At 72.2% G+C, this 57,671-nt stretch carries 48 protein-coding genes and 1 pseudogene (2 of these 49 only partly in view); 24 read left to right on the top strand and 25 right to left on the bottom strand.

All coding sequences use genetic code 11. The features are described 5' to 3' along the window. Positions 1-1,541: the 3' portion of an aconitate hydratase AcnA gene (acnA, locus tag EJG53_RS09010; RefSeq protein WP_125044421.1), read on the top strand. Its footprint begins 1,177 nt before the window's first position; the window shows 1,541 of its 2,718 coding nt (coding positions 1,178-2,718); the start codon falls outside the window, past its left edge; its stop codon occupies positions 1,539-1,541. 221 nt (positions 1,542-1,762) lie between these two features. Here acnA and EJG53_RS09005 read toward each other — a convergent pair whose 3' ends face one another. Both EJG53_RS09005 and EJG53_RS09000 read right to left on the bottom strand, forming a co-directional pair. Beyond that, positions 1,763-2,722: an FG-GAP repeat domain-containing protein gene (locus tag EJG53_RS09005; protein WP_125044420.1), complete on the bottom strand. Its 960-nt coding sequence runs from the start codon at positions 2,720-2,722 to the stop codon at positions 1,763-1,765. Between the two features lie 121 nt (positions 2,723-2,843). Beyond that, positions 2,844-6,266 (bottom strand): GH92 family glycosyl hydrolase, encoded by a 3,423-nt coding sequence (locus EJG53_RS09000; RefSeq protein ID WP_125044419.1) that lies wholly within the window; start codon positions 6,264-6,266, stop codon positions 2,844-2,846. Positions 6,267-6,687: 421 nt separating this feature from the next. Here EJG53_RS09000 and ngcE point away from each other — a divergent pair, with 421 nt between their 5' ends. The 9 genes from ngcE to EJG53_RS08950 all read left to right on the top strand — a co-directional run bounded on the left by ngcE (position 6,688) and on the right by EJG53_RS08950 (position 19,958). Then, positions 6,688-8,130 (top strand): N-acetylglucosamine/diacetylchitobiose ABC transporter substrate-binding protein, encoded by a 1,443-nt coding sequence (ngcE, locus tag EJG53_RS08995; RefSeq protein ID WP_125044418.1) that lies wholly within the window; start codon positions 6,688-6,690, stop codon positions 8,128-8,130. A 70-nt stretch (positions 8,131-8,200) separates the two neighbouring features. Then, entirely contained in the window at positions 8,201-9,124 is a 924-nt protein-coding gene (locus tag EJG53_RS08990) for a carbohydrate ABC transporter permease (protein WP_125044417.1), read from the top strand. Next, positions 9,124-10,032 carry a carbohydrate ABC transporter permease gene (locus EJG53_RS08985; RefSeq protein WP_125044416.1) on the top strand — a complete coding sequence of 303 codons (909 nt, stop codon included), beginning with the start codon at positions 9,124-9,126 and terminating at the stop codon, positions 10,030-10,032. Before EJG53_RS08990 ends, EJG53_RS08985 begins: the two co-directional genes overlap by 1 nt. Positions 10,033-10,323: 291 nt before the next feature. Then, a complete protein-coding gene (locus tag EJG53_RS08980; protein WP_125044415.1) occupies positions 10,324-11,601 on the top strand; it encodes an ROK family transcriptional regulator in 1,278 nt (425 codons plus the stop codon). Positions 11,602-11,769: 168 nt separating this feature from the next. Next, positions 11,770-12,879, top strand: coding sequence for a substrate-binding domain-containing protein (locus EJG53_RS08975; protein WP_125044414.1), 1,110 nt, complete (start codon positions 11,770-11,772; stop codon positions 12,877-12,879). An 85-nt stretch (positions 12,880-12,964) separates the two neighbouring features. Next, positions 12,965-13,753, top strand: coding sequence for an ATP-binding cassette domain-containing protein (locus tag EJG53_RS08970; RefSeq protein WP_125044413.1), 789 nt, complete (start codon positions 12,965-12,967; stop codon positions 13,751-13,753). After that, complete coding sequence (locus EJG53_RS08965; RefSeq protein ID WP_125044412.1) at positions 13,750-15,036, top strand: sugar ABC transporter permease; 1,287 nt, start codon at positions 13,750-13,752, stop codon at positions 15,034-15,036. The genes EJG53_RS08970 and EJG53_RS08965 overlap by 4 nt, the downstream gene beginning before the upstream one ends. 1,014 nt (positions 15,037-16,050) lie before the next feature. Next, complete coding sequence (gene dxs, locus EJG53_RS08955) at positions 16,051-18,021, top strand: 1-deoxy-D-xylulose-5-phosphate synthase (protein WP_125044411.1); 1,971 nt, start codon at positions 16,051-16,053, stop codon at positions 18,019-18,021. A gap of 371 nt (positions 18,022-18,392) precedes the next feature. After that, entirely contained in the window at positions 18,393-19,958 is a 1,566-nt protein-coding gene (locus tag EJG53_RS08950; RefSeq protein ID WP_244955059.1) for an amino acid permease, read from the top strand. A 24-nt stretch (positions 19,959-19,982) separates the two neighbouring features. Here the strand turns inward: EJG53_RS08950 and EJG53_RS08945 are convergent, their stop codons facing one another. Then, positions 19,983-20,381, bottom strand: coding sequence for an NYN domain-containing protein (locus tag EJG53_RS08945; protein WP_125044410.1), 399 nt, complete (start codon positions 20,379-20,381; stop codon positions 19,983-19,985). 80 nt (positions 20,382-20,461) lie between these two features. On the opposite strand from EJG53_RS08945, the gene EJG53_RS08940 reads away from it, so the two are divergent. Then, the gene (locus tag EJG53_RS08940; protein ID WP_125044409.1) at positions 20,462-20,986 is read left to right on the top strand and encodes an NUDIX hydrolase; all 525 of its coding nucleotides are present in this window, start codon (positions 20,462-20,464) and stop codon (positions 20,984-20,986) included. 42 nt (positions 20,987-21,028) lie between these two features. On the opposite strand, the gene EJG53_RS08935 is transcribed toward EJG53_RS08940, so the two are convergent. Continuing rightward, on the bottom strand, positions 21,029-23,155 hold the full coding sequence (locus tag EJG53_RS08935; RefSeq protein WP_125044408.1) for a 3-hydroxyacyl-CoA dehydrogenase NAD-binding domain-containing protein: 2,127 nt from the start codon (positions 23,153-23,155) through the stop codon (positions 21,029-21,031). After that, on the bottom strand, positions 23,152-24,372 hold the full coding sequence (locus EJG53_RS08930) for a thiolase family protein (protein WP_125044407.1): 1,221 nt from the start codon (positions 24,370-24,372) through the stop codon (positions 23,152-23,154). The genes EJG53_RS08935 and EJG53_RS08930 overlap by 4 nt, the downstream gene beginning before the upstream one ends. 294 nt (positions 24,373-24,666) lie before the next feature. Between EJG53_RS08930 and EJG53_RS08925 the strand changes: the two genes are divergently transcribed. Further along, positions 24,667-25,350 carry a PepSY domain-containing protein gene (locus tag EJG53_RS08925; RefSeq protein WP_167515079.1) on the top strand — a complete coding sequence of 228 codons (684 nt, stop codon included), beginning with the start codon at positions 24,667-24,669 and terminating at the stop codon, positions 25,348-25,350. 153 nt (positions 25,351-25,503) lie between these two features. Here the strand turns inward: EJG53_RS08925 and EJG53_RS08920 are convergent, their stop codons facing one another. The 3 genes from EJG53_RS08920 to EJG53_RS08910 all read right to left on the bottom strand — a co-directional run bounded on the left by EJG53_RS08920 (position 25,504) and on the right by EJG53_RS08910 (position 28,510). After that, positions 25,504-26,778, bottom strand: a complete 1,275-nt coding sequence (locus EJG53_RS08920; RefSeq protein ID WP_125044406.1) for an HRDC domain-containing protein — start codon at positions 26,776-26,778, stop codon at positions 25,504-25,506. Positions 26,779-26,861: 83 nt separating this feature from the next. Then, positions 26,862-27,524, bottom strand: a complete 663-nt coding sequence (locus EJG53_RS08915; RefSeq protein ID WP_003985651.1) for a response regulator transcription factor — start codon at positions 27,522-27,524, stop codon at positions 26,862-26,864. A 329-nt stretch (positions 27,525-27,853) separates the two neighbouring features. After that, complete coding sequence (locus EJG53_RS08910) at positions 27,854-28,510, bottom strand: DUF3000 domain-containing protein (protein WP_125044405.1); 657 nt, start codon at positions 28,508-28,510, stop codon at positions 27,854-27,856. Positions 28,511-28,612: 102 nt separating this feature from the next. Here EJG53_RS08910 and hemE point away from each other — a divergent pair, with 102 nt between their 5' ends. Continuing rightward, entirely contained in the window at positions 28,613-29,680 is a 1,068-nt protein-coding gene (hemE, locus tag EJG53_RS08905; RefSeq protein WP_125044404.1) for a uroporphyrinogen decarboxylase, read from the top strand. 55 nt (positions 29,681-29,735) lie between these two features. On the opposite strand, the gene EJG53_RS08900 is transcribed toward hemE, so the two are convergent. From EJG53_RS08900 to EJG53_RS08885, 4 genes are all read right to left on the bottom strand, one after another. After that, complete coding sequence (locus tag EJG53_RS08900) at positions 29,736-31,118, bottom strand: FAD-dependent oxidoreductase (protein WP_125049267.1); 1,383 nt, start codon at positions 31,116-31,118, stop codon at positions 29,736-29,738. Positions 31,119-31,213: 95 nt separating this feature from the next. Continuing rightward, on the bottom strand, positions 31,214-32,644 hold the full coding sequence (locus tag EJG53_RS08895; RefSeq protein WP_125044403.1) for an aldehyde dehydrogenase family protein: 1,431 nt from the start codon (positions 32,642-32,644) through the stop codon (positions 31,214-31,216). A gap of 290 nt (positions 32,645-32,934) precedes the next feature. Next, positions 32,935-34,161 carry a thiolase family protein gene (locus EJG53_RS08890; protein ID WP_125044402.1) on the bottom strand — a complete coding sequence of 409 codons (1,227 nt, stop codon included), beginning with the start codon at positions 34,159-34,161 and terminating at the stop codon, positions 32,935-32,937. Positions 34,162-34,246: 85 nt separating this feature from the next. Continuing rightward, positions 34,247-35,293 carry a DUF4349 domain-containing protein gene (locus EJG53_RS08885; RefSeq protein ID WP_125044401.1) on the bottom strand — a complete coding sequence of 349 codons (1,047 nt, stop codon included), beginning with the start codon at positions 35,291-35,293 and terminating at the stop codon, positions 34,247-34,249. 128 nt (positions 35,294-35,421) lie between these two features. On the opposite strand from EJG53_RS08885, the pseudogene hemG reads away from it, so the two are divergent. Together hemG and hemQ are read left to right on the top strand one after the other, a co-directional pair. Next, positions 35,422-36,887 (top strand): annotated as a pseudogene (hemG, locus tag EJG53_RS08880) (protoporphyrinogen oxidase). Positions 36,888-36,898: 11 nt separating this feature from the next. After that, entirely contained in the window at positions 36,899-37,651 is a 753-nt protein-coding gene (hemQ, locus tag EJG53_RS08875; protein WP_125044400.1) for a hydrogen peroxide-dependent heme synthase, read from the top strand. Between the two features lie 129 nt (positions 37,652-37,780). On the opposite strand, the gene EJG53_RS08870 is transcribed toward hemQ, so the two are convergent. The 6 genes from EJG53_RS08870 to EJG53_RS08845 form a co-directional block, all read right to left on the bottom strand. After that, positions 37,781-39,406, bottom strand: a complete 1,626-nt coding sequence (locus EJG53_RS08870; RefSeq protein WP_244955058.1) for an alpha/beta hydrolase — start codon at positions 39,404-39,406, stop codon at positions 37,781-37,783. 181 nt (positions 39,407-39,587) lie between these two features. Next, the gene (locus tag EJG53_RS08865; RefSeq protein WP_307721672.1) at positions 39,588-40,628 is read right to left on the bottom strand and encodes a DUF1996 domain-containing protein; all 1,041 of its coding nucleotides are present in this window, start codon (positions 40,626-40,628) and stop codon (positions 39,588-39,590) included. 302 nt (positions 40,629-40,930) lie between these two features. After that, on the bottom strand, positions 40,931-41,725 hold the full coding sequence (locus EJG53_RS08860; RefSeq protein ID WP_125044398.1) for a DUF4142 domain-containing protein: 795 nt from the start codon (positions 41,723-41,725) through the stop codon (positions 40,931-40,933). Positions 41,726-41,920: 195 nt separating this feature from the next. Next, complete coding sequence (locus tag EJG53_RS08855; RefSeq protein ID WP_154806366.1) at positions 41,921-42,976, bottom strand: TIGR04222 domain-containing membrane protein; 1,056 nt, start codon at positions 42,974-42,976, stop codon at positions 41,921-41,923. Between the two features lie 5 nt (positions 42,977-42,981). Continuing rightward, positions 42,982-44,448: an MbnB/TglH/ChrH family RiPP precursor modification enzyme gene (locus EJG53_RS08850; protein ID WP_125049263.1), complete on the bottom strand. Its 1,467-nt coding sequence runs from the start codon at positions 44,446-44,448 to the stop codon at positions 42,982-42,984. A gap of 129 nt (positions 44,449-44,577) precedes the next feature. Further along, a complete protein-coding gene (locus EJG53_RS08845) occupies positions 44,578-45,294 on the bottom strand; it encodes a LysE family translocator (protein ID WP_167515078.1) in 717 nt (238 codons plus the stop codon). Between the two features lie 128 nt (positions 45,295-45,422). Between EJG53_RS08845 and EJG53_RS08840 the strand changes: the two genes are divergently transcribed. Then, a complete protein-coding gene (locus EJG53_RS08840) occupies positions 45,423-46,130 on the top strand; it encodes a nuclease-related domain-containing protein (protein WP_167515077.1) in 708 nt (235 codons plus the stop codon). Positions 46,131-46,247: 117 nt separating this feature from the next. Here EJG53_RS08840 and EJG53_RS08835 read toward each other — a convergent pair whose 3' ends face one another. Continuing rightward, positions 46,248-47,204: a LysR family transcriptional regulator gene (locus tag EJG53_RS08835; protein ID WP_125049262.1), complete on the bottom strand. Its 957-nt coding sequence runs from the start codon at positions 47,202-47,204 to the stop codon at positions 46,248-46,250. Positions 47,205-47,391: 187 nt separating this feature from the next. Between EJG53_RS08835 and EJG53_RS08830 the strand changes: the two genes are divergently transcribed. Further along, on the top strand, positions 47,392-47,757 hold the full coding sequence (locus EJG53_RS08830) for a darcynin family protein (protein WP_125044395.1): 366 nt from the start codon (positions 47,392-47,394) through the stop codon (positions 47,755-47,757). A gap of 38 nt (positions 47,758-47,795) precedes the next feature. On the opposite strand, the gene EJG53_RS08825 is transcribed toward EJG53_RS08830, so the two are convergent. Continuing rightward, positions 47,796-48,542 carry a peptidyl-tRNA hydrolase gene (locus tag EJG53_RS08825; protein ID WP_125044394.1) on the bottom strand — a complete coding sequence of 249 codons (747 nt, stop codon included), beginning with the start codon at positions 48,540-48,542 and terminating at the stop codon, positions 47,796-47,798. Between the two features lie 86 nt (positions 48,543-48,628). Between EJG53_RS08825 and EJG53_RS08820 the strand changes: the two genes are divergently transcribed. From EJG53_RS08820 to EJG53_RS08805, 4 genes are all read left to right on the top strand, one after another. Further along, positions 48,629-49,306: an AIM24 family protein gene (locus EJG53_RS08820; RefSeq protein ID WP_030999902.1), complete on the top strand. Its 678-nt coding sequence runs from the start codon at positions 48,629-48,631 to the stop codon at positions 49,304-49,306. Positions 49,307-49,349: 43 nt separating this feature from the next. Next, positions 49,350-50,324, top strand: a complete 975-nt coding sequence (locus EJG53_RS08815) for an ABC transporter ATP-binding protein (RefSeq protein ID WP_125044393.1) — start codon at positions 49,350-49,352, stop codon at positions 50,322-50,324. Continuing rightward, on the top strand, positions 50,321-50,989 hold the full coding sequence (locus EJG53_RS08810; protein ID WP_125044392.1) for an ABC transporter: 669 nt from the start codon (positions 50,321-50,323) through the stop codon (positions 50,987-50,989). The genes EJG53_RS08815 and EJG53_RS08810 overlap by 4 nt, the downstream gene beginning before the upstream one ends. 83 nt (positions 50,990-51,072) lie before the next feature. Continuing rightward, a complete protein-coding gene (locus EJG53_RS08805) occupies positions 51,073-51,252 on the top strand; it encodes a hypothetical protein (RefSeq protein WP_030999897.1) in 180 nt (59 codons plus the stop codon). Between the two features lie 23 nt (positions 51,253-51,275). Here EJG53_RS08805 and EJG53_RS08800 read toward each other — a convergent pair whose 3' ends face one another. Next, positions 51,276-51,491 carry an EthD domain-containing protein gene (locus tag EJG53_RS08800; RefSeq protein WP_244955057.1) on the bottom strand — a complete coding sequence of 72 codons (216 nt, stop codon included), beginning with the start codon at positions 51,489-51,491 and terminating at the stop codon, positions 51,276-51,278. Between the two features lie 39 nt (positions 51,492-51,530). Between EJG53_RS08800 and EJG53_RS08795 the strand changes: the two genes are divergently transcribed. Further along, positions 51,531-51,893, top strand: a complete 363-nt coding sequence (locus tag EJG53_RS08795) for a MerR family transcriptional regulator (protein WP_125044391.1) — start codon at positions 51,531-51,533, stop codon at positions 51,891-51,893. Between the two features lie 134 nt (positions 51,894-52,027). On the opposite strand, the gene EJG53_RS08785 is transcribed toward EJG53_RS08795, so the two are convergent. Next, a complete protein-coding gene (locus tag EJG53_RS08785; RefSeq protein WP_125044389.1) occupies positions 52,028-53,395 on the bottom strand; it encodes an alkaline phosphatase PhoX in 1,368 nt (455 codons plus the stop codon). Between the two features lie 138 nt (positions 53,396-53,533). Beyond that, positions 53,534-54,658, bottom strand: a complete 1,125-nt coding sequence (zapE, locus tag EJG53_RS08780; protein ID WP_371858668.1) for a cell division protein ZapE — start codon at positions 54,656-54,658, stop codon at positions 53,534-53,536. 389 nt (positions 54,659-55,047) lie between these two features. Between zapE and EJG53_RS08775 the strand changes: the two genes are divergently transcribed. Next, on the top strand, positions 55,048-55,758 hold the full coding sequence (locus EJG53_RS08775) for a pyrimidine reductase family protein (RefSeq protein WP_244955599.1): 711 nt from the start codon (positions 55,048-55,050) through the stop codon (positions 55,756-55,758). Between the two features lie 161 nt (positions 55,759-55,919). Next, on the top strand, positions 55,920-56,447 hold the full coding sequence (locus tag EJG53_RS08770) for an indole-3-glycerol phosphate synthase (RefSeq protein ID WP_125044387.1): 528 nt from the start codon (positions 55,920-55,922) through the stop codon (positions 56,445-56,447). Here EJG53_RS08770 and EJG53_RS08765 read toward each other — a convergent pair. Beyond that, entirely contained in the window at positions 56,401-57,192 is a 792-nt protein-coding gene (locus EJG53_RS08765) for an ABC transporter ATP-binding protein (RefSeq protein WP_125044386.1), read from the bottom strand. The genes EJG53_RS08770 and EJG53_RS08765 overlap by 47 nt on opposite strands. 313 nt (positions 57,193-57,505) lie before the next feature. Then, positions 57,506-57,671: the end of an ABC transporter permease gene (locus tag EJG53_RS08760; RefSeq protein WP_125044385.1), read on the bottom strand. 947 nt of this gene lie beyond the right edge of the window; the window shows 166 of its 1,113 coding nt (coding positions 948-1,113); its start codon lies off the right edge, out of view — the gene reads right to left on this strand; it ends in the stop codon at positions 57,506-57,508.

Genomic DNA, 57,671 nt, shown 5'->3' with positions numbered 1-57,671 from the left:
GCGAGGCGGACCTGGACGAGGCGGGCAAGGAGTCCTTCCCGGCCTCCGACGCCCCCGCGGTCTCCAACGGCACGCCCAGCAAGCCGACCCAGGTCGTCGCGGCCGACGGCTCGGTGTTCGAGATCGACCACGGCGCCGTCACCGTCGCCGCGATCACCTCCTGCACCAACACCTCGAACCCCTACGTCATGGTCGCCGCCGCCCTGGTGGCCAAGAAGGCGGTCGAGAAGGGCCTGTCCCGCAAGCCCTGGGTCAAGACCACCCTCGCCCCCGGCTCGAAGGTCGTCACCGACTACTTCGACAAGGCGAACCTGACGCCCTACCTGGACAAGCTGGGCTTCAACCTGGTCGGCTACGGCTGCACCACCTGCATCGGCAACTCCGGTCCGCTGGACGAGGAGATCTCGAAGGCGATCAACGAGGCCGACCTCGCGGTCACCTCGGTGCTCTCCGGCAACCGCAACTTCGAGGGCCGGATCAACCCCGACGTCAAGATGAACTACCTGGCGTCCCCGCCGCTGGTCGTCGCGTACGCCATCGCCGGCTCCATGAAGGTGGACATCACCACCGAGGCGCTCGGCACCGACCAGGACGGCAACCCGGTCTACCTCAAGGACATCTGGCCCTCCGAGGCCGAGGTCAACGACGTCGTGGCCAACGCCATCGGCGAGGACATGTTCTCCAAGTCGTACGAGGACGTCTTCGCGGGCGACGCCCAGTGGCAGGCGCTGCCGATCCCCACCGGCGACACCTTCGAGTGGGACCCGCAGTCCACCTACGTGCGCAAGCCCCCGTACTTCGAGGGCATGACGATGGAGACCAGCCCGGTCTCCGACGTCCAGGGCGCCCGCGTGCTGGCCAAGCTGGGCGACTCGGTCACCACCGACCACATCTCCCCGGCCGGTGCGATCAAGGCCGACACCCCGGCCGGCCAGTACCTCACGGAGCACGGCGTCGAGCGCCGCGACTTCAACAGCTACGGCTCGCGCCGCGGCAACCACGAGGTCATGATCCGCGGCACGTTCGCCAACATCCGCCTGCGCAACCAGATCGCGCCGGGCACCGAGGGCGGCTTCACGCGTGACTTCACGCAGGAGGACGGCCCGGTCTCCTTCATCTACGACGCGTCGCAGAACTACCAGGCGGCCGGCACCCCGCTGGTCATCCTGGCCGGCAAGGAGTACGGCTCCGGCTCGTCCCGCGACTGGGCCGCCAAGGGCACCGCGCTGCTCGGCGTCAAGGCCGTCATCGCCGAGTCCTACGAGCGCATCCACCGCTCGAACCTCATCGGCATGGGCGTCCTGCCGCTCCAGTTCCCGGAGGGCGCCTCGGCGCAGTCGCTGGGCCTGACCGGCGAGGAGACCTTCGACATCACCGGTGTCACCGCGCTGAACGACGGTGGCATCCCGGAGACCGTCAAGGTCAAGGCGGGCGACGTCGAGTTCGACGCCAAGGTGCGCATCGACACCCCCGGCGAGGCGGACTACTACCGCAACGGCGGCATCATGCAGTACGTGCTGCGCTCGCTGATCCGCAAGTAAGCCGCGCGCCCGCCGCTTACGCGGGCGGGTGAGCGACGCGACCAGGGCCGCACCCTTCACCGGGGTGCGGCCCTCGTCGTATCTGTGCGGCGTCGTCCGGCTGCCGCCGAGCGCTGGACACAGCAATGCGACGCGCCCCCGCAGGGACGCGTCGCACCATCACCTCACCGGCGGGCCAGTCGAGTCGACAGGAGCCGCCCGGCCGCCGGTGTCCTTACGGACTAGAACATCCAGCTATAGATGTTGTAGCCGAAGCCGAGCTGCTTGCGCGGCGCGAAGGGGGCCGACGCGTTGCCGGTGCCCTTGTACAGCCACAGCTTGCCGTCGTTGCCGCGGGCGACCAGGTCGGCGCGGCCGTCCAGGTCCACGTCACCGGTGCCGACCAGGGCGTTGTACCCGTTCCAGCCCGCACCGATCTTCACACGCGACGAGAAGGGCGCCTTGTAGTTGCCGGTGCCCTTGTAGAGCCACAGCACGCCGGAGCCGTCCCGGGCCACGATGTCGGCCTTGCCGTCGCCGGTCAGGTCGCCGGCACCGGCGATCTGGGTGTAGCCGCCCCAGCCGGCACCGATCTTGACGCGCGGGTCGACCTGGCCGTTGTTGTAGCCGAGGTAGAGCCACAGCACGCCCGACTTGTCGCGGGCGAGGATGTCGTACGCGCCGCCGCCGCCGAGATTGCCGGGCGACAGCACCTTGTCGTAGATGTTCCAGCCGCCGCCGACCGTACGGTGCTCGGTGGCGGAGTTGAAGTACAGGTTGCCGGCGTTGTCCCACGCCCACATGCCGTCACGGTCGCCGTTGTCGTCGTTGTCGACCGGTGCCGCGGCCCTGAACAGGTCCCAGTTGCCCGTGACGAACGTGCGCTCGTCGAACCCGCCGCGGCCGTCCAGCACGTACTGGTACAGGAAGCCGGAGGAGCGCTCGACACCGAACATGCCGAACACGGGCGTGGCGGACTGCGTCCGGGCACGGACCGTGGCGCGGGCCTTGGCGTGGGCCCCGGCCCCGGCCTTGGGCGCCGCCTGCGCCAGCTTGTTCATGTCGAGGTTCTTCATGGGAGCGGGGACCGGTGCGTCCGCCACCGCGGCGGAGGCACTGGTGCCGACCAGGGCGGCGGCGACCGCCGCGACAGCCAGACGCGACAGGGCGCGTCCGCGCTTACGGCCGGGAAGTTTGGCCACGTAATTCTCCATTTGCCATGTGATGAGACGCGACGCACCCCCCATGAGGTGCGTCGCGGGATCCTCAGGATCTTTACACAAGCCCTTCACATGTCAACTGATTTGCGGATGGTCTGACGAATTAGTCCCCTAAATCCGTTTTGGAGGGGCCAATGAGCTCAACTTCCGCAAGTGTGGCGCTGCTTGAGGGAGTCAGGCGGTAATCGGTGTAGGTGCCTGGTGTGCTGACCGTGAACACCCGGGTCTGCCGGTCCTCGCCGAAGGACTCGCCCGTCCGCCGGTCGACGGTCCGCCACTTCCCGTGCCGGTCCCGGCCCTCCAGTACCCAGGAACCGGGCGCGTCCCCCTTCGCCGCCGAGGTGAGGGTGTACGAGGTCACCCGCGCCGCCGACGCGAGGGACACCGGGAGGGACGTGAAGGACGCCGCGGTGGCCGATGTGTCGTCCAGGAGCGGGCTGCTGCCCGGCACGGTCAGGTCGCCGTCCGGCGCGGGCACCCGGTCGTCGCGGGTGATGGACGACGGTGCCGCGTTCTTGCCGGTGCCCCAGGAGGACGGGCGCGGGCCCATCGCGAATTCAAGGGTGCCGCCGCGGGCGAGCAGAGCGTGCGGCAGTGCGGTGGAATTCCACGGCTTTCCGTTGACCCGCAGGCCCTGTACGTACACATTGCGGTCGCTGTTGCGCGGTGCCTTGACCACTAGGTCGCGGCCGTTCTCCAGATGGACGGTGGCCTTGGTGAACAGCGGTGAGCCGACCGCGTATTCGGGCGATCCCATCACCAGCGGATAGAAGCCGAGCGCGCTGAAGACGTACCAGGCGGACATCTCGCCGTTGTCCTCGTCGCCCGGGTATCCTTGGCCGATCTCGCTGCCCAGGTAGAGCCGGGAGAGGACGTCGCGGACCTTCTCCTGCGTCTTCCACGGCTGCCCGGCGGCGTCGTAGGCGTACGCGATGTGGTGCGACGGCTGATTGCTGTGCCCGTACATGCCCATCCGGGTGTCCCGGGCCTCGGTCATCTCGTGGATGACGTTGTTGTACGAGCCGGCGAATTCCTTGGCCGCGGTTTCCGGGGTGGCGAAGTAGGTGTCCAGCTTCTTGGCCAGGCCCGCCCGGCCGCCGTACAGGTTGGCCAGGCCGCGGGTGTCCTGCGGTGCGGCGAAGGCGAAGGTCCAGGCGTTGGTCTCGGTGTAGTCGTGGCCCCAGACGCGCGGGTCGAACCGGTCGGGGGGAAGGCGCCAGTTCCCGGCCGCGTCCTTGCCCTGGAAGAAGCCGACCTTGCTGTCGAAGTGCTTGACGTAGTTGCGTGCGCGGTTGAGGAAATAGGCGGACTCTTCCTTGTACCGAGGCTTCTTCGTCTTCTCGTACAGCGCCTGTCCCATGCGGGCGATGCCGTAGTCGTTGAGATATCCCTCCAGCGCCCAGGACATGCCTTCCTTGGTGTCCGTGCTCGTGTAGCCGCGGAAGGGCGAGGTGGTCATGCCTTTACGGCCGACACCGGGGCTGGGCGGGGCGACGGTGGCGTTCTTCACCGCCGCGTCATAGGCGGCGACGGCGTCGAACTTCACGCCCTTCGCGTACGCGTCGGCGAAAGCCACGTCCGAACTGGTGCCGGTCATCAGATCCGCGTAACCGGGCGAGGACCAGCGGGAGATCCAGCCGCCGTCCTTGTACTGCTGGACGAATCCGTCGACCATTTTCCCCGCCTGCCCGGGGGTGAACAGGGAATAGGCGGGCCAGGTGGTGCGGTAGGTGTCCCAGAAACCGTTGTTGACGTAGACCTCACCGTCGACGATCTTCGCCCCGGTGTGCGTCGGGGTGTCCGGGCCGGTCCGGGGCGAAAAGGGGCTCGCGTACCGGGCGCGTGCGCCCACCTGCTCGTACCCGGAGTTGGGGTAGAGGTAGAGCCGGTAGAGGCTGGAGTAGAGGGTGACGAGGCGGTCCCGGCTCGCGCCCTCGACCTCGATACGGCCGAGGATGCCGTCCCACTGGGCACGGGCGCGGTCCCGGACCCGCTCGAAGGAGTCGCCCGCCGGGATCTCCCGTTCCAGGTTGGCGCGTGCCTGATCGACGCCGATCAGCGAGGTGGCGATGCGCAGCGTGACCGTACGGTCCGCGCCGGGGCGCAGCTTCAGATAGCCGGTGACGTCCGGGCCACCGCCGCCGGTCAGCTTGCCGCCCGCGGTGACCGGCGCGTCGAGCACGCCGTACACGAACAGCCGGGTGGCGCCGGTGGACAGGTTGCTCCGGACGTCCGAGAAGCCGGTGACGACGCCGCGCGCGGCGTCGAGGGTGAGTCCGCCGTTGTTGTTGACGTTGTCGAAGATCAGGTTCGCGTCGTCGCCGGGGAAGGTGAAGCGCATCAGCGCCGCGTGGTCCGTCGGGGCGATGTCCGCCTTGAGGCCGTTGTCGAAGGTGACGCCGTAGTGGTGCGGCCGCGCGGTCTCGTTGGCGTGGTGGAACGGCAGGGCGCGGGCGGCGCGTCCGGCGTCCGGGGTGCCGGCCGCGGTGGACGGCATGACCTGGAACGTCTGCCGGTCGCCCATCCAGGGGCTCGGCTCGTGGCTGGCGGCGAACGCCTGGAGGGTGGGGAGGTTGTCGGCGTTGTTCTTCCGCGCGTACTCGTACAGCCAGTCCGTGGAGCCCGCGTTGGTCACCGGCGTCCAGAAGTTGAAGCCGTGCGGCACGGCGGTGGCGGGGAAGTTGTTGCCGCGCGAGAAGCTGCCGCTGGAATTCGTGCCGCGGGTGGTGGACACATGGTCGGAGAGGTGGGCGGGCGGCTTCTGCCGCGCCTCGGGGCCGAGCGTGATGTCGTCCACCCAGCCGCGGAAGACCGGCGTCGTCTTCGGCGCGGCGGGCGCGTCGTACGCGATCAGGATGCGGTCGACGGTCTTGCCCGCCGCCACGTCGCCGATGCGCGACTGGCGGTGGTTCCACTGGTTGACGTAGAGCGTCTTGGCGTCGGCCTGGCCGCGCGGTGTCAGCGGGGCGCCGTTCTGGTCGGTGGCGCGCAGCTCGCTCAGGTACGTGCCGTCGGTGAAGGCCAGGTCGAGCGCGACATGGGTGGCGGGGTAGCCCAGGTCGGTGGCGGCCATCTCGGGGAAGACCTTGTACGAGAGGGAGGTCGCGCGGGTGACGGGCACCTCGACGTCGAAGACCTTGTTGTACGAGTGGCCCCGGCCGGCCGCGGTGTGTGTCCCCGCGTACCGCAGGGCCCGCAACCCGCTGAAGCCCGCGTTGGTCCTGGCCGTGGGGGAAGCGGTGGGGCCCGAGTCGGGGTGGCTGCTCATCCCGGCGCCCGGACCGCTCTCCGGGCCCACCCCGGAGGTCTTCCCGGTGCCGTCCGGGCCGGTCTCGACGGTGTCCCGCCAGTCCGGCTGCGGATCACCGTCCTCGAAGGAGGAGATGAACGTCCGCTTTTCCAGGGGCTTTTGGGGCGGGGACGCGACGGCGGGGGAGGAGGCCGTCAGGACGAGCAGGGCCGCGGCCGCGAGTGCGACGGAACGGGCCGTGCCGGGCAGGGGTCTGTGCCGGTGTCTGAGCCGCACGCGCGTACCTCTCGGTGAAGGCGACATTCCCAGGAAGTGACATCGTTGTCAGCTCCATAACGCAGAGATAAGTAAGGTGCGTGGGGCCTTTGTTGTCAAGGGTGACCCAGTGTGCGGCGGCCGGAAGTCCGTGGCCGAAGCGATGCATACCGGCGAGGTCTCAACTCGGGAAAGATGGCGGCCCGAACTTGCTTACGATCTTGCCGAGTTGACGTGAAGTGGACTATACCTGTCGGCGTCCGAGCGTCTGTGCGAACGGCGTCCCGGACCCGGGAGGACCTGCGGGGCAGCACAAGAAATCGGCCCCGCACATCCCTGGCGCGCCCGGTGCACATCCCGTACAACTCAGCTTCATCTGACCCGCGGTGCCGGGGTGGCTCCGGTACACCGCCTGAGTCCTGAAGAAGGCGAGGACTTGCGCATGGGATCCACCTCAGATTTCAGCCGTCGCGACCTGATCAAGCGGGCCGCGGCGCTCGGAATCGTCACCGTACCGGCCATGAGCGCGCTGTCGGCGTGTGCGAGCAGTGGCGATGGAGGCGGCGAGAAGGTCGAAAAGGGGGAGAAGTCCGCCAAGAATCCGCTGGCGGTCAATGACAGTGCCGCCCTCGACGTCGTCATCTTCGACGGCGGATTCGGCGACAAGTACGCCAAGGACGCGCAGGCCGAATATGTCGCCGCTTTCCCCAAGACCAAGGGAAAGGTCAAGCTCACCTCCACCCAGAAGATCCAGTCCACCCTGCAGCCGCGCTTCAACGGCGGCAACCCGCCGGACCTCGTGGACAACTCCGGGGCCGAGCAGATGGACTTCGGCACCCTGGTCTCCAAGAACCAGCTCGCCGACCTCACCCCGCTGCTCGACGCGCCGTCGATGGACGATCCGAGCAAGAAGGTGCGCGACACCCTGCGCCCCGGCGTCGTCGAGATGGGCCAGTTCGGCGGCAAGGAAACCTGGATCATGTACTACGCGTACACGGTCTACGGCGTCTGGTACTCCAAGACCAACCTGAAGAAGGTGGCCGACGCCGAGTATCCCGAGACCTGGGACGAGATGCTCGCCGTGTGCGAGAAGGCGAAGAAGAAGGGCGTCGCCGGCTGGACCTATCCCGGCAAGTACCCGTACTACCTCCCCTTCAGCCTCTACCCCTTCATCGCCAAGATCGGCGGTGCGGAGGTGCTCCGCAAGATAGACAACCTGGAGCCGAACGCCTGGAAGGACCCGGCCGTCAAGGCCGCCTTCGACGCGTACTACGAGCTGTACAAGAAGGGCTACGTCCTCAAGGGCTCGCCGGGCCTGGACCACCTCCAGTCGCAGAAGGCGTGGGCCGAGGGCAAGGCGCTGTTCATACCCAACGGGTCGTGGGTGGAGAACGAGTCGGCCCAGCAGATCGGGAAGAACCCCGACTTCCAGCTCTCGGTCGGCGCGCCGTCCAGCCTGTCCGGCTCGGACAAGATGCCGTTCGGCACCATCTGGGCCTCCGGCGGCGAGCCGTACATCGTGCCCAGGCAGGCCAAGAACGTCCCCGGCGGCATGGAGATGCTGCGCATCATGCTCAGCAAGAAGTCCTCGCAGAACTTCATCAAGCAGGTCTCCTCGCTCACCTCGCTGAACGGCGGCACGGAGGGCCTGAAGCTGCCCCCGGGCCTGGACTCGGCGCAGCAGGCGCTGCAGAAGGCCGGTCAGAACATCGTCAACCCGCGGATCCAGGACTGGTACGTGGCGCTGCAGAAGGAGAAGATCGGCGTCGGCGCGCTGGGCGAGATGATGGCGGGCCGGATGACTCCCGACGAGGCGATCAACAAGATCCAGAAGTACGCGGACGAGACGCGCGAGGACAGCAGCGTCAAGAAGTACAAGCGCTGACCGGTGCAGCTCACGCGTCACCAGCGGTGGCCGTCACGGCAGTCGCGGGGAAAGAACGGGATCGGTAGTCATGCAGCACGGTAAATACCGCTTCATCGCAGGGTTCTTGGTCCTCCCGCTGGCGATATACGCGATCTTCGTGATATCGCCGTTCGTGCAGGCGATCTACTACTCCTTCACGGACTGGACCGGCCTGAGCTCGGACATGAGAATGGTCGGGTTCGACAACTACACGCGTCTCTTCAAGGACAGCGTCTTCTGGGCCTCGGTGGGAAACAGTGTGACGCTGTTGCTGCTGCTGCCGGTGGTGACGCTCTCGCTCGGGCTCTTCTTCGCCTTCATGCTCAACGTCGGTGGCCGCCGCAGGAAGAAGGCGGTCATCGGCGGTGTACGCGGCTCCGGCACGTACAAGATTCTGTACTTCTTCCCGCAGGTGCTGTCGATCCCGATCGTCGCCCTGCTCTTCCAGTTCGCGTACAACCCGGAGAGCGGCGCGCTGAACGCGTTCTTCAACGCGATCGGACTGGGCGGCGTGCAACCCGACTGGCTGGGGGATCCGCAACTCGCGCTCTGGTGCATCATGGGCGCGATGATCTGGGCCAATGTCGGCTTCTACGTCGTGCTCTTCTCGGCCGGCATGAGTTCCATACCGAAGGACTTCTACGAGGCCGCGCTGCTGGACGGCGCCAACCGCTTCAACACGTTCTTCAGAATCACCCTGCCGCTGCTCTGGGACACGGTGCAGACCGGCTGGATCTACATGGGCATTCTCGCCCTGGACGTGTCGGCCTTCGCCTTCGTGCAGATCATGAGTGTCGGGCCGGGCGGCCCCGACTATTCCACCGAGGTCCTGCCGCTCTACGTCTATCAGAAGACCTTCCGCGACGGTCAGGCCGGTTACGCCACCTCGATCGGCGTCTCCCTGCTGATAGTGACCCTGATCTTCTCGGCCATCGTCATGCGGCTGGGCCGGCGTGAGCGACTGGAGTTCTGATGAGCGTGCAGACCAAGCCCCCGGCCGTGACGGGCCGGGGCGGCGCGGGCGGCAAGGGCGGCAAGTCGGGCGAGAGCGGTGAAGGGCGGGTCCTGAACGTCTTCTCGCACGGCGTCCTGGTCATCTGGGGCCTGCTGGTGACCATGCCGCTGCTGTGGGCGGTGGTCAGCTCCTTCAAGGACGACGGGGAGATCTTCGGCTCGCCCTGGGGGCTGCCGTCGGCGCTGCACTTCGACAACTGGGCGCGCGCCTGGGACAAGGCCAACATGGGCCAGTACTTCTTCAACTCGCTGGTGGTGGTGGGCGGTTCACTGATCGGCACGATGCTGCTGGGCTCGATGGCGGCGTACGTCCTGGCCCGGTTCGACTTCCCGGGAAACCGCTTCATCTACTTCCTGTTCGTGGGCGGGATGGGCTTCCCGATCATCCTGGCGCTGGTCCCGCTGTTCTTCGTCATGAAGAACATGGCCCTGCTGGACACCTACCACGGTCTGATCCTGGTCTACATCGCGTACTCCCTGCCGTTCACCGTCTTCTTCCTCAGCGGGTTCTTCAGAACGCTGCCGTCGTCGGTGGCGGAGGCCGCGCTGATCGACGGCGCGTCCCACACGCGGACGTTCTTCCAGGTCATGCTGCCGATGGCGAAGCCGGGCCTGATCAGCGTCGGCATCTTCAACTTCCTGGGGCAGTGGAACCAGTACCTGCTGCCGACGGTGCTGAACGTCGGCGACCCGGACAAGAAGGTGCTGACCCAGGGACTGGTCGCGCTGGCGGTCAGTCAGGGGTACAAGGGTGACTGGTCCGGGCTGTTCGCGGGCCTGACCATCGCCATGCTGCCGGTGCTCGGCGCGTACATCATCTTCCAGCGGCAGGTGGTGGCGGGGCTGACAGCGGGCGCCCTGAAGTAGCTCCGCGAACCGGCGCGCAAGCCGGTGCGAGCCGCTTGCCGGCGCGCTGTGCGCCCGTACGGTGCGGCAGCCCCCGCCCCCGCCATCAGGCGGGTACGGGGGCTGCCGCGGTGCCGGGGGACGGCCGGGTTTCGGCCACAGGCCCGGTGCACCCGGTCGAGGACTTGACGGAACCGGACCCGGGCACGTCAGCTTAGATTCACATGTTGGAGACAAGCCGGGTCCCGTCGACGTGGCCCGGCCGGCGGCCGGTCGTCGTGCCGGGCGCTACAGGCGGGAGTGGATGAGTCGATGGAGACTCCGGGTTCGCAGTCCTCGCTGCACCGGGCCAATCTGGAGCGGGTCGTACGCGCGGTGCGCATGGCGGGTTCGCTCACCCAGGCGGAGATCGCCCGGAGCACGGGCCTGTCGGCGGCCACCGTCTCCAACATCGTGCGGGAACTGAAGGACGCCGGGACCGTCGAGGTCACCCCGACCTCGGCCGGCGGCCGCCGGGCCCGCAGCGTCTCGCTCTCCGGCGACGCCGGGATCGTGGTGGGCGTCGACTTCGGCCACTCGCACCTGCGGGTCGCGGTCGGCAACCTCGCCCACCAGGTGCTCGCCGAGGAGACCGAGCCGATCGACGTGGACGCCTCCGCCGCGGAGGGCTTCGACCGGGCCGAGCGCCTGGTCAACCGGCTGGTCGAGGCGACCGGCGTCGGCCCGGGCAAGGTCATCGGCGTCGGCCTCGGCGTCCCGGGCCCGATCGACGTGGAGTCCGGCACGCTCGGCTCGACCGCCATCCTGCCGGGCTGGAGCGGGACGAACCCGAGCGAGGAACTGTCCGGCCGGCTGGGCGTCGGCGTGTACGTCGACAACGACGCCAACCTCGGCGCGCTCGGCGAGCTGGTCTGGGGCAGCGGGCGGGGCGCCGCCGACCTGGCGTACATCAAGGTCGCCAGCGGCGTCGGCGCGGGCCTGGTCATCAGCGGCCAGATCTACCGGGGCCCGGGCGGCACCGCGGGCGAGATCGGGCACATCACGCTGGACGAGTCCGGGCCGGTCTGCCGCTGCGGCAACCGCGGCTGCCTGGAGACCTTCACCGCCGCCCGGTACGTGCTCCCGCTGCTCCAGCCCAGTCACGGCCCCGACCTGACCATGGCGGAGGTGGTCCGGCTGGCCCGGGAGGGCGACCCGGGCTGCCGCCGGGTGATCGGGGACGTGGGGCGGCACATCGGCAGCGGGGTGGCCAATCTGTGCAACCTGCTCAACCCGAGCCGGGTGGTGCTCGGCGGCGACCTCGCGGAGGCCGGGGAGCTGGTGCTCGGGCCGATAAGGGAGTCGGTGTCGCGGTACGCGATCCCCAGCGCGGCGCGGCAGTTGGGAATCGTGCCGGGGACGCTCGGCGGCCGGGCCGAGGTGCTCGGCGCACTGGCGCTGGTGCTGAGCGAGATGGGCGACTCGACGCTGCTGGACGGCACGCTGTCCGCCGACGGGGCCGCGCAGCCGGACAGGCGGCCGGCCCCCGGTGTGCCCGCCGCCGCCGGTGCCCGGCCCGCCGACGGCACCGGTTCCTCTGCCATTGCCTGACGTATACGGGGCACGCTGCCGTATACGGCGCACGCTGAGTTCACACAGCTAACGCATGGCACCGTTGTCATCTCGTTAAGTATTTACTCCTTGACGGTCTGCGAGCGGCCGAGTTGACTTCCAGCCACCTCGGCCGCAACGACGCGGCCTCGTCAGGGAGGTTTCACCGTGAACTCGCACCTGCGTCGTGCCGCCGTGGCCGCGGCCGCCGTCTCGATGGCCGCCGGACTCGCCGCCTGCGGCTCCGCCAAGGAGGCCGGCGGCGACTCGGACGCCAAGAAGGACAAGAAGGGGCCGCTGACCATCGGCCTCCTGCTGCCCGAGAACCAGACCGCGCGATACGAGCGGTTCGACAAGCCGCTGATAGAGAAGAAGATCCGCGAGCTGGCGGGCAAGGACACCGAGATCCTCTACGACAACGCCAAGCAGGACCCCGCCGTCCAGCAGCAGCAGGTCGACACGATGATCACCAAGAAGGTCGACGCGCTGATCCTGGACGCGGTGGACGCCAAGTCCATCGCCGCCTCGGTCAAGAAGGCGAACGACAAGGGCATCCCCGTCGTCGCCTACGACCGGCTGGCCGAGGGCCCGATCAAGGCGTACACCTCCGTGGACAACGAGCGGGTCGGCAAGATCCAGGGCGAGTCGCTCCTCAAGGAGCTGGGCGACAAGGTCGGCCAGGGCGAGATCGTCATGATGAACGGGTCGATCACCGACCCGAACGCCAAGATGTACAAGGACGGCGCGCACTCCGTGCTGGACGGCAAGGTGAAGATCGGCAAGGAGTACGACACCAAGGAGTGGAAGCCGGAGAACGCCAACGAGAACATGAAGGGCGCCATCTCCTCGCTCGGCAAGGACAAGATCATCGGCGTCTACTCCGCCAACGACGGCATGGCGGGCGGCATCATCACCGCCCTCAAGAGCGCCGGGTTCACCAAGCTCCCGCCGGTCACCGGCCAGGACGCCGAACTCTCCGCCGTCCAGCGCATCCTCAGCGACGAGCAGTTCATGAGCGTCTACAAGCCGTACAAGCCGGAGGCCGACGCCGCCGCCTCGATGGCCGTCGCGCTCGCCCAGGGCAAGAAGCTGGACTCGGTCGCCAAGACCACCGTCGACAGCGCCACCGAGAAGAAGGTGCCGTCCGTCATCGTGACGCCCTTCGCGCTCACCAAGGCCGATATTTCGAAGTATGTCGGCCAGGAGGGCTTCTTCACCAAGGCCGAGATCTGCACCGCCAAGTTCCAGTCCGCCTGCGCCCAGGCCGGCCTGAAGTAAGCCTGCCGTCCGCCCGGCCCCGCCGCCCGTCCACCGGGCGCCGCGGGCCGGACGGCGCATCCCCGCCGGTCAGGCGGCGAAGGAGATGATTCACGTGTCCGCTACGCCCGTGCTGGCGTTGCGCGGGATCTCCAAGCGGTTCGGTGCCGTTCAGGCGCTCACCGATGTCGAACTGGAGATCCACCCCGGCGAGGTCGTCGCCCTGGTCGGCGACAACGGCGCCGGCAAGTCCACCCTCGTCAAGACGATCGCCGGCGTCGGACCCGCCGACGACGGCGTCATCGAGTGGGAGGGCCGCCCGGTCACCGTCGACCGGCCGCACACCGCCCAGGAACTGGGCATCGCGACCGTCTACCAGGACCTCGCGCTCTGCGACAACCTCGATGTCGTGGGCAACCTCTTCCTCGGCCGCGAGATCGTGCGCGCCGGGGTGCTGGACGAGGTCGAGATGGAGCGCCGCGCCCGCGAGCTGCTCGCCACCCTCGCCATCCGCATCCCGAGCGTGCGCATCCCCATCGCCTCGCTCTCCGGCGGCCAGCGGCAGACCGTCGCCATCGCCCGCTCCCTGCTCGGCGAGCCCAAGGTCGTCATCCTCGACGAGCCCACCGCGGCGCTCGGTGTGGAGCAGACCGCCCAGGTCCTCGACCTCGTGGAACGGCTGCGGGAGCGCGGTCTCGGCACCATCCTCATCAGCCACAACATGGCCGACGTCAAGGCCGTCGCGGACCGGGTCGCGGTGCTGCGGCTGGGCCGGAACAACGGCACCTTCGACGTCCGCAGCACCAGTCAGGAAGAGATCATCTCCGCCATCACCGGCGCCACGGACAATGCCGTGACCCGGCGCAAGGCCCGCACCGCGGAGGCCAAGAAGTGACCACCAACCTGTCCAGGGCCGGCGACGAGCCGGTCGACGCGGCGCCCGCGGCCGAGGGTGCCGTCACCGCCGTGGACCCGCGGCTGCTCGTCCGCCAGCAGGGCTTCAAGGGCTACCTCGACGAGTTCCGGCGCAAGACGCGCAGCGGTGAACTGGGCTCGCTGCCGGTCGTCGTCGGCCTCATCGTCATCGGCATCGTCTTCCAGCTCCAGGACGCGGCCTTCCTCGGCGCCGAGAACCTCTCGAACCTGTTCGTGACGGCGGCTGGCACCGGACTGATCGCCGTCGGCATCGTCTTCGTGCTGATCCTCGGCGAGATCGACCTGTCCGTCGGCTCGGTCAGCGGCCTGGCCGCCGCGGTCTTCGCCGTCCTCAACATCAACAACGGCATGCCGGAATGGCTCGCCCTGATCCTGGCCGTCCTCACCGGTACCGTGGCCGGTGCCCTGCACGGCTTCTTCTTCGCCCGGATCGGGGTGCCCGCCTTCGTCGTCACCCTCGCCGGGCTGCTTGGCTGGAACGGCCTGATGCTCCAGGTGCTCGGCTCCAACGGCACCATCAACCTGGACGACAGCGGCCTCGTCGCGAAGCTGACCAACTTCTACTTCACCGACGTGGCCGCCGCGTACGGCCTGGCGACGGTCGCCGTCCTGGCCTTCCTCGGCCTCTCCCTCCTGGACTCCCGCCGCCGCGAGGCCGCGGGCGTCCCGAGCCGGCCGCTGAGCGAGACCGTGCTGCGTACGGTGGTCCTGGCCGTCCCCGCCTATCTGGTGGCGTGGCTGCTGAACCAGTACAAGGGCCTGCCGCTCGCGGTCGTGATCTTCCTCGGCGTCGTCGTCGCCCTCGACTTCGTGCTGCGGCGTACCCGGTACGGGCGGCAGATCTTCGCCCTCGGCGGCAGCGTCGAGGCGGCCCGTCGCGCGGGCATCAACGTGGCGTTCATCCGGATCTCGGTCTTCTCCCTGGCCGGCACGATGGCCGCGGTCGGCGGAATGTTCCTGGCCTCCCAGATCAACGCCGCGAACCAGTCCTCGGGCGCGGGCAGCCTCCTGATGAACGCGATCGCCGCCGCGGTCATCGGCGGTACGAGCCTGTTCGGCGGCCGCGGCAAGACCTGGTCCGCGCTCCTGGGCGTCCTGGTCATCCAGTCCATCGCCTCGGGGATGGCACTGCTGGGCATCGCCTCGGCCGTCCAGTTCATGATCACCGGAGCCGTCCTGCTGGCGGCCGTGGTCATCGACTCCGTCTCCCGCAAGACGCAGAAGACGGCCGGCCGGGCGTAGCCGTCGTTCCCGCTTTCCGTCGCATCGGGAAAGCTGGGGCGGGTGACCAGGGAGCAGTCGAGCCGGGGCACGGACCGCAAGTCCGAGCCCCGGCAGGGACATGACGGTATGCCGGGGACCGTAGCCGGGCCCGGCGGAGCGGTGCGCCCGTCGTCCCGGGCCGTCCCGCACGCCAGGTCCGTACCGGGGCTGTCCAGTTCGCGTGCCGGCCGGTTGGAACGCTCGTCCCGCTCCCGGCAGGTGACGCTCTGCGAATCGTCGAGAAGAGCGACGCCTTCGGGGGTACCCGAAGGGCCCATCACCGCGGTGAACGACCCGCGGCCGAAGGCACAGTGCACACCGCGCAGGGCGGAAACCTTGTTGTTGCCGCGGCCGTACAGCCTGGCCACCGCGCTGAGTGTCACGGCCTGCTCGACGCCGACGACGGAGGCGGGACGACGGACCCGGCCCGACGCCGCTTGCTGGGCCAGGGGCCGATGTACGAGAGCTCCAGCTCCAAGGCATTCGGGCACATCGTGATGGGTTGTTCTGATGACGGCCGGCCCCGGATCACTTGCCGTGCGGGCCCTGCGCAGGCCGGCCACGCAGGCGGACGGGTTCCGTAGCGGCGGGCTCATGGCCGGCACCTGTGGCCTCTGCGGCGCCCTGCGGCACGCCGGGCAGGTTACGCAGAGTAACCGTGGTGGCGCCGCGGTGGCCGTTCCGTGAGCGACGGTTCGCAGGCCGCCCGGGCGGGCCCGGGAGGGCCGTCAGAGCGCCGGCCACCCCCGTTCGCGGGGTCGGATACGCGCCTGAGGGCAGGTTTTCGGTCGAAGGTCGTGCCCGCCGGGGGAGCAGAGCCGCATAACGGCCATCCGCGTGACATACATCGCACGGCCCGTTCTCCGCCGTCGCAAGCGGAACATTAGACTCGGCGGATCGGCAAGCTCGACCAGCCAGAGCCAGCTACAAACAGGCGAAGCTGCACCAAGCGGCACGAATCGCTCGAACCAGCTCGACAGCAAGGAGGCACGGGTGGCGCTGCTGACCCGTATCAAGGGACCGCGCGATCTGGACCGACTCGGACCGGAGCAGCTGGAACAGCTGGCGGGGGAGATCCGTACCTTCCTCGTCGACGCCGTCTCCAAGACCGGCGGGCACCTCGGACCCAACCTCGGCGTGGTCGAGCTGACCATCGCCCTGCACCGGGTCTTCGAGTCCCCGAAGGACAAGGTGCTGTGGGACACCGGGCACCAGTCCTACGTCCACAAGCTGCTCACCGGCCGGCAGGACTTCTCGAAGCTGAAGATGAAGGGCGGCCTGTCCGGCTACCCCTCGCAGGCCGAGTCCGAGCACGACGTCATCGAGAACAGCCACGCCTCCACCGTGCTGGGCTGGGCCGACGGCCTGGCCAAGGCCAACGAGGTGCTGCGCAAAAACGATCATGTCGTGGCGGTCATCGGGGACGGCGCGCTGACCGGCGGCATGGCCTGGGAGGCGCTGAACAACATCGCGACGGCCAAGGACCGCCCCCTGGTCATCGTCGTCAACGACAACGAGCGCTCCTACGCGCCCACCATCGGCGGCCTCGCCAACCACCTCGCCACCCTGCGCACCACCGACGGCTACGAGCGCTTCCTCGCCCGCGGCAAGGACCTGCTGGAGCGCACCCCGGTCGTCGGCCGGCCGCTGTACGAGACGCTGCACGGCGCCAAGAAGGGCCTGAAGGACTTCATCGCGCCGCAGGGCATGTTCGAGGACCTGGGGCTGAAGTACGTCGGGCCGATCGACGGCCACGACATCGAGGCCCTGGAGTCGGCGCTGCAGCGCGCCAAGCGCTTCGGCGGCCCGGTCATCGTGCACTGCCTCACCGAGAAGGGCCGCGGCTACCAGCCCGCCCTCCAGGACGAGGCGGACCGCTTCCACGCCGTCGGCAAGATCCACCCCGACACGGGCCTGCCGATCGCCTCCTCCGGCGCCGACTGGACCTCCGTCTTCGGCGAGGAGATGGTCGAGCTCGGCCGTGAGCGCCCCGACATCGTCGCGATCACGGCCGCCATGCTGCAGCCGGTCGGCCTGGACAAGTTCGCCAAGGCGTTCCCGGACCGGGTCTACGACGTCGGCATCGCCGAGCAGCACGGCGCGGTGTCCGCCGCCGGCCTGGCCACCGGCGGCCTGCACCCGGTCTTCGCGGTCTACGCCACCTTCCTCAACCGCGCCTTCGACCAGGTTCTGATGGACGTGGCGCTGCACAAGTGCGGCGTCACCTTCGTCCTGGACCGGGCCGGTGTCACCGGCACCGACGGCGCGTCGCACAACGGCATGTGGGACATGTCGATCCTCCAGGTCGTGCCCGGCCTGCGGATCGCGGCCCCGCGCGACGCCGACCAGGTCCGCGCCCAGCTCCGCGAGGCCGTCGACGTCGACGACGCCCCGACCGTGGTGCGCTACTCCAAGGGCGCGGTCGGCCCGGCCGTGCAGGCCGTGGGCCGGGTGGGCGGCATGGACGTGCTGCGCGAGCCCGGCGAGGGCGTCGAGCGGCCCGACGTGCTGCTGGTGTCGGTGGGCGCGCTGGCGCCGATGTGCCTGGAGATCGCCGACCTGCTCGACAAGCAGGGCATCTCGACGACGGTGGTGGACCCGCGCTGGGTCAAGCCGGTCGACGCGGCGCTGCCGGGCCTCGCCGACGCGCACCGCGTCGTGGTCACGGTCGAGGACAACAGCCGCTCCGGCGGTGTCGGCTCCGCGGTCGCGCAGGCGCTGCGGGACGCGGGCGTGGACGTGCCGCTGCGGGACTTCGGTATCCCCGAGCGGTTCCTCGACCACGCCTCGCGCAAGGAGATCCTGGCCGAGATCGGGCTCACCGCGCCGGACATCGCCCGGCAGGTGACCGGCCTGGTCTCCAAGATCGACGGCCGCTACGAGGACACCGACCGGTCCGTGGACGCGGCGGAGTCCGTGGCCGCCGCGGACGGCGCCGGGCGCGCCGAGGCCGCCCGCGACTGACGGCGGCCACCGCCGACGGGAGGAGGAACCGGCGCGGCCGGTTCCTCCTGTGGGGGATGCGCGCGGGTCCCGTGGACACGTCCCCACGAACGGCTGACCGCTCGTACCGGCCGTTCACCGGACGAACACACGACGCCCAAGGCGGCACAAACCCGGCGCGCAACTCTGCACAAACATCGCTGAACGGTCATACGATGGGCCGGTGGGCCACCCGAACGGGTGCAACCACCGGCCCGTCGGCATATCCACCCGTCCGTACCATCGGGTGAATCCCCGCCGCGTACAGGCCCGCCGCACCGTACTCGTCCCGACCATTGCGCAGACTCGGTCAGTTCACGAGTCGCGACGGTCGTCCAGGCGGAGGTTGGCCCATGAGCAGTACCCAGCGGGGCACGGGAAGCGGACCGGAGCGCGGCGGCGGTGGCGCGGACCCCGCCCGGGGGCGCCGCGACGGCCTGTTCCGGACCAAGACGGTCGAGGAGTCGATCCGGGACACCGAGGAGCCGGAGCACGCGCTCAAGAAGTCCCTGTCCGCCCTCGACCTGACGGTCTTCGGCGTCGGTGTGGTCATCGGCACCGGCATCTTCGTCCTCACCGGCAAGATCGCCAAGGAGACGGCGGGCCCGGCCGTCGCCCTCTCCTTCGTCGTCGCCGGCCTGGTCTGCGCGCTGGCCGCGCTCTGCTACGCGGAGTTCGCCTCGACCGTGCCGGTCGCCGGCTCCGCGTACACCTTCTCGTACGCCTCGCTCGGCGAGCTGCCCGCCTGGATCATCGGCTGGGACCTGGTGCTGGAGCTGGCGCTGGGCTGCGCGGTGGTCGCCGTCGGCTGGTCCGGCTACGTCCGCTCGCTGCTGGACACCGCCGGGGTCCACCTGCCGCGAGGACTGTCCGGCACGCACGAGGGCACCTTCGGCTTCGACCTGCTCGCCTGCGTCCTGGTCCTCGTCCTGACGGCGATCCTCGTCGTCGGCATGAAGCTGTCGTCCCGCGTGACCTCGGTGATCGTCGGTATCAAGGTCACCGTCGTGCTGCTCGTCATCATCGCGGGCGCCTTCTTCATCACCGGCGCCAACTACGAGCCGTTCATCCCGCCGAGCCGGGCCACCGAGGGCGGCGACGGCCTCGCGGCGCCGCTGTCCCAGCTCGTCTTCGGCTTCACCCCGGCCGACTTCGGCGTGATGGGCGTCTTCGCGGCCGCCGCGGTCGTCTTCTTCGCCTTCATCGGCTTCGACATCGTGGCCACCGCCGCCGAGGAGACCCGGCTGCCGCAGCGCGACGTACCGCGCGGCATCCTCGGTTCGCTCGCCATCTGCACGGTGCTGTACGTGGCCGTGTCGATCGTCGTCACCGGCATGCAGAAGTACAGCGAACTGTCCACGGACGCCCCGCTCGCCGACGCCTTCAAGTCCGTCGGGCACCCGTTCTGGGCCGGGCTGATCAGCTTCGGCGCCGCCGTCGGCCTGACCTCGGTCTGCATGATCCTGCTGCTCGGCCAGAGCCGGGTCTTCTTCGCGATGAGCCGCGACGGCCTGCTGCCGAAGCTGTTCTCGCAGGTCCACCCGCGCTTCGGCACCCCGTACCGCTCGACCGTCGCGCTGGGCGCCGTGGTCGCCGTCGTCGCCGGGTTCACCTCGATCGACGAACTCGCCGAACTGGTCAACATCGGCACCCTGTTCGCCTTCGTCGTGGTCGCGCTCGGCGTCGTCATCCTGCGCCGTTCCCGGCCGGACCTGCCCCGCTCCTTCCGTACACCGCTGGTGCCGTTCGTCCCGGCCCTGTCGGTCCTGGCCTCGCTGTGGCTGATGCTCAACCTGCCCGCGGAGACCTGGCTGCGGTTCGGGGTGTGGATGCTGATCGGCTTCGTCGTGTACTTCGCGTACGGGCGTGGCCACAGCCGGATGAACGGGCGGGCGGACGGGCGGACGGGTCGCGGGTGAGGCCGGGTGGCGGGCCGGGTTCCGTCAGCCGCCGTGCCCGGGCCGGACGGTACGCGGCCCGGCCACCTGGGCCCCCAACGCCGCCACGCGCGCCCGCAGCCCGCGGTCGGCGGTGACGACCACGCAGTCCGGGCCCCGGTCCGCCTCCCGCACCAGTTCCACGATGCGGTCGTCCCCGCTGCCCGGCGCCTCGACCACCTCCACACCGGGTACGGGTGCCACGCCCCGGGCCGCGCCCTCGACGACGAGGACCAGCTCGACGGGCGGTCCGCCGGGTTCGAGCCCGGGGAGTCCGTGCCCGTCGGCCGCCCGGCCCGCCAGTGCGTCCCGCAGCCGTTCGGCCGCCGCGCGGCGGTCGCGCCACCAGCCGTCGGGCACCGACCCGATCACGTTGGCCGCGTCCACGACCACCAGAGTGCTCATGGGTCCAGCGTGGCACGGGGGACCCAGGGACGCGGAGAAACCCTTTGTCGCGCGACGCGGCCGCGGCCTACGCTGCCCGGATGCCCGAAACCACCACGCCGCCGCAGGCCGCCGCTCCCGTACGCCGTTCCGCCCGCGTTCTGCTCCTCGGGACGGACGACAGTCTGCTGCTCTTCCGCGGCCACCTCGACCCCGCCCGCCCCGACGCCGGGCACTGCTGGTTCACCCCCGGCGGCAGCGTGGCCGACGGGGAGTCGCTGCGCGAGACAGCGGCGCGGGAGCTGGCGGAGGAGACCGGGCTGCGGCTCGCGCCGGAGGCGCTGGGGCCGCTGGTCGCCCGTACCTCCGGATACGCGGAACTACCCTGGGCGAGCGGCCTGTTCGAGGACGTCTTCTTCCTGCACCACGTCGCGCCGTACCCGGTCGACACCAGCGGTTTCAAGGAACACGAGACCGCCTCCGTCACGGGGCACCGCTGGTGGCCCGTGGACGAACTGGCGACGACGGCCGAGACCGTCTTCCCGTACGGGCTGCCGCCGCTGCTCGCCGACGTACGTGACGGCCGGACGCCGACCGCACCCGTACAACTGCCCTGGCACCACTGAGAACAGCGGTACCAGGGCAGCCGGTGAAACGGTTGTCCTGCCTTACGCGGGCACGCTCGCGATGCCCGGGGCCAGGAACTTCTTGCCGTTGACGCGCTCCGAGACGCCCGCACGGTCCAGGTACGGCGTGATACCGCCCAGGTGGAAGGGCCAGCCGGCGCCGGTGATCAGGCACAGGTCGATGTCCTGCGCCTCGGCGACGACACCCTCGTCCAGCATCAGGCCGATCTCCTGCGCCACGGCGTCCAGGACGCGGTCCCGCACCTGCTCCTCGGTCAGCACCGTGTCGCCCTGCTTGAGCAGCGCCTTGACCTCCGGGTCCAGCTCCGGCTTGCCGGAGTCGTACACGTAGAAGCCGCGCTTGCCCGCCTTGACCACGGCGGCCAGGTTCGGCGAGACGGTGAAGCGGTCCGGGAAGGCGCCGTGCAGCGTCTCGGAGACGTGCAGGCCGATCGCCGGGCCGACCAGCTCCAGCAGCACCAGCGGCGACATCGGCAGACCGAGCGGCTCGACGGCCTTCTCGGCGGTCTCGACGGGGGTGCCCTCGTCGATGACGTTCTGGATCTCGCCCATGAAGCGGGTCAGGATGCGGTTGACCACGAACGCCGGGGCGTCCTTGACCAGCACGGCGGTCTTCTTCAGCGACTTGGCGACGGAGAAGGCGGTGGCCAGCGACGCGTCGTCGGTCTTCTCCGCGCGCACGATCTCCAGCAGCGGCAGGATCGCGACCGGGTTGAAGAAGTGGAAGCCCACGACCCGCTCGGGGTGCTTGAGCTTGGACGCCATCTCGGTGACCGAGAGGGACGAGGTGTTGGTGGCGAGCACGGCGTGCTCCGGCACGACCGCCTCGACCTCGGCGAACACCTGCTGCTTGACGCCCATCTCCTCGAAGACGGCCTCGATGACGAAGTCCGCGTCGCCGAACGCGGCGGCCTTGTCGAGGTGGCCGCTGACCAGGCCCTTGAGGCGGTTGGCCTTGTCCTGGTTGACGCGGCCCTTCAGGAGCAGCTTGTCGATCTCGCCGTGGACGTACTCCACGCCCTTGTCGATCCGCGCCTGGTCGATGTCGGTCAGCACGACCGGCACCTCCAGGCGGCGCGCGAACAGCAGCGCGAGCTGGGAGGCCATCAGGCCCGCGCCGACCACGCCCACCTTGGTGACCGGGCGCGCGAGGGACTTGTCCGGGGCACCGGCGGGACGCTTGGCGCGCTTCTGCACCAGGTTGAACGAGTAGATGCCGCTGCGCAGCTCGCCGCCCATGATCAGGTCGGCGAGGGCTTGGTCCTCGGCGTCGAAGCCCTGGCGCAGGTCGCCGTTCTTGGCGGCGGCGATGATGTCCAGCGCGCGGTACGCGGCCGGGGCGGCGCCGTGCACCTTGCTGTCCGCGATGCCCTTGCCGCGCTGCACGGCCTGGTCCCACGCCTCGCCGCGGTCGACGTCGGCCCGTACGACCTCGGTGTCGCCCTTGAGGACCGAGGCGGTCCACAGCAGCGACTGCTCCAGGAAGTCCGCGCCCTCGAAGATCGCGTCGGCGATGCCCAGGTCGTAGACCTGCTGACCCTTGAGCTGCTTGTTCTGGTTGAGCGAGTTCTCGATGATCACCGAGACCGCGCGGTCGGCGCCGATCAGGTTCGGCAGCAGGACGCAGCCGCCCCAGCCGGGCACCAGGCCGAGGAAGACCTCGGGCAGCGAGAAGGCGGGCAGCGCCTTGGAGACGGTGCGGTACGTGCAGTGCAGACCGACCTCGACGCCGCCGCCCATCGCGGCACCGTTGTAGTAGGCGAAGGTCGGCACGGCCAGGCCGGACAGCCGCTTGAAGACGTCGTGGCCGCCCTTGCCGATGGCCAGCGCGTCCTCGTGCCGCTTGAGCAGCTCGACGCCCTTGAGGTCGGCGCCGACGGCGAAGATGAACGGCTTGCCGGTGACACCGACGCCGACGATCTTGCCGTCCGCGGCCTCCGCCTCGACCTGGTCGATCGCGGCGTTCAGGTTCGCCAGCGACTGCGGGCCGAAGGTGGTCGGCTTGGTGTGGTCCAGGCCGTTGTCCAGCGTGATCAGCGCGAAGGTGCCGGCCCCGGGCAGCTCCAGGTGCCGTACGTGCGCCTGGGTGACGACCTCGTCCGGGAACAGCTCGGCCGCGCCCTTCAGCAGTTCTGTCGTGGTGCTCACTTGCCTGCTCCCTCGAAGTGCGGGTTCTCCCAGATGACCGTGCCGCCCATGCCGAAGCCGACGCACATGGTCGTGATGCCGTAGCGGACCTGCGGCTGCTCCTCGAACTGCCGCGCGAGCTGCGTCATCAGCCGTACGCCGGAGGAGGCGAGGGGGTGGCCGTAGGCGATCGCGCCGCCGTACTGGTTGACGCGCGGGTCGTCGTCCGCGATGCCGTAGTGGTCCAGCAGCGACAGCACCTGGACGGCGAACGCCTCGTTGATCTCGAAGAGGCCGATGTCGTCGATGGTCAGGCCCGCCTTGGCGAGGGCCTTCTCGGTCGCCGGGACCGGGCCGATGCCCATGACCTCGGGCTCCACGCCCGCGAAGGCGTAGTCCACCAGGCGCATCTTGACCGGCAGGCCCAGCTCGCGGGCCACGTCCTCGGCGGCGATCAGCGAGGCGGTGGCGCCGTCGTTGAGACCGGCCGCGTTGCCCGCGGTGACCCGGCCGTGCGGACGGAACGGCGTCTTGAGGCCCGCCAGGTTCTCCAGCGTGGTGCCGGGCCGCATCGGCTCGTCGGCGGTGACCAGGCCCCAGCCGGTCTCGCCGGCCTCGGCGTTGGTGCGGCGCACCGAGATCGGCACCAGGTCGGCCTGGATCTTGCCGTCGGCGTACGCCTTGGCGGCCTTCTCCTGGCTGCGCACGGCGTACTCGTCGGCGCGCTGCTTGGTGAGGTGCGGCAGGCGGTCGTGCAGGTTCTCCGCCGTCATGCCCATGAAGAGGGCGGACTGGTCGACCAGCTTCTCGCTGACGAAGCGCGGGTTGGGGTCGACGCCCTCGCCCATGGGGTGGCGGCCCATGTGCTCGACGCCGCCGGCCACCGCGATGTCGTACGCACCGAAGGAGACGCCGCCGGCGATGCTCGTCACGGCGGTCATGGCACCGGCGCACATCCGGTCCACGGAGAAGCCGGGGACGGACTGCGGGAGGCCGGCCAGGATGCCGGCGGTACGGCCCAGGGTCAGGCCCTGGTCGCCGATCTGGGTCGTGGCGGCGAGGGCGACCTCGTCGATCCGGGCCGGGTCGAGGTCCGGGTTGCGGCGCAGCAGCTCCCGGATGCACTTGACGACCAGGTCGTCGGCGCGGGTCTCGTGGTAGATGCCCTTCGGGCCCGCCTTGCCGAACGGGGTGCGGACGCCGTCGACGAAGACGACGTCCCTAGCGGTACGAGGCACGTTGGCTCTCCTCCAGGTGCGGGATGGCACTGCTGCGGGCGCGCCCGGAGGCGCGTCACGCCCCTCATGCTACTTGCGGGTAACCGGGCTGCCCAGCCCCTCCGGGGTAAGCGGCGAAGGTCACAATGTCGACTTCGCCGACGGGGGCCGGGTGTGGGGGTGGCGCCCCCGGTGCGTGAGGGAACGGCGGCCGGGCACCCGGGGTGGTGAGGTGGGCCGGGCGCGTGGTGCCGGGGGGCAAGGGTGACATCACGGACCTATCGTGCCCGTATGGATACGGATGGGAGCGGTGGTATGACCAAGCGTGTTCGAGGTGCCGGTATCGCTGTGTGCGCCGTCGCGGCGGCGGGGGCCCTGCTGGCCGGGTGCGGGGACGACGGCGGGGGAGGCGGGAAGGAGAACTCGGCCTCGCCCTCGGCGTCGGCCGCGGCGCCGTCGGTCGCGGCGCCGTCGGCGTCGGGCGGGGAGTCTTCCGGGGCCTTGGGGCAGATGACCGAGGACCAGCGTTCCCGCAAGGCGCTCGTCCCCCAGGCCAAGATCTCGTACGACAAGGCGCTGAAGGCCGCGACGGAGGCCGTGGCGGACTCCAAGCCGGTGTCGGTGGAGTTGAAGCGCGGGGCGGGCGGCAAGCCCGAGTGGCACGCGAAGGTGGCGGCCTCGGACGGTACGGAGAGCGCCGTACGGGTCGACGCGGTGACCGGTAAGGCGGACAAGCCGCGGACCGAGAACGAGGACGGCGACGACAAGAAGAAACTGGCGGACCGGCTCGGTCGGGCGAGTGTCACGGCGCGGCAGGCGGCGGACACGGCGACCGGGAAGAAGAGCGGCACGGTCACGGCCGTGGAGCTGGACACCAACGACCAGAAGAAGGAGATCTGGTCGGTGGACGTGGTGACCACCAACGACTGGAACAAGACCACGTACGACGTGGACGCGACGGACCGGAAGGTGCTGCGCGAGCACGTCGACCGGGACTGAGCCGGTGGGCAGTCGGTCAGGACTGGTCGGTCGGGGCGCGTAGGCCGGGACCGAGCCTGCGGGGCATGTCGGCCGGGACCGGGCCGGTGGGGCGCGACGGCCGGGACTGAGCCGGCGGGGGCGGGCCGGGATTCCCGGTCCGCCCCCGGAGGATCAGGCTCCGGTGGTGTGCAGGGCCTCGGTGAGGATCGGGGCGACCTGTTCGATCTGCCAGGGACGGGCGCCGTGCCCGGCCAGTACGGCGGCCACCGTCTCCTCGGAGGGGTCGGCGGGCGGCTCCCAGCACAGGCGCCGCACCGTGTCGGGGGTGATCAGGTTCTCCTGCGGGAGGTTCAGCTCCTCGGCCAGCGCGGTCACCGCGGTACGGGCCGCGGAGAGCCGGGCCGCGGCGGCCGGGTCCTTGTCGGCCCACGAGCGGGGCGGCGGGGGACCGTTCAGCGGCTGGCCGGGCTGCGGCAGCTCGCTGTCCGGCAGGGCGCGGGCGCGGTCCACGGCGGCCTGCCACTGTTCCAACTGGCGGCGGCCCATCCGGTGCCCGAAGCCGTTGAGCGCGGCGAGCGCGTGCGCGTTGGGCGGCAGGTTCAGCGCCGCCTCGATGATCGCGGCGTCGCCGAGCACCTTGCCGGGGGAGATGTCGCGCCGCTGGGCGACCTGGTCCCGGGCGGTCCACAGTTCCCGTACGACGGCCATCTGCCGGCGGCGGCGCACCTTGTGCATGCCGGACGTACGGCGCCAGGGGTCCTTGCGGGGCGGCGCCGGGGGAGCGGCGGCGATGGCCGCGAACTCCTGGTGCGCCCACTCCAGCTTGCCCTGCCGGTCCAGCTCCTCCTCCAGGGCGTCGCGGAGGTCCACCAGCAGTTCGACGTCGAGCGCGGCGTAGCGCAGCCAGGGCTCCGGCAGCGGGCGGGTGGACCAGTCCACCGCGGAGTGGCCCTTCTCCAGGGCGTAGCCCAGGACGTTCTCCACCATCGCGCCGAGGCCGACCCGGGCGAAGCCCGCGAGGCGCCCGGCCAGCTCGGTGTCGAAGAGCCGGGAGGGGATCATGCCTATGTCACGCAGGCACGGCAGGTCCTGGGTGGCGGCGTGCAGCACCCACTCGGCGTCGGCGACGGCGTCGCCCAGCGCCGAGAGGTCGGGGCAGCCGACCGGGTCGATCAGTACGCTGCCCGCGCCTTCGCGGCGCAGTTGTACGAGGTAGGCGCGCTGGCCGTAGCGGTAGCCGGAAGCCCGCTCGGCGTCCACCGCCACCGGACCCGTGCCGGCCGCGAAGGCCGACACGACTTCGGCAAGTTCGTCGGCCGCCGCCGTGACGGCGGGGGTGCCCTCGCGCGGTTCCAGTAGAGGGACCGGCGCCGGGCGGGTGTCCGGAGGGGAGTCTCCGGTTGTTCGCAGTGTCGAGTCTTCTGCGGTCTTTTGGGCGTCGGTCACCAGTCAAGGGTATCTGTGTATGCACGGCGCCCGCCGAGGGAACGTTCCCTCGACGGGCGTGACGGCGGATTCGGCGGTCGGAGTCAGTGGATGATGCCGGTGCGCAGGGCGACGGCGACCATGCCGGCCCGGTCGCCGGTGCCCAGCTTGCGGGCGATACGGGCGAGGTGGCTCTTGACGGTCAGCGCGGACAGGCCCATCGAGACGCCGATGGCCTTGTTGGACTGGCCCTCCGCAACCAGCCGCAGCACCTCGACCTCGCGGCCGGACAGTTCGCGGTAGCCGCCCGGGTGGCCGGGGGCGCCCGGGGGGCGGCGGTGCATCCGGGCGGCGTTGGCGCCGATGGGTGCGGCGCCGGGGCGGCCCGGCAGGCCGAGGTTGGTACGGGTGCCGGTGACGACGTATCCCTTGACGCCGCCGGCCAGGGCGTTGCGTACGGCACCGATGTCGTCGGCGGCGGAGAGGGCGAGGCCGTTGGGCCACCCCGCGGCCCGGGTCTCGGACAGCAGGGTCAGGCCGGAGCCGTCGGGCAGGTGGACGTCGGCAACGCAGATGTCGCGCGGGCTGCCGACGCGGGGACGGGCCTCCGCGATGGACGACGCCTCGATCACGTCACGCACGCCGAGCGCCCACAGGTGGCGGGTGACGGTGGAGCGGACGCGAGGGTCGGCCACGACGACCATGGCCGTCGGCTTGTTCGGGCGGTAGGCGACCAGGCTCGAAGGTTGCTCGAGGAGAACTGACACCGGGCCTCCTGGGGGGAGTGGCGGGACGGATGCCGACATGTGGGGGCGAGTCGGAATGCTCCGTCTTTGAAGGGTCACTGACCTCTTCGGCACCAAACCGGGCCGACTTTAGAGTTTGATCTCAACTTAGTTGGTTCATTTCGGTCAAATCGGTCGCTTGATCGACTTTGGAGTGACCTGGCGGCGGCAGGTTGCCGTGAAGACGTTCGAGCGTCGCGGAGCAGGCCGGAACCTGCCGCCCGGTCAGGCCGCGCGGCGGCGGAGTGCGGACGGCCCGCGCGCGCTCCCCGACGCATCAACGCGCCGGGTGCATCCACGCGCCGGGCGCGTCAGCGCGCCTGCGGCCCCCGGCGCTGCGGCAGCGGTACGACCCCGCCGCGCGGCGACGGCTCGGGAGCCACCGGCGGCAGCCCCGCCACCTGGCACAGCAGGTCGCACCACGCGCAGAGGTGGGCCGCGAGATCCGGCACCCCGCCCGGCCCCTCCTCCGGGGTCCACGAGGCGCGCATCTCGATCTGGGTCGCCGGGGCCCGCTCCGCGAGCCCGCCGAAGTAGTGCGAACTGGCGCGGGTGACCGTGCCGCTGGGCTCCCCGTACCGCACGCCGCGCGCGTCCAGCGCCCCGGTCAGCCAGGACCAGGACACCTCCGGCAGCAGCGGGTCGGAGCCCATCTCCGGCTCCAGCTCGGCGCGCGCCAGCGTCACCACCCGGAAGGTGCCCTGCCAGCCGTCGTGCCCGGCCGGGTCGTGCAGCAGCACCAGTCTGCCGTCGGCGAGGTCGGTGTCCTCCCCTTCGGGGCCGGTGCCCGGCTCGACGACCGCTGCCTCCAGCGCGTACGCGTAGGGCGCGAGGCGCTTGGGCGCGGGCGTCGGCTCGATCTCGATCTCGGGACGCAGCCGTGCCGCGCGGAGCGCCTCGATCGCCTGACGGAAGGGGATGGGGACATTGTCCGCGCTGTCCGTGAGGTGTTCGTGAGCCGCAGCCATGCCCGGAAGATTAGGCGGAAGGAGCCGCTCGGTGAGGGAGGACACCCGGTGCGCGCGTCGCCCATTCGGAGGCGCCCTCGCGCGCGTGCGAAGATTTGGTGCGTGAGCGCCAACGACCGCCCGACGGGCCAGCAGCAGACCGCTACGTACGACTCGGCCTTCCTCAGGGCCTGCCGGCGGGAGCCGGTGCCGCACACGCCGGTGTGGTTCATGCGCCAGGCCGGGCGGTCGCTGCCCGAGTACCGCAAGGTCCGCGAGGGCACCGCGATGCTGGAGTCCTGCATGATGCCGGAGCTGGTCACCGAGATCACCCTCCAGCCGGTCCGCCGGCACGGCGTCGACGCGGCGATCTACTTCAGCGACATCGTCGTGCCCCTGAAGGCCATCGGCATCGACCTGGACATCAAGCCGGGCGTCGGCCCGGTCGTCGAGAAGCCGGTCCGCACCCGCGCCGACCTGGAGCGGCTGCGCCCGCTGGAGCCCGAGGACGTCACGTACGTCACGGAGGCGGTGCGGATGCTGGTGGGCGAGCTGGGTGCCACCCCCCTCATCGGGTTCGCCGGCGCGCCCTTCACCCTCGCCAGCTACCTCGTCGAGGGCGGCCCGTCGCGCAACCACGAGCACACCAAGGCGATGATGTACGGCGACCCGCAGCTCTGGGCCGACCTGCTCGACCGCCTGGCGGTCATCACCTCCGCCTTCCTGAAGGTGCAGATCGAGGCGGGCGCGAGCGCCGTGCAGCTCTTCGACTCCTGGGTGGGCGCGCTGGCCCCGGCCGACTACCGACGCTCCGTCCTGCCCGCCTCCGCGAAGGTCTTCGATGCGGTGTCCGGCTACGGCGTCCCGCGCATCCACTTCGGCGTCGGCACCGGAGAGCTGCTGGGCCTGATGGGCGAGGCGGGCGCGGACGTGGTGGGCGTCGACTGGCGGGTGCCGCTGGACGAGGCGGCCCGCCGGGTCGGCCCCGGCAAGGCGCTCCAGGGCAACATCGACCCGGCGGTGCTGTTCGCGCCGCGTGAGGCGGTGGAGACCAAGGCCCGCGAGGTGCTGGACGCGGCCGCCGGCCTGGAGGGCCACGTCTTCAACCTGGGCCACGGCGTGCTGCCGAACACCGACCCGGCCGCGCTGACCCGTCTCGTCGAGTACGTCCACGAGCAGACGGCGCGCTGATCCGAAGGCGCGCTGATCCGACAGGCGGGCCGCCGGTCGGCGGCCCGCCGTACCGTCAGCCGACCGCCTCGCGCACCGCCGCGGCCGCCTTGCGCGCCGCGACCAGGACCGGGTCCCACACGGGGGAGAACGGCGGCGCGTAGCCGAGGTCGAGCGCGGTCATCTCCTCGACCGTCAGCCGCGCCGTGAGCGCCACCGCCGCCACGTCCACGCGCTTGCCCGCGCCCTCCCGGCCGACGATCTGGACGCCGAGGAGGCGGCCGGTGCGCCGCTCGGCCATCATCTTCACGCGCATCGGGCGGGCGTTCGGGTAGTAGCCGGCGCGGCTGGTCGAGTCGACGGTGACGGTCACGTACTGCAGACCGACCGACTTCGCCTGCTCCTCCAGCAGCCCGGTGCGGGCGATCTCCAGGTCGCAGACCTTGGAGACGGCGGTACCGACGACGCCGGGGAAGGTCGCGTAGTCACCGGCGACGTTGGAGCCGATGATCTGGCCGTGCTTGTTGGCGTGGGTGCCCAGCGCGATGTGCCGGGTCCGGCCCAGGACCAGGTCCAGCACCTCCACGCAGTCCCCGCCGGCCCACACGGCGTCCTGGCCGCGCACCCGCATCGACAGATCGGTGAGCAGCCCGCCCGCGTCGCCGAGCGGCAGCCCGGCCTGCGCGGCGAGGGTCGTCTCGGGCCGTACGCCCAGGCCCAGCACGACGATGTCGGCCGGGAACTCGCCGTCGTCCTCGGTGGTCACCGCGCAGGCCCGCCCGGAGTCGTCGGTGCGGACACCGGTGACGGCCGCGCCGCGCACCGTCTCGATGCCCATCCCGCACATCGCCTCGTGGACCAGTTCGCCCATGTCGGGGTCGAGGGTGGACATCGGCTGCGCGCCGCGGTCCAGGACGGTGACGTCGTAGCCGCGGGTGACCAGCGCCTCCGCCATCTCCACGCCGATGTAGCCCGCGCCGACGACGACGGCCTTGGTGCCCTCGGTGGCCTGGAGGGTGTCCAGCAGCGCCTGCCCGTCGTCCAGGGTCTGCACACCGTGCACGCCGGGCGCGTCGATGCCCGGCAGGGGCGGGCGCAGCGGCCGTGCGCCGGTGGCGATCACCAGCTTGTCGTAGCCGGTCCAGGACTCGGTGCCGCCGCCGTCCAGGTCACGGGTGCGGACCCGGCCGCGGTCCAGGTCCAGTTCGGTGACCTCGGTCCGCATCCGCAAGTCGATGTCGCGCTCGCGGTGCTGCTCCGGCGTCCGGGCGATCAGGTCGTCCGGGCCGTCGACCGTCCCGCCGACCCAGTACGGGATGCCGCAGGCGGAGTACGAGGCGAAGTGGCCCCGTTCGAACGCGACGATCTCCAGTTCGCCGGGCTTCTTCAGCCGCCGGGCCTGCGACGCGGCGGACATGCCCGTCGCGTCGCCGCCGATGACCACCAGCCGTTCCGCCATCGCGGATGCTCCCTTCGTGGTGTGCCGGTCTTCTACGTCACGGTTGCCCATGACGGGCGCCGGTACGTCCATGGGCCGTACCGGCAGATTACGGGTCAGAACGGGTACCCGGCCGGGGTGCCGCGGACCGTGGTCCAGCGGGTCTCGGTGAACGCGTCGAGGTTGGCCGTGCCGCCGAAGTGCGCGCCGGTGCCGGAGTCGGCGAAGCCGCCCATCGGCGCGACCGGCTCGTCGTTGACCGTCTGGTCGTTGATGTGCAGCAGGCCGGTCGGGATGCGGTCGGCCAGCTCCAGGGCGCGCGCGGTGTCGCGGGTGACGACGCCGAGCGCCAGCCCGTACCGCGTGTCGTTCGCCAGGGCCACGGCCTCGTCGGCGGTGTGGAACTTGCGGACGGGCGCGACCGGCCCGAAGACCTCCTCGGCGTAGGCGGGCGCGCGGTCGTCCACGTCGGCCAGGACGGTGGGCCGGTAGAACAGGCCGCGGTGGGTGCCGCCGGCCGCGAGCCGGGCGCCCGCCGCCGTGCTCGCCTCGACCAGGCCGTGCACCCGGTCCCGCTGCCCGCCGTCGATGACCGGCCCGAGCTGGACCTCCTCGCGGAACGGGTCGCCGACGGCGAGCGCGTCCGCCTTCGCCGCCAGCCGCTCCACGTACTCGTCGTACAGGGAGGCGTGCACGAGGTGGCGGCCCGAGGACATGCAGATCTGGCCCTGGTGGAAGAAGGAGGCCCAGGTGGCGGCGGACATCGCGGCGTCCAGGTCCGCGTCCTCCAGGACCAGGAAGGCGCTGTTGCCGCCCAGCTCCAAATGGGCCCGCTTGAGGTGCCGGGCGGCGAGCGCGCCGACGCTGCGGCCCGCGTCCGTGGAGCCGGTGAAGGAGATCACCCGGACGTGCCGGTCGCCGACCAGCGCCTGCCCGGCCTCGCTGCCGCCCGGCAGCACGTGCAGCAGCCCTTCCGGCAGCCCGGCCGCCGCGAAGAGCGCCGCCACGGCGTGGCCGCCGCACACCGCGGTGCGCGGGTCGGGCTTGAGGACCACCGCGTTGCCGAGCGCCAGGGCCGGGGCGACGGAGCGCATCGCGAGCACGAGCGGGACGTTGAACGGCGCGATGACGCCGACGACGCCGGCCGGTACCCGGGTCGTGTACGAGTGGCGGGGCGCGGCGGAGGGCAGCACCTGGCCCAGCGGGTGGTGGGCGAGCGCGGCGGCCTCGTAGCACTCCTCGGCGGCGGTCCGTATCTCGAACCCGGCCTTGCCGGGAACGCTGCCGGCCTCCCGGACGATCCACTCGGACAGTTCCGCCGCGTGCCGGTGGATCAGGTCCCCGGCCCGGCGCAGCACCGCGGCGCGCTCCGTGTACGGCGTACGGGCCCAGGCGTGCTGGGCGGCCGCGGCCTCGGCGGCGGCACTCGCCACGTCGGCGGGGGCGGCGAGGGTGAAGGCGGCCAGGGCCTCGCCGGTCGCCGGTTCGACCGCGGTGGTCTCGCCGCCGTGCAGCAGGGGCAGGTGTTCCAGGTCGAGCAGGGGCATCGCGCGCGGCCTCCGGTCGAAACGGTTGAGGAATGAACCAGTTCGGTTCATCCTCCCGCATCGGTGATCGGGGTGGGCGGCGGGGCCGTGGTGCCGGGGCCGTGGCGCTGGGGTTTGCGGTGCGGGTCGGGTTCGGTGGGCGGTTGGCCGGGGTGCATCCGGTCTGGTTTGGCCTGGACCGGCCTGGTCCACGACGAGTCCGCGTCTGGCCCGCCCGCATCCGGCCCGGCCCACGTCCGGACCAGCCCAGCCCGTGCTCCCCGGCCCCCTTACTCGCGCTCCCGTACGAGTTACTCGTGCTCCAGTACGAGCGCCAAGCCCTGCCCCACCCCGATGCACAGCGCCGCCAGCCCCGTACCGGAGCCGCGCGCGGCGAGCTGGTGGGCGACCGCGCCGGCCAGGCGGGCGCCGGACGCGCCCAGCGGGTGCCCGATGGCGATGGCGCCGCCGCGCGGGTTGACCACGTCCGGGTCGAGTCCGGGCCACTGGGCGAGGCAGCCCAGCGCCTGGGCCGCGAACGCCTCGTTCAACTCGAAGGCGGCCAGGTCGGCGAGGTCGCGCCCCGCCTTGTCCAGGGCCCGCCGTACGGCCTCCACCGGGCCCAGCCCGAACAGTTGCGGCTCGATGCCGGTCACCGCGCTCGCGCCGATCCGGGCGAGCGGCTCCCGGCCGGTGGCCCGCAGTCCCTCCTCGTCGACGAGGAGGAGGGCCGCGGCGCCGTCGTTGAGCGGGGAGGCGTTGCCCGCCGTGACCGTGCCGCCTTCCTTGCGGAAGGCCGGGCGGAGCTTGGCCAGCGCTTCCACGGAGGTCGAGGCACGGATCGATTCGTCCTGCGCCAGGTCCACGTCCGGCAGCGGTACGACTTCGGCGTCGTAGGCGCCCTCTTCCCAGGCGCGCGCTGCCTTACGGTGACTGTCGAGCGCGAAGGCGTCCTGCTGCTCGCGTCCGATGCCGTACTTGTCGGCGATCAGCTCCGCGCCCTCGCCCAGCGAGACCGTCCACTCGGGCGCCATGCGCGGATTGACCATCCGCCAGCCCAGGGTCGAGGAGAACATCTCCTGGTGCCCGGCGGGGAACGCCCGCTCGGGCTTCTGGAAGACGTACGGCGCGCGGCTCATCGACTCCACGCCGCCCGCGAGCACGATGTGCGCGTCCCCCAGGGCGATGGAGCGGGCGGCCTGGATGACGGCTTCCAGACCGGAGCCGCACAGGCGGTTGACCGTCACGCCGGGTACGGAGGTGGGCAGCCCGGCCAGCAGCACGGCCATCCGCGCCACGTTGCGGTTGTCCTCGCCCGCCCCGTTGGCGTCACCGAACACGACGTCGTCGATCCGGGCCGGGTCGAGGGCAGGGGTGCGCTCCACGAGGGCCTTGACGACGTGGGCGGCGAGGTCGTCGGGGCGGGTGCCCGCGAGGGCGCCGCCGTACTTGCCGACCGGAGTCCGTACGGCGTCGACGATGTAGACGTCCCGGGCGCCCCACGCGCCTCGTGCGTCCCGTGCACCCTGCTCGGTCATCCGGCCCTGTCCTCGCTGTCCGCCCGAAGCTGTCGCCCGAAGATCGGCGCTGTCGTCCCGAGTCTTTGCCCACCGCCCGCGGCTGTCAACGGTCCCCTGGTTCGTCACCCTTCCGTGCGGTCTCCGCGGAGTCCTCCCGTGCGGTCTCCGCGGAATCCTCCCGCGCCGGGGCCGCCGCGGCCTCCGGCGACCGTGTACGCCGCGCCCGCAACACCCACCCCCGCAGCACCTGCCACAGCACGAACACCAGCGCCCCCGCCGCGAGGAACGGCAGCGACGCGCCGACCGCCACCAGCAGCCTCCGCAACCCCTCCGTGAAGGCGTCCCAGCCGCCGCTGAGCGCCTCCCCGAAGGAGGTCCCGTCATCGTCCGCCGCCGCGTCCGGTTCCTGGAGCACCAGCGTCACCGTCGCCATGCCGGTCTGCTCCTGGAGCGACTTCAGGCGCGCCTGGAGGGATTCCAGTTCCGACTGGCGGCGGCTGAGTTCGGACTCCAGCGTGACGATGTCGCCGATGGAGGTGGCCTTGTCCATCAGGGCCCGTACCCGCGCCACGCTGGCCTGCTGCGACTTGATGCGGCTGCCGGTGTCCACCACCTGGTCGGTGACGTCCTTCGCCGAGACCTGGCGCTTCTTGAGCGTGCCCAGCCGGGAGAGCCGGTCCAGCAGCCCGTCGTACGCCTCGGGCGGTACCCGCAGCTCCACCCGGGAGCGTTCCCGCCCCTCGCCGTCCCGGTCGGTGGTCTCGTCACCGACGTAGCCGCCCACGCCCTTGGCCGCCGTACGGGCCTGGGCCAAGGCTCCCGGTACGTCCGCGGCCTCGACGGTCAGCGACGCCGTACGGATGATCTGCGCCGTGGCGACCGGCGCGGGCTTCCCGCTGCTGCCGCTGCCCGTACCGGCCTTCCCGCCGGCCGACTCCGCGGCACCCGGCGCCTTGGGCCCGACCATGCCCTGCTCGCCCCGCGCCGGCCCCGAGCCGCTCCGTGCGGCCCCCGAATCGCTCCGCTCCGCGCTCGCCTGCTCGGTGCCGCCCTGCCCGGCCGCTCCGCACCCGGCGATCCCGAGGGACGCCACCAGCAGCACCGCCGCAGCCGTCCGCCGCGCCCCGTACGACCTGACCGCTGTGCCCATGTCCCGTACCCCCGAAGTGGTGTGCCGCCGTTGCCACTTCGACGTGGCGGGGGAGCCGCGGGTTGCCGTCCGTGCGTCGCGATGCGGTCACGGTCCGGACTCCGGACGGACTCTGAGAGAGTGGGGGCATGAGCACAGCGCACACCAGTACGGGCCGCGCGCCCGGAAGTCATGTCGTCGTCATCGGTGGGGGCATCTCGGGCTGGCCGCGGCCCACCGACTGCTGGACGGCGGGGCCCGGGTGACCGTACTGGAAGCGTCCGGCCGGCTCGGCGGCAAGCTGCGCGCCGGAGAGATCGCGGGGGTGCCGGTCGACCTCGGCGCCGAGTCGATGCTGGCCAGGCGCCCGGAGGCGGTGGACCTGGCACGCGCCGTGGGCCTCGGCGACCGCCTCCAGCCGCCCACGACCGCCACCGCCGCCCTGTGGACGCGCGGCGCGCTGCGCCCGATGCCCAAGGGGCACGTCATGGGCGTACCAGGCGACCTGGGCCTGCTGGCCGCCTCCGGGGTGATCTCTCCCGAGGGCATGGCGCGGATCGCCGAGGACGAGACGCTGGAGCGCACGGAGGTCGGCGCGGACGTGGCGGTCGGCGAGTACGTCGCCGCCCGGCTGGGCCGCGAGGTCGTCGACCGGCTCGTCGAACCGCTGCTCGGCGGCGTGTACGCGGGCGACGCGTACCGCATCTCGATGCGCGCCGCCGTCCCCCAGCTCTTCGAGGCCGCGCGCGCCGAGCGCTCGCTGATCGAAGGCGTAAGGGGCATCCAGGCGCGGACGGCGGCGCGCGCCGCTGAGCCGGGCCAGGCGCCGGCGCCGGTCTTCATGGGCATCGACGGCGGCGTGGGCACGCTGCCGGGCGCCGTCGCCGACGCGGTACGGGCCGCGGGCGGCGAGATCCGTACGAACACCCCGGTAGGCGAGCTGCGGCGCACCGCCGACGGCTGGCGCGTCGTCCTGGACGGCGGCGACGGCCCGGCGGCGCTGGACGCGGACGCCGTGGTCCTGGCCGCACCGGCGCCCGCCGCCGCCCGGCTGCTGGCCGCCGAGGCACCGGCCGCCGCCACCGAGCTGTCCGCCGTCGAGTACGCCTCCATGGCCCTGGTGACCATGGCCTTCCGCCGCGCGGACGTCGAGACGGCGCTGACCGGCAGCGGCTTCCTCGTGCCGCCGGTCGACCGCCGCAAGATCAAGGCGTCGACCTTCGCCAGCAACAAGTGGGGGTGGATCGCCGACGGCGACCCGGACCTGTTCGTGCTGCGCACCTCCGTCGGCCGGTACGGCGACGAGGCCGACCTGGCGCGGGACGACGCCGACCTGGTGGAGCTGTCGCTGCGCGACCTCGGCGAGGCCGTCGGGCTGGCCGCCCGGCCGGTCGCGCAGCGGGTCACGCGCTGGGGCGGCGGGCTGCCGCAGTACCCGGTCGGCCACCTGGAGCGCGTCGCCCGAATCCGGGCCGAGACCGGCAAGCTGCCCGGCCTGCGGGTGTGCGGCGCGCTCTACGACGGTGTGGGCATCCCGGCCTGCATCGCCTCCGCGCGCACGGCCGCGGACGACATCTTGGACACCCTGCCGCAAGCCGCCGTACGGGGCGAGTGAGAATGGGACCCATGACTGACGCTTCCGCCCCCGCCCCCGCCCACCCCACCGGGGCCGCTCCCGAGAAGACCCCGAACGCCGGCAAGAAGGCGAAGGACCTGAACGAGGTCATCCGCTACACGCTCTGGTCGGTGTTCAAGCTGCGCGACGCGCTGCCCGAGGACCGCACCGGGTACGCCGACGAGGTCGAGACGCTGTTCGCGCAGCTCGCCGCCAAGGACGTCGTCGTGCGCGGCACGTACGACGTCTCCGGCCTGCGGGCCGACGCCGACGTGATGATCTGGTGGCACTCGGAGAGCTCCGACGCGCTCCAGGAGGCGTACAACCTCTTCCGCCGCACCCGGCTGGGGCGCGCGCTGGAGCCGGTCTGGTCGAACATGGCGCTGCACCGCCCGGCCGAGTTCAACAAGTCGCACATCCCGGCCTTCCTGGCCGACGAGGTCGCCCGCGACTACGTGAGCGTCTACCCGTTCGTGCGGTCCTACGACTGGTACCTCCTCCCCGACGAGGACCGCCGCCGGATGCTCGCCGACCACGGCAAGATGGCCCGCGGCTTCCCGGACGTGCGCGCCAACACCGTGCCGTCCTTCTCGCTGGGCGACTACGAGTGGATCCTCGCCTTCGAGGCGGACGAGTTGTACCGCATCGTCGACCTCATGCGGCACCTGCGCGGCTCCGAGGCGCGGATGCATGTCCGCGAGGAGGTGCCGTTCTACACCGGGCGCCGCAAGCCGGTCGCCGAGCTGGTCGCCGGGCTGGCCTGAGAGCCGGCTGCCGGGACGGCCTGAGACGGCGCGACCGGCCGGGTGCGGCACCGCACCCGGCCGGTCGCCTGCTTGAGCGGACCGTCGCTTGCTCAGTGGCCCGTCGCGCGCGCCGCTGAGCGCGCCGCGCTACTTGCGCTTCTTGGCGGGCATGACCGGCTTGGGCTCAGCGCGCGGCCCGCAGAACGTGTCCCGCGCCGGGGTCCGCCCGGTCAGCAGGTACCGCTCCACATGCTGGTTGGCGCAGGCGTTCGTCCCGAACGAGACACCGTGCGTCCCGGCGCCGCGCTCGGTCACCAGCGACGCGCCGGGCAGCCGGCGCCGCAGCTCGACCGCCCCGGAGTGCGGCGTCGCGCCGTCCCGCTCGGCGGCCAGCAGCAGCACCGGCGGCAGCGCGCCCGGCGCGGTCCGTACGTCGACCGGGCGGTGCGGCGCGCCCGCCTGCGGCAGGGCCACGTCGGTCACGTCCTCCGCGTACCGGTTGGGGTCCTGGACGGCGCCCCTCGGTGAGTAGCGGGGCCAGAAGGCGCACGGCAGGTTCATCCAGGCGTTGTCCCACGTCTCGAACGGCGCGACACGCGCGCTCGCGGTGTTGTCCCGGTCCCAGACCCGCAGGTCACGCGGCCACAGCCCGTCGTTGCACTCCACGGCCGTGTAGACCGCGTTGCTGTTCTCGTCCGCCTTCTCGCCGCCCGGCAGCGGTGCGGCCTGCTTGAGCAGCAGCCTGGGGTCGCCCTTGACGTACGTGGCGAGGGCCGCGGCGCGCACCGGCCAGTACGCGTCGTTGTAGCCCGTCTTGAGGAAGGCGGCCTGCAACTGCGCCGACCCCACCTTGCCGCCCAGAGGCCGCTTGTGCAGCCGCTCCCGCACGGTGTCGTACGCGCGCAGCACCGCCTGCGATGTCGTACCCAGGTGGTACACCTTGTGGTGCTTGGCCACCCAGCGGCCCCAGTCCTGCCAGCGGCGCTCGAAGCCGATGTTCTGGTCGAGGTTGTTGCGGTACCAGACCTGCCGGGGGTCCGGGTTGACCACGCTGTCGAAGACCATCCGGCGGACGTGGCCGGGAAAGAGCGTCGCGTACACCGCCCCGAAGTAGGTGCCGTAGGAGGCGCCCATGTAGGTGAGCTTCTTCTCGCCGAGCCCGGCGCGCAGCATGTCCAGGTCACGGGCGTTGTTCGCGGACGTGTAGTGGCGCAGCGCGGGCCCCGCGTTGCGCGCGCAGCCCTGCGCGTACGCCTTCGCCTCGGCGGCCTTCTTGCGCTTGAACGCCTCGGAGGGGCGCCGCGGGCTCTCGCTCGGGATCTTGGCGTACTCCGCGGGTTCCTGGCAGGACAGCGGCGCCGAGCGTCCGACACCGCGCGGCGCGTAGCCGACGAAGTCGTACGCCCGTGCCGTCCTGCGCCAGCGGTCCACCTTCGCGTACAGCGGGAAGTTCATGCTGGACGCCCCTGGGCCGCCCGGGTTGAAGACGAGCGTGCCCTGGCGCTCCTTGGGGGAGCCGGTGGCGCGGGCCCGGCTCACGGTCAGGGTGATCTTCTTGTCCTTGGGGTGGGCGTAGTCCAGCGGGACGGTGAGCCGGCCGCACTCCACACCGGCCGGCAGGTGCTCCTCGGGGGCGCAGCGGCCGAAGGCGATACGGGGCGGGGCGGGCGCCGGGGTCTCGGCGGCGGACCGGGTCGTTCCGCCCGCGGGGACGGCGACGAGGGCGGACAGGACCAGCGACCCGAGGGTGCCGTACAGCGCTACAGCTTTCACAAGCCGTCCCTTCGTATGGAGGCGCCCGGTGGGCATACAAAAGGGATGGTTGGGTCGTGGGTTGGGCTTGTAAAGCACCGCGCTCCGGTGTCGGGAGCTATGCCCCCAACGAGTGGAGCGCGGTGCGGGCGTCACGGCCGTTCGGCTCGTACAGCCATGCGTGGACCCGGTCCCGTGTTCCTCACTGGCAGCGGCGGCCGGAGTTGATGCACTGCACCGCGCGCGCCATCAGGTCGCGCGGCATGAAGTTCGCGAAGTCGGCGTGGTCGGTCACCGGCTTGCGCAGTTGTTCGGGGAAGCTGTCGAGGGCGAAGGCGCGCGGCCGGGGCTGCACGGCGTAGGCCAGCCGCATCTGGAGCTGCGGTACGGCCTTCGTGCCGGTGGGGCAGCGGCCCGAGGCCCGGTCGGGGAAGACGAGGTGGGTGCGGTGGTTGGCGCTGTCCTTGTTCGTCCCGTCCCAGCAGCTCGGGAAGTCCAGCAGCCGTACGGCCTGGCTGCCGCCGGGGCACAGCGGGTACTTGTCGGCCAGGCGCTGGTTCTCGAAGCCGGTGCAGGTCCACTGCGCCCGCGCGTTGGCGGTGCCGTTGGTGAACGCCTTGGCGTCGCCCGTGATGGCGCGCAGGCCCTCGGGCATGGCGGTGACCTTGCCCGCCGGGCTGCCGCGGAAGGTCAGCGAGACCGAGCGGGGGGTCAGCGTCTGGCCCACGTTCCCGTCCGCCGGGTCCTGCCCGTTGCCGCTGCTCGGGCCGTCCTGGCCGCTCAGACGGCGCAGTACGGGCCAGAAGTACGCCGACTTGTCGCCGCGGGCGCAGGTGGTGCCGGCCGCGCGCAGCGAGTCGTCGGTGGAGAAGGCGTCCGTGGAGCGGTTGCCCGCGTAGTCGTGGAGGTGGTGGGCGCCGTTTGCGACACCGGGAGTGACGATGAAGTTGTCGGGATTCTGGTGCCGGTTCTCGTTGCGGCCGCAGTTGCTGGTGAAGGTGCCGGTGGAGGCGTCGCGTCCGCCGCGCGGGGGCTGCGGGCCGGGCCGTACGGAGCGGATGTCGGCGAAGTCGCCTGCTGCCGGGACGCTTTGGCCGGCGCCGGACGAGCCGCCGGGGTCGGCCGGAGTGCCGGAGCCGGTGGGGCCCGCGGGCCCGTCAGGGGCGTCGGCGGGGGTGTCCGACGGCCCGGCGGAACCGGTGCCGGGAGCGGTCGCGGAGGCGTTGTCAGTGGGCTGTGTCACGCTGGGTGACGTTGGTGAGGACGACGAGTCGGCGGGTGGGGACCCGGACGGGGGAGTGGTGTTGTGAGCCGAGGCATTGCCGGTCACGGAGACGAAGGTGCCGGCCGAACCGAGCAGGGCGAGCAGGGCGATCAGCACGAGGTGCTTGGTGCCGAGGCGCCGCCGGTGCCGAGGGGCCGGGGGGCGGGCGGCGACGGCCGCGGTGGCGGCGAAGGGCGGGGCGGCCGCGGGGGCTCGGGGGTTCCGGAATCCCGGTGGCCGGGCAGGTGGTCGGGCATGGGAGATCACTTCTTCCCGTTCTCTCAGGGGTGTTGACGCGGGCCGCCGGAGGTCTCGGCGGGAGCCGGGGCCCGGGTGGCGCCGGCGGTGGCGGGTGGCGTCGCGGGCGGAGGCAGCGAATACGTCGGTGACGGTGTGACGGGCGTCGGCGACGGGGCGGGCACCGCGCCGAGGGACGGTGGCGGGGCCGAGGGGCTCGGGGGCGGCGAAGCGGTGGCCGCGTCCTCGGCGATCGCGTCGAAGTCGACGAATCCGGTGCGCTCCAGCATGGAGATGTGGTCCAGGACCGTCCGGTTGGCGTCGTCGGCCAGAGCGCGGACGAGCGAGTTGCGGGTGGTCGCGCGGACCTGCGCGACGACGGTGAAGACCTTGCCGTGCGCCAGCCGCAGAATGTTCGCGAACTTGCGGTCGTACGCGGCCCCCCGCGCGCTGCTCAGCTCCCTCAGCCAGTGCCGCTGCTGGGCGTTGGGCCGGTCGGGCAGCCCGAGGCCGAGCTGCGCGGCCACCTCGCGTACGTGCCGGTCGAGCGAGGTGTGGCCGTCGACGAGATGGTCGCCCGCCTCCCGTACGGCCGGTACGGTCCCGCGCTGCTGGGCCTGCTGGCCCGCGGGCAGTTCCCACAGGCCCGCCAGCCGTACGCGGTTCACGAAGTCCCGGTCGAGCGCGGACAGCGGGCCGAACGAGGTGGCGACGGTCTGGGTGTTGACGCCCCCGCCCGCGCCGGGCCGGCCGGCGAACGACCAGATGGGGAAGAGCAGCGCGGCGAGGGTCGCGGCGAGCGCGGCGACGACGAGGCCGGTGCCGGTTACGGATCGCATGGTGCCTCCTGGTGCGGCACCGCACGCTAGTGCGCCCTGCGCTGCTCCCGTCCTCCGTTCGGGGAAGCCCCGTCAACGTGCCCTGGCCGCTGGTACGTTGACCGGTTGCCCAGGGGCTCCAGGCGCATCAGGGGCTCCGGAGGCGCGGGACGGCACGGGCGTCGGCGGTGCCGGGCACCGCCGACGCCGCGCGGCTCAGCCGCCGCAGCCGCCACCACCGCAGGACGAGGAGGAACTGCTGCAGGACGAGGAGGAGCTGCTGCCGCAACCCGACCCGGAGCTGCTGCCGCACGACGATCCGCCGCCGCACGACGATCCCCCGCCGCCGCAGGACGACCCGCCGCAGCCCGACCCCGACCCGCCGCCGCACGAGGAACCGCACCAGGACGTGTGCGAGTCGTCGTCGGGCACATTCCAGCCGCAGGTCGCGTTCGTGGACGTGGTCGACGAACTGCCGGAGGACCCGGAGTACGCCCCGGCGGAGGCGCCCACCGTCGCGCGCTGCGCCTCTTCGAGGTGGTCGCGCAGCGCGTCGTCCACCAGCAGCGCGGTGGAGCCGAGCGCCACGATCAGCGCGGCGGACTGGGTCGATGCGCTCACCAGGTCCGCCTTGTGCACCGTACGGTACGCCCGTACCGCCGCGGCCCCGGCCGGTGTGACCCGCCGCCCCAGCTTCTTCCGGCACACCACGCCGGTCACGATGCCGAGGACCGCCGCGGGCAGGACCTGGACGACGAAGGGCGCCCCCTTCCCGCCGATGACTCCGGTGAGGGTGAGGAGCAGGGCGAGCAGGAGACCCGCCCCGCAGATCCCGGTCTGCCAGGCGGCGAGGAGACGCCAGGGGCGGCCGGCGCGCGGGTGCCGCATCAGGCCGCGCTTCGCCAGCCGGTCGCCGATGGCCTGGACGGCCGGGGCCCGCATGACATGGCGGCGCAGGGTGTCCAGCGAGCCGTCCGGGGTCCGCGCCAGCGAGTCCAGCACGGCCGTCTCGACCGGGTCGTACGCCACCGACTGCCGCACGGACACCACACCGGGCCCGCCCACGGCGAGCCGCCCGTCCTGGTGCATCCCGGCTATCGCGGCGTCCGCCACCCGGCCCGGGCCGCCGGCGAGAAAGGCGATCTCCCACAGTTCGTACGTGGACGCCCGGCGGTGCTTGGGCCGGGGTGCCGACCGGACGATACGGACGGTGCGCACGACGAGCAGCAGTGCGGAGGCGGCGACCGCCAGGGTGATGAGAAGAGCGGGCATGTCCTTCACCTCCGGTGGAGAGCGCGGCGTACGGCGTGGGCGAGGCGGTGCGCGGGACCGCCGCGCGGCGGTTTGGGACCGGCGCGGTCCCGCCACCACTGCGTCAGCCGGCGGTGGGCGTCCGGGTCCGCCGGCCGTCCTTCGGCCAGCAGGTGGACGGCGAAGTCCATGGCGTCCTGGCGGTAGCCGTGGCGCAGTGGCCGGTGACGTGCGTAGGCGAGGAAGCCGGGCCGGTAGTCCCCGCCGAGGATGTCCGGCAGTTCCGGTGCGATCTTGGCGACGACGGAGGCCCGCTTGGCGGCCAGCGCCCGGCTCTGGATCAGCAGCCGCCGCCGGTCGAAGCCCTCCGGTGCCGGTGTCCCGGCGACCAGCGCGGAGAGCAGCGCGGTCTGCGCGACGGCCAGATGCCGGCGGGCGGCGTCGGTGGTGGACGTGGCTGTGCCGGTGGCCCCGGCTGTGCCGATGGACGCGGATGTGCCGGTGGCCCCGGCCGTCCCGGTGGCGCCAGCCGTGCCGGTGGCCGTGGCCGTGCCGGTGGCGCTGACTGTGCCGGTGGCCGTGCCCGTGCCGCGCGGCACGGCCACCCCGGTCGCCCGGAGCGGCCTCGGTACGGGTGCCGGCGCCGGTGCAGGCAGCACGGTCGGCGTCGGGGCCTCCTTCAGCACGGTGCGGATCGCGTCGAGTTCGGCGGCCAGTTCACCGGTCGCCGGGAAGTCCTCGTCCCGCTCCAGCAGGACGCCGGGCGGGGTGACGCGGGCGCAGAGTTCGGCCAGGACGTCCAGGACGGGCCGGGTCACCGGGTGGGCGTGGGTGTCGTGCCAGACCCCGTCCCGCTCGATGCCGCCCGCCACGTGCACGTACGCGATGGCCTCGACCGGCAGCTCGTCCAGTGCCGTGGCCGGGTCCTCGTTCCGGTTCACCCGATTCGTGTGGAGGTTGGCGACGTCGATGAGCAGTCGTACGCCGGTGCGCTCGACCAGTTCGGCGAGGAACTGTCCCTCGGTCATCTCCTCGCCGGGCCAGTTGACCAGCGCCGCGATGTTCTCCACGGCGAGCGGCACGGGCAGCGCGTCCTGCGCGATCCGGACGTTCTCGCAGAGCACGTCCAGCGCGTCGCGGGTGCGGGGCACCGGCAGCAGGTGTCCCGCCTCCATCGCGGGGGAGGCGGTCAGCGGGCCTCCGGCCCGTACGAACGCGATGTGCTCGGTGACCAGCGGCGCGCCCAGCGCCTCGGCGCGTTCGGCGAGCGCGGCCAGCCGGCCCGGGTCCGGGCGTTCGGCGCCGCCGAGCCCGAGGGAGACCCCGTGGGGCACCACGGTCGTGCCGCGGGCCCGCAGTGCCTGCAGGGCGGGTGGGAGATGACCTGGACAGATGTTCTCGGCGACGACTTCCACCCAGTCCACGCCGGGCAGCTCCGCGATCCCGTCCGCTATCTCGGGCCGCCAGCCGATGCCCGTACCGAGCCGGTCCATGGTGGTTCCCCCTCCCACTCGTGCACCCCCGTGGTGTCCGGTACTCATCGCCGCGCCGGAGCCGGGCCAACCCCGGAGGGCGCGGGTTCAGAGCATGATTTGAGCTTGCGACGTGCCGTGCCCGGCGGTTCAGCGCGCGGTCTCGACACCGACCGCGGCGCCCAGCGCGAGCAGGACACCGCCGGTGGCCTGGTCCATGCGCCGGCGGACGCGGGGGCGCTGGAAGAAGGCGCGCGCCCGGTGCACCGCCAGGGCGATCCCGCCGAGCCAGACCAGGCCCAGTACGGCATGCACGGCGACCAGCAGCAGGGTCGTGGTCACGACCGGCGCGTCGTGCGGGATGAACTGCGGCAGCAGGGACATGTACACGACCCCGACCTTGGGGTTCAGGACGTTCGTCAGCAGCCCGGTGCGGAACGCCTGGAGCGGCGACTGCCGGTCGGCCGGGCCGGTCTCCGGAACGGGAGCGCCCGCCCCGGTGCCGCCCGCCCCGGTGCCACCCGCCCCGGTGCCACCCGCCTCCGTGCGGCTCGCCTTGGCCTCGCGTCCCGCCTTCGAGGAGCGGCGGGCGCTGCGCAGGGCCTGGAAGCCCAGCCACATCAGGTACAGCGCACCGGCGACGCGCAGCGCGTCGTACGCCGCCTGCGACGCCGACAGCATGGCGGTCAGTCCGGCCGCTCCGGCCAGTCCCCACACGAAGCAGCCCGCGGCTATGCCGAGCGCGGAGCACAGGGCCGCCCGCCGCCCCGAGCTGAGGGACGTCCGCAGTACCACGGCGAAGTCGGGTCCCGGCGAGACGGTGAGCAGGACGGCCACCGCGGTGAAACCAAGGAGAGAGGAGAACACAGGACGTAACCGTACGTGGTCCTCAGGCCAACGTTTCCCCGGCATCCCTGCGTCCGCGCGCACACCGCTGCGTACCTCTTGCCCGGGGGCCGGGCGCCTGCTCCCATGGCCATCGGGGGGTGATGGGTATGAGTGACTTCCGTCCCGAGCCCGGAGCGCACGAGGGAAAGCAGGAGACGCGGTACGCGAGCGACCCGGACCGGCTGTTCCTGCCGCCGGACGACGACCTCGCCCCGAACCGCCCGGGGGAGGCCCTGCGGGTCCGGCTCGCCGAGCAGCCGCGCGCCAGGCCGGCGTTGTGGTGCGCCCGCCTGCTCGGCCGCCGCCCGCCCCAGGACGCGTGGCACCGGCAGCTCCTCGGCGAACAGGCCGTCGGCACGGCCCTGGACCAACTGGCGGCCGACGGCTGGTACGTGATCCACTCCATCCCCCTGCCGCCCGCGGCGGTCATCGGGCACCTGCTCATCGGGCCCGGCGGCGTGCTGTGCGTCGGCACCCATCACGTACGCGGGGCCCGGGTGCGGGTGGGGGAGGACACCGTGGGCACCGGGCGTGGCCGCGAGCCGCAGCCGTACGTCCGCGAGTGCCGGCAGCACGCCCGGCGCGCCGCGTACGTGCTGACCCGCGGCTGCCGGTTCCGCGTGGAGGCGCGGCCGGTGCTGGCCTTCGCCGGGGCGGCGGACGTGGAGCTGGATCCGGCACTGCGCGACGTACGGGTGATACGCGACGAACGCGACATACCCCTGCTCGGACGGCTCGGCGGGGTGCTCGCCCCCGACCGCGTGGAACGCGTCTACACGGTCGCTCGCAACCGCCGCACCTGGCTACGAGCCTGAGCCGCACCCGGCTACGGGCCTGAGCTGCACCTGTCTGCGAGCCTGAGCCGCACCCGGCTGTCGGCCTGAAAGAAGCCCGGTCCCGGGCAGCCCGCAGCCTCCCGGCGGCCCCTCGCCTCAGCCTTCCGGGGTGCTCCCGGGCTCGCGCACGGCCCGGCGGACGGCGTCGCGGAGCCAGTGGTGGGCTCCGTCGGCGGCGTGGCGGGGATGCCAGGCCATGCCGATGGTCACCGGCGGCAGGGACAAGGGGATGTCGAGGAGGCGCAGCCCGAGGGCGGTGGCGGCGTCGGTGAAGGGCGACGGCGCGGCGCCGGGCGCCGCCGTGGGCACGAGGCAGACGATGTCGCTGCGCGCGGCGAGGGACATCGCGGCCACATGACTGGGCAGGACGGCGGCCACCCGGCGGTGCAGGTTCCGCTCGGCCAGCGCGGTGTCCAGGGGGCCGGTGAACCGGCCGCGGCGGCTGACCGAGACATGTTCGGCGGCGGCGAGCCGGGCCGGGGTCAGCTCCCCTTCGGTGAGCGGGTGGCCGGGCCGTACGGCCGCCGTCATCCGGAGGGTGACCAGCTCTTCGACCTGGGTCTCCGGCGCGATGTGGTCGATGGCTCCGATCTCCAGGTCGATCCGGCCGTCACGGAGGGCCGGCCCCGCCTCCAGCTCCTCGGCCCGGAACCGCAGTGAGACCTCCGGCGCCTCCTCCCGGGCCAGCCGCAGCAGCCCGGGAGCCAGGGCCGCCCCCACCAGGTCGGCGGTCTGGAGGGTGAAGGTGGTGTGCAGAGCGGCGGGGTCGATGCCGGCGCCGGGGGTGAGCAGGGCGCCGAGGCGGCGTACCACCGCGGCGGCCTCGTCGCGCAGGGCCTGGGCGCGGGGCGTGGGAACCATGGACTGCCCGGCCCGCACCAGGAGGGGGTCCTGGAGGACGCGGCGCAGACGGGCCAGGGTGCGGCTCATGGCCGCGGGGGAGGTGTGCAGGCGCGCGGCGGCGCGGGTGACGCTCTGCTCGGCGAGCAGGGCGTCCAAGGCGACGGCGAGATGGGCGTCGACGACCGGTTCAGGGCTGCTCACCAGCGTAATTCCATTCCAGGCAATGATCCGTTGCTGACTTTCCCATTGTGGCAACGCCTGGTCCCTCACAGGATGAAGACGTACCGATCCGGTCGCCCCACGAGGTGGTCGCGGCTCGCCGTCAGGCGGTCCGCGCGACCGTCACCCGTGGTGTCCACGACCGTCTTCACCCTGCCCCCACTCCGGAGGAACCGTCATGTCCGCACAGGAAACCGCACCGGTGGTCACCGCCTTCATGCTCATCAAGACCACGCCCGAGTGGCTCGCCATGACCCCGCACGAGCGGGTGGACGCTATAAGCACCAAGGTCATGCCGGTGGTCAAGGCCAAGACCACCGGCGTCCGGTCGCGCTTCTACGACACGGAGTTCTACTCCACCCGCGTCACCGACGTCTGGGTCTGGGAGGCCGACGACCACGCCGCGTACCAGCTCCTGATCGACGCGCTGCGGGAAACCCCGTTCTGGGACCGCTACTTCGAGATCGTCGACCTCCTCGTCGGCGTCGAGAACGGCTACGCCCGCACGTACAACGTCGACGCTGTCACGACCGTCGCCACCTGAGGTACCGTCCCTCCCGGGGCACCGGCCCTTCCCCGTGCCTAGACCTGCGCCCGCAGCGCCGGATGGTCGGCGACGACCGTGCACGAACCGGGTACGACCTCGGTGAACCCCGCGTCCCGCACCACCGGCAGGCCACTGGCGGTCAGTTCGGCCCACCGGTGGGGCGGGCAGGGGCGTACCGACAGGGGGAAGCCGGCCGCGCGCCAGGCGGCGCGGTCGGCCTCGGGCAGGGCCCACCAGGCCAGTTGCGCGCCGTGGCCCGTCTGGGCCATCGACTTGCCCGCCGACATGTCCAGTTCCGGGTTGAGCCACAGCACCGGGACACCGGTGGCGGGGGCGCCGGGCTCCCGCGGGTCGTCGAGGTGGGTGCCGGAGACCTGGAGGCGGGCCAGGTCCTTGGGCCAGCCGTCCAGCGGGACCGGCGGGAAGACCCGGACCTCGGCGCTCTCGCCGTGCACCGTGATGCCCGGCAGCGCCTCGGCGCGCCGCCACTCCGCGCCGCGCGCCCGGCGCACGACCTTGCGGATCCGGGCGTCCTCCCAGGCGTGCACGGCGGCCGCCCACTCGCCGTCGCCCGTCGCCCGCTCGTCCGAGAGCAGGGTCAGCACGGCCCGTGCCGAGGTCTCCAGCGCGTCCGTACGGGCGGGCGGGTCGTCCCGCTCGATCCGGACGACGAGGGGGAGGACGTACTGCGGCGCGGCGTCGCGGCCGGTCTCCGCCGAGCGGGGCGCGTCGGCGGCGGCGTCGGTCGGATCGCCGGGTCCGGCGAGATCGGTGCTGGTCACACGGACCAGTGTGCCAGCCGCCCGGAACGGCACCGCGCGGGCCGGCGCCTTGGCGGAACGGATCGTTCCGGGGGATTATCCTCCTTATGCACAGCGACCTCTTCGCCTCCGAGAACGTGGTCACGCCGGCCTCCGCGCCCGGCATGACCCTGCAGAACGCCAAATCGGTCAAGTACGCCGTGGACGGCGAGTGCTTCGCGCGCCAGGGCTCGATGGTCGCCTACCGGGGCGACCTGCAGTTCGAGAAGCAGGGGCAGGGCGTCGGCAAGTTCCTCAAGCGGGCCGTGACCGGCGAGGGCCTGGCCCTGATGGCCGTGCGCGGCCGCGGCGAGGTCTGGTTCGCGCACGAGGCCGCCAACTGTTTCATCGTCGACCTCGCCCCCGGCGACGGCCTCACCGTCAACGGCCGCAACGTGCTGTGCTTCGACCCGTCCCTGTCCTACGAGATCTCCACGGTCAAGGGCGCGGGCATGACCGGCGGCGGCCTGTTCAACTCCGTCTTCACCGGCCACGGCAAGCTGGCCGTGATGTGTGAGGGCAACCCCCTCGTCATCCCCGTGTCGCCGCAGGCCCCGGTGTTCGTGGACACCGACGCGGTGGTCGGCTGGACCGCGTCGCTGAAGACCTCGCTGCACCGTTCGCAGAGCCTCGGCTCGATGCTGCGCGGCGGTTCCGGCGAGGCGGTGCAGCTCCGGCTGGACGGTGAGGGTTTTGTGATCGTACGGCCCAGTGAGCTGCGCCCCGAGAAGGCGGCCGGGAACTGACGGCGGGGGCGGCGCGGCGACGGGGACGAGGGCCGGGGGACCGATGAGGCTGGACGGGGTCGGGCGGCGGTACGGGGTACGTGGCCCGTGGGTGCTGCGGAACATCGACCTCGACCTGCCGCGCCGGTCGCTGGTGCGGGTCGAGGGCCACAACGGCAGCGGCAAGTCGACGCTGCTGCGGATCGTGGCCGGGATCGACGCCCCCAGCAGGGGCCGGGTCACCGGGCGCCCGCGCAGCGCGTACGTACCCGAACGCTTCCCCGCCGCCCTGCCGTTCACGGCCGTCGGCTACCTCACCCACCTCGGGCGGATCCACGGCCTGCGCGGCCCCGCCGCGGCCCGCCGTGCCACGGACTGGCTCGAACGTTTCGGCGCCGGCGGCCACGCCCGTACGCCGCTCGCCGAGCTGTCCAAGGGCACCAGCCAGAAGGTCGCACTGACCCAGGCCCTGCTCGCCGAGCCGGAACTCCTCGTCCTCGACGAAGCCTGGACGGGCCTGGACCCGGCGGCCCGCGACGTCCTCGACCGGGCGGTGGCCGAGCGCGTCGCGGCGGGCGGCACGGTCGTCTTCGTCGACCACGACCCGCGGCGCCTGGCGGGCGCGGCCGACGCGCGGTACCGCGTCAGGGGAGACGGCCTGGACCGGCTCCCGGGCGGGGCGGGGACGGATCCGGGCGCGCGCCCGGCGGACGCGGAGACGGGCGCGCGCCCGGCGGAGGGCGACGATGCACCGCCGTCCGGCCCCCGAGTGATCATCGAGGCGGAGGCTCCCGGCGCAGCCGGACACCTCACCCCGCGCGACCTCGCCGGTCTCGCCGAGCTGCCGGGCCGGCCATACGTCACGCGGGGCCCGGACGGCGGTACGACGGTCCGGCTGGCCGTTGCCGCCGCCCACTCCGACGCGCTGCTGCGCGCCCTGCTCGCGGCGCACCCGCCCTGGCACATCCGCGCGGTCGCCCCGCCGCCACCCTCGTCCTCTCCCGCCGCCCCGGTCCCCGACGAAAACCGGTACCCGTGATCCCGCTCCTCCGCTACCGGTTCGCCCTGCTCCTGCGGTCGCACCGCTGGCTGCCGCCGGTCCTCCTGTATGCCGCCCTCCTCGCGGTGGGCGTGCAGAGCGGCGGGCCGATCCTCGACTCGTACGGTGTCGCCGCGTTCGGGCTGCTGCCCCTCGCCGCCTGGCTGTGCCGGATCTGCGTCACGGGCGAGCCGCCGGCCGCCCGCTCCTGCACGGCGGCGGCAGCCGGCCCCGGCAAGGCGCACTTCGCCGCCGTCCTGACGGGGAGCCTGTCGGCGGCGGGTCTCGCCCTCGTCGGTACGGCGTACGTCTCGCTCGTCGCCGACCCGCACGCCTCCGACCACCGGACCGCCGTCCCCGTGCTCGCCGCCGCCTGCGCCGGGCTGCTCGCCGGGCTGGTCTGCGTACTGCTCGGCACCGCCGTCGGGGCGCTCTGCAACTGGCCGGTGCTGCGCAGCACCGGCTGGTCGATCGTGTCCGGACTGCTCGCCGCGCTCCTGCTGCTGATCGGGAGCGCCTCGCCCGCGAACGCCGCCGTCTCCGGACTGGTCACCGGCTCCGCCCACGGAACGGTCACCCTGCCCTGGCTGCCGCTGCTCGCCGGCCTGCTGATCGCGGGCGCCGCCACGGCCCTGGCCTGCCGCCTCAGCTCCCGCCGCATCTGACGAGCGCCCCCGCCACGGCACATACGCCCGCTCGCACGCCCGCCCCTACGCCCGATCGCACGCCCGCGCGTACGATCGGACGTATGCCGGGCACCGAAGAAGAGCAGCCGAACCGTACGGACGAAGGGGCGGACAGCGGTCCGCCCCTCGCCGACTGCGTGCACTGCGGCGAGCCCACCGAGTACCCCGCCGACCGGCCCGGGGCGCTCCTGTGCCCGCACTGCGAATGGCTGGAGGCCCAGCGCTCGGCCTGCTCGGGGTAGGGCGCGTCTTTCGAGCCGGTCCGTCACATGACCTTCTTCTCCTCGGTGACCATCACGGCCACCGATTCCATGTCGATGAAGCGTGCTTCGTCGGGGTTGACCAGCGTCCGGTAGTTCTCGGAGGCGAAGAAGGCGTCGTGATCCTCCCAGTTCTCGAACCAGATCTCCGTCAGGCCGTCGTAGGCCCGGGGCGGATAGTTTCCGGCGGGGACCGGGTGGGAGACGGTGTACTTGCGCACGTAGCGCTCCGCCTCCGGGACGAAGGTGAACAGCGGCGCGTGCCGGTCCCGGTGGAGGGAGCCAGCCGCCGGTCGCTGCGCTACTACGAGGAGCAGGGCCTGCTCGTCAGCTCCCGCTCACCCGGCGGACAGCGCCACTACGAGGACGAGCACGTTCGGCGGGTGCGCCTCATCCAGGCGTTCCTGGCGGCGGGCATGCCCAGCAGCACCATCGCCGAGATGGCGCCCTGCATGGCCGAGCCGAGCGAGGACAGGGCGCGGCAGGCACTGGAACTCATGGGCCGCGAGCGGGCCCGGCTGTCCGAGGCCATCGACGGCCTTGCCGCCGCCAGGGCCGCACTGGACCACCTCATCGAGGACAACTACGCGTACCTGGCACGGTCGGCGGGCGACGGACCGTGAACCGGTCACGACGGCCCCGCCGGCGGCCACCCCGCCTCGGTGTCCGGCCCGGCAGCAACGGCTCGATCCGCGCCCACCGCGCATCGGTCAACGACATGCGCGGACCACCGTTCAGATGATCCGAACGGAACGGGCTAGTCCTCCCAGGGCCCGGTGACCGCGAACGTCGTGCCGGGCGTGTAGCAGTTGACGTACATCGTGCGGTGGTCGGGGGAGAAGGTGACCCCCGCGAACTCGCCCCACTCGGGCTTCTCCGGTGTGCCGATGTTCTGCCGGCCGCGGGCCACCGGGTACACCGTGCCGCGCCGGGTCAGGCCGAAGACGTGCTGCGCGCCGTCGCCGTCCTCGCACACCATCAGCCCGCCGCCGGGCGCCAGGCAGATGTTGTCGGGGGACTCGCCGGGCAGTTGCACGTCGGCGTCCGGGCCGAAGACGACCACCAGCGTGAGGCGGCGCGCGCCCGGGTCGTACCGCCACACCTGGCCCTGGTGGTCGGCGGCCGAACCGTCCTTGCTCCGCGCGAAGCTGGAGACGAAGTAGACGCTGGAGCCGCCCCAGTAGCAGCCCTCCAGCTTCTGCGCGTGGGTGATGCCGCGCGGCCCGAAGTCCTGGAAGCGGACGGGGGTCTGCCGCGCGAGCGGGTCGGGGACGTCCACCCACTCCACGTGGCGGAAGCTGGTGCCGGGCTCCTGGACGGCGGAGAGGTCCTTGACGTCCGGTACGCGCAGGGCCTGGAGCCGTCCGCCGGCCCGCAGGGAGCCCCGGCCGCCCAGCGGCTTGGCCGGCCGGAACCGGTAGAAGAGACCGAACGGCTTGTCGAAGGCGTCCTCGGTCTCGTAGACCGTGCCGGTCTCGGGGTCGACGGCTATGGCCTCGTGCTGGAAGCGGCCCATGGCGGTCAGCGGTACGGCGCCGGTGCGGCGCGGGTCGTACGGGTCGACCTCGAAGATGAAGCCGTGGTCCTTGGTGTACCCGCCCTCGCCCGCCCGTAGCTCGGTCTCCTCGCAGGTGAGCCAGGTGTGCCACGGGGTGGGCCCGCCCGCGCAGTTGGTGGACGTACCGGCGATGGCGACGCGCTCGGACAGCACGCGGTGGTGCTGGTCCACCTCCAGCGCCGTACAGCCGCCCTCGCCCGCCGGGTCGTAGGTCAGGCCGTCGACGGCGGGGACGGGGACGCGGGACTTGCTGCGGTTCTCGTGGTTGCGTACGAGGTGGACGCGGCCGTGGCGGCCCGGGAAGGCCGCCATGCCGTCGTGGTTGCTCGGTATGCGGCCCTCGCCGGAGGGCAGCGGAAGGCCCTCACGGGACAGCACCCGGTACCGGAACCCCTTCGGCAGGTCGAGCAGACCCGCCGGGTCGGGTATCAGGGGGCCGTAGCCGTGCCGGCCCGCGCTCCGGGCGGTGGCGGTGCCGGCGAAGACCTCGGGGACGCTGCCGGCGAAGGCGATCGATACGCCCAGCGCGCCGGTTCTTGCCAGGACCTGACGACGTGTCGCGGACATGGGCAACTCCCTGCTGGCGGACAGGTGATGTGACCCGCATGTGTGTACCACGCACGTCGGCCGCCGGGAACCGGCCGCGCGCGGACCCGGAACCCGGTGTACCGGCCGGGAGCCGCGACTACGTCCCCGTCCTGACCGCTACCCCTCCACCAGCGGCTTGGCGTCCCGGGCCAGCGCCGTGAGCCGGGAGATGGCGCGGAAGTACTTCTTCCGGTAGCCGCCCTTGAGCATCTCCTCGCTGAACAGCGCGTCGAACGGCTTGCCCGCCGCCACCACCGGCACCTCCCGGTCGTACAGCCGGTCCGCGAGGACGACCAGGCGCAGCGCGGTGGACTGGTCCGGCACCGCCTGCACATCGGTCAGGCAGACGGCGGTGATCCCGTCGCACATCGCCCCGTACCGGCTGGGGTGCACCTTCGAGAGGTGGTCCAGCAGCGACGGGAAGTCGTCGAGCGAGGCGCCGGGGGTGCGGTGGGCGACGCGGCTGACGGTCGCGTCGTCGAACGGGGGCGGGGCCTCGGGCAGCCCGCGGTGGCGGTAGTCCTCGCCGTCGATGCGCAGCGGCCGGAAGTGGGCGCTCAGGCCCTGGATCTCGCGCAGGAAGTCGGCCGCGGCGAAGCGGCCTTCGCCCAGTTTGCCGGGGAGCGTGTTGGAGGTGGCGGCGAGCGCGACGCCCGCCTCGACCAGCCGGCTCAGCAGGCTGGAGACGAGCACCGTGTCACCGGGGTCGTCCAGTTCGAACTCGTCGATGCACAGCAGGCGGTGACCGCTGAGCGTCTGCACGGTCTGCTGGAATCCGAGTGCGCCGACCAGGTTCGTCAGCTCCACGAACGTGCCGAACGCCTTGAGCGCGGGCTCGGCGGGGGTCGCGTGCCAGAGGGAGGCCAGCAGGTGCGTCTTGCCGACGCCGTATCCGCCGTCCAGGTAGACGCCGCGCGGGCCCGAGGGGGCCGCGGCCTTCTTGGCGCTCCGGCCGAACCAGCGCCGCTTGCCGCCGGCCGGGTCCGTACCGCCGCCGATGCCCGCGGCGAAGCCGCTCAGGACCTCTACGGCCGCGGCCTGGCTGGGCTGGTCAGGGTCCGGGATGTACGTCTCGAAGCGCGCGCTCTGGAACCGCGGCGGCGGGACCATCTCCGCCACCAGGCGGTCGGCCGGGACGTGCGGCGCGCGCGAGGTGAGCGCGGCGGGGGCCGCTCCGGCCCCGTCGGCCGGCGGCCCGGCTATGGGGGAGGACTGGGATGACGAGGGCTGGGAAGGCGACACAGCCGTCCAGCCTAGCCGCTGTGCGGGAGGACTCCGCCGGGTGAGCGAGGCATGTCACACTGCCGCCTATGCGACGCCTGTTTCCCCTTCCCGCCCCGCCCGTGCCGTCCGGTGATTTCCCGCATACCGCGGATACTCCGCGGGACGGGAATTCCGCCTCGGTCGCGTCCGCTCTCGCGGCGGAACCTGGCGCCATTGCCGGAACCGCGACGGGGACCGACGCCGGAGCCCTTTCCGGCGCCCCGGATTCCGGTACGGCGGGCCCTGCCGATTCCACTACGGCCGATTCCGCTGATTCCCGTACGGCGGGTCCGGCCGATTTCCGTACGGCCGCCGGCGCCGGTTCCGCACCGGCCGGCGCCGCCGATTTCGCCGACCGCCGGTGGGGCCTGGACGAACTGGCCGACGCCTACGCGTACCCCCGTCTCGACGCGGGAGCGGGCTGGCTCCGCGCGAACATGGTCTCCTCGCTGGACGGCGCGGCCCACCACGAAGGCCGCTCGCAGCCGCTCTCCAGTGACGCGGACATGCGGATCTTCGGTGTGCTGCGCGGCCTCGCGGACGCGGTGGTCGTCGGCGCCGAGACCGTACGCAAGGAGGGCTACCGCCCGGCCCGCGCCCGCGAGGCGTTCGCGGCGCGCCGGGCCGCCGCCGGGCAGCCGCCCGCCCCCGTCATCGCGGTGGTCACCGCCAGCCTGGACCTGGACTTCGCGCAGCCGCTGTTCACCGAGCCGCTGGTGCCGACGGTCGTGGTGACCGGCGCGGGGGCCGACGAGGACCGGGTGCGGACCGCGCGCAAGGCCGGTGCCGAGGTCGTCTTCGCCGGTGAGGGGGCCGCCGTCGACCCGTCGCGGGTGGTCGGCGCGCTGGCCGGGCGGGGTCTGACCAGGCTGCTGACGGAGGGCGGGCCCCGGCTCCTGGGTCAGTTCGCCGGAAGCGGGGCACTCGACGAGTTGTGCCTCTCGCTGGCACCGCTGGTGGTCGCCGGCGACGCGTCGCGCATCATGAACGCGCCGGTGACGACCGTTCCGGAGACATTCGAACTCGCGTCCGTACTGGAGGAGGCCGGCTTCCTGTTCACCCGCTACCGCCGGTCCTGAACAAAAGGCGGAATTATCCGTTCCGCTTAGCTTCCGCTGGGCACACTAAAGGCCAACAGGTCCCGTGTGGCGACGGGGCAGGATGGTTTCTGTCGGTCCGCTCCCCGGACGGGCCGCGAGAGATGAGAAGAAGGGCGCCCGCCGTGTTCACGAGCGTATTGATGATCGAGAAGCCCCTGACGCCCGCCGACGTGGAGTTCGTCACCACGCTGCACGGCGACGACCAGGTCTCCTTCGTCGTCCTCATGCAGCCGCGCGGCAATCAGGACCGCCTGCTCAGGGCCATCGACGATGTCGCCCTGGGCGAGTTCGAGGACGCCGTACGGGAAGGCGACGAGCCGGAGGGCGACCAGGCGGAGCCGCCCGCCGAGCGCGCCCTGTCCTACACCCTGCACGCCCTGCGGGAGGCGGGCGCCGAGGCGATCGGGCAGGTCGTCGAGGACCACCCGCTGGACCTGCTGCGGTCGGTCGTCGACGAGACCGGTGCCGACGAGGTGATCGTGCTGACCGCCCCGCACTTCGTCGAGGAGTTCTTCCACCGCGACTGGGCCTCCCGCGCCCGGCACAAGGTCGGCGTGCCCGTGCTGAAGCTCTTCTCGCACGCGGCCGACGACCCGGCCCAGGACGTGGCGCACAACCCGGTCAAGGGCCCGGCCGACGGCTCCGCCGGGGATTCCGCCGGAGGCTGAGCCGCCCGTCCGGCAGTCGGCCGAGCCGCCCGTCCAGCATCTCCGCGACCGCGTCCACCGCGTCCAGGTGGGCGCGGTCGTGCGTGACCAGGACGGTCGCGGTGGCGCGCCGGCGGGTGAGCGTGGTGAGCAGGTCGAGGACGGCGGCGCCGCGCTCGTGGTCCAGCGCGCTGGTCGGCTCGTCGACCAGCAGGACGGCCGGCTCGTTCATCAGCGCCCTGGCGATGTTGACCCGCTGCCGCTGGCCGCCCGAGAGCTGGTGCGGGCGGCGCGCCGCCTGGTCGGCCAGACCGACCGCGTCGAGCAGCTCCAGGGCCCGCGGCCGGGCGGCGCGCGGCGTCCGGCCGTCCAGGTGCGCCATCACCTGCAACTGCTCCGCGGCCGTCAGGGAGGGCAGCAGGTTGGGCTGCTGGAAGACCATGCCGACGCGGGTACGGCGCAGCGTGGTCAGCTCGGCCCGGCTCATCCCGGTGGTGTCCGTACCGTCGATCACCACCCGCCCGGCCTCCGGGGTGATCAGCGTGGCGGCCACCGCCAGCAGGCTGGACTTGCCGGAGCCGGAGGGCCCGACCACGGCGGTCACGGACCCCGGCGGCACGGTCAGCGTCACGTCGTCGAGGGCGGTGAGGCGGCCGGCGCCGTCCGGGTAGGTGAGGGTGACACCGGTGAGGGCGAGACCGGCGGAGGGGGCGGTTCCGGTTGCGGGGCTCGTGTGGGGCCGGGGGGTGGCGGGGTTCGTCTTCATGAGGTCCGTCGCTGAGTAGGGAATCGGGTGGGGCGCGGGGCGGGGGAGCGCTGTACGGTCCGGTCTTTCGCGTTCGCGGAATCGGAATCCGTATCCGTACGGAGCGGTACGGGATCGGGGCCGAAATCGGGACCTGGACCGGAATCGGAACGGGGACCAGGGCCCGCGCCGGAATTCCCGGCACCGGTTCCCGAATGGCGAAGGCCGTACGCCGGGCCGCTCCGGAAATTGCGCGTGGAACAGTCCGGGTGGAGCGGTCCGGGCGGGGAAACGCTTTCACGGATACCGTTCGGGAAGGGGAAACCCGCCGGTCTCACCGCGCGCTCCCCAGCGCCGTCAGCGGGTCGACGGCCGTGATGCGGCGGATGGACAGCGCGGCGCCGACGGCCCCCAGCGCGATCATGACCAGGGCCGGGACCAGGACCGTGGCCGGGTCCAGGACGAACGGCACGGTGCCGCCGACGGCCGCGCCGGCCGCG

The sequence above is a fragment of the Streptomyces chrestomyceticus JCM 4735 genome, from assembly GCF_003865135.1.
GTDB classification, from domain to species: domain Bacteria; phylum Actinomycetota; class Actinomycetes; order Streptomycetales; family Streptomycetaceae; genus Streptomyces; species Streptomyces chrestomyceticus.
Note: the sequence above shows the minus strand (reverse complement) of the source record. Positions and strands in the feature narration are given on the sequence as shown.

Excerpts from the sequence above, each read along its gene's own strand:
- EJG53_RS08885 (WP_125044401.1), bottom strand. The coding sequence starts at position 35,293 with ATGGGCACAGCGGTCAGGTCGTACGGGGCGCGGCGGACGGCTGCGGCG.
- EJG53_RS08990 (WP_125044417.1), top strand. The coding sequence starts at position 8,201 with ATGCAGCACGGTAAATACCGCTTCATCGCAGGGTTCTTGGTCCTCCCG.
- EJG53_RS08985 (WP_125044416.1), top strand. The coding sequence starts at position 9,124 with ATGAGCGTGCAGACCAAGCCCCCGGCCGTGACGGGCCGGGGCGGCGCG.
- EJG53_RS08950 (WP_244955059.1), top strand. The coding sequence starts at position 18,393 with ATGAGCAGTACCCAGCGGGGCACGGGAAGCGGACCGGAGCGCGGCGGC.
- EJG53_RS08895 (WP_125044403.1), bottom strand. The coding sequence starts at position 32,644 with ATGCCCCTGCTCGACCTGGAACACCTGCCCCTGCTGCACGGCGGCGAG.
- EJG53_RS08805 (WP_030999897.1), top strand. The coding sequence starts at position 51,073 with ATGCCGGGCACCGAAGAAGAGCAGCCGAACCGTACGGACGAAGGGGCG.
- EJG53_RS08815 (WP_125044393.1), top strand. The coding sequence starts at position 49,350 with ATGAGGCTGGACGGGGTCGGGCGGCGGTACGGGGTACGTGGCCCGTGG.
- EJG53_RS08785 (WP_125044389.1), bottom strand. The coding sequence starts at position 53,395 with ATGTCCGCGACACGTCGTCAGGTCCTGGCAAGAACCGGCGCGCTGGGC.
- EJG53_RS08940 (WP_125044409.1), top strand. The coding sequence starts at position 20,462 with ATGCCCGAAACCACCACGCCGCCGCAGGCCGCCGCTCCCGTACGCCGT.
- EJG53_RS08890 (WP_125044402.1), bottom strand. The coding sequence starts at position 34,161 with ATGACCGAGCAGGGTGCACGGGACGCACGAGGCGCGTGGGGCGCCCGG.
- EJG53_RS08970 (WP_125044413.1), top strand. The coding sequence starts at position 12,965 with ATGATTCACGTGTCCGCTACGCCCGTGCTGGCGTTGCGCGGGATCTCC.
- ngcE (WP_125044418.1), top strand. The coding sequence starts at position 6,688 with ATGGGATCCACCTCAGATTTCAGCCGTCGCGACCTGATCAAGCGGGCC.
- EJG53_RS08945 (WP_125044410.1), bottom strand. The coding sequence starts at position 20,381 with ATGAGCACTCTGGTGGTCGTGGACGCGGCCAACGTGATCGGGTCGGTG.
- EJG53_RS08860 (WP_125044398.1), bottom strand. The coding sequence starts at position 41,725 with ATGCGATCCGTAACCGGCACCGGCCTCGTCGTCGCCGCGCTCGCCGCG.
- EJG53_RS08765 (WP_125044386.1), bottom strand. The coding sequence starts at position 57,192 with ATGAAGACGAACCCCGCCACCCCCCGGCCCCACACGAGCCCCGCAACC.
- EJG53_RS08855 (WP_154806366.1), bottom strand. The coding sequence starts at position 42,976 with ATGCCCGCTCTTCTCATCACCCTGGCGGTCGCCGCCTCCGCACTGCTG.
- EJG53_RS08830 (WP_125044395.1), top strand. The coding sequence starts at position 47,392 with ATGTCCGCACAGGAAACCGCACCGGTGGTCACCGCCTTCATGCTCATC.
- EJG53_RS08900 (WP_125049267.1), bottom strand. The coding sequence starts at position 31,118 with ATGGCGGAACGGCTGGTGGTCATCGGCGGCGACGCGACGGGCATGTCC.
- hemQ (WP_125044400.1), top strand. The coding sequence starts at position 36,899 with ATGACTGACGCTTCCGCCCCCGCCCCCGCCCACCCCACCGGGGCCGCT.
- EJG53_RS08850 (WP_125049263.1), bottom strand. The coding sequence starts at position 44,448 with ATGGACCGGCTCGGTACGGGCATCGGCTGGCGGCCCGAGATAGCGGAC.
- EJG53_RS08980 (WP_125044415.1), top strand. The coding sequence starts at position 10,324 with ATGGAGACTCCGGGTTCGCAGTCCTCGCTGCACCGGGCCAATCTGGAG.
- EJG53_RS08925 (WP_167515079.1), top strand. The coding sequence starts at position 24,667 with ATGACCAAGCGTGTTCGAGGTGCCGGTATCGCTGTGTGCGCCGTCGCG.
- EJG53_RS08840 (WP_167515077.1), top strand. The coding sequence starts at position 45,423 with ATGAGTGACTTCCGTCCCGAGCCCGGAGCGCACGAGGGAAAGCAGGAG.
- EJG53_RS08820 (WP_030999902.1), top strand. The coding sequence starts at position 48,629 with ATGCACAGCGACCTCTTCGCCTCCGAGAACGTGGTCACGCCGGCCTCC.
- EJG53_RS08910 (WP_125044405.1), bottom strand. The coding sequence starts at position 28,510 with ATGGCTGCGGCTCACGAACACCTCACGGACAGCGCGGACAATGTCCCC.
- EJG53_RS08770 (WP_125044387.1), top strand. The coding sequence starts at position 55,920 with ATGATCGAGAAGCCCCTGACGCCCGCCGACGTGGAGTTCGTCACCACG.